Source organism: Ensifer sp. (assembly GCF_035999185.1).
In the GTDB taxonomy this organism is placed as follows: Bacteria; Pseudomonadota; Alphaproteobacteria; order Rhizobiales; family Rhizobiaceae; genus Ensifer.
In genome coordinates this window covers 1-57671 of sequence record NZ_DASYHB010000224.1, presented here as the reverse complement: position 1 = coordinate 57671, position 57671 = coordinate 1, and the positions used below count along the sequence as shown (strand labels likewise).

The window sequence follows — 57671 nt, the reverse complement described above, 5'->3', positions numbered from 1 at the left end:
TACGACCCCATGCAAAACGAGGACGAAAAATACGAGCGCATCCGTCAACGAGCCTATGCCATCTGGGAGAGCGAGGGGCGCCCGGAAGGCCAGGACAAACGCCACTGGGAACAGGCGCGTCACGAAATCGAAACCGGAGAGCCATTTGAGGAGACGGCCGATGAGGGTGGCCCGGGGACAATAGTTGCCCCATCGACTGCACCGCATCGCAAAGCTCCTGGTGCGGCGGATGAGCCCTGAGGCATCATCCTCCGGGTGAAGAAGGCAATCGCCCTGTCAAACTGCAGATTGGCTCGGCGGTCTAGGTGAACGAGACACCGCTCATCTCGTCGCAAAGCTCATCGCGCGCCCTGTTCAATCTGCTCTTGATAGTGCCCACCGCACAGTCGCAAAGGTCGGCGGCTTCCTTGTAGCTCAAACCATATCCGGCGACGAGGATCAAAACCTCCCTGTGGTCGGGCGATAGGCGATCGAGCGCGCCGCGCAATTCAGCGTGCAGGGCGCACCATTCCTGTGGCGCAGGCATCGGGATTGGCAGTTCGGCGCAGTCCACGGCGCCGGGAGCTTCGCGCCTTTGAAGTTTGTATTGGGTGCGAAAGGCGTTGTGCATGATTGTGAAGAGCCAAGACTTCAGATTGGTTCCCGGTTCAAAACCATCGATCCCGCGCAGGGCGCGAAACAGTGTTTCCTGAAGCAGGTCATCCGCCTCGGAACTCGACTTGACGAAGGTACGGGCAAAGGATCTCAGCGCAGGAATGAGATCAACCACCTGGTTTTCCAACGGCGACGCCCGCTGGCCCGTTCCATCGACAGAGGGCATTGGAGAATGCCTTTCACTATTTGCTAAAATTCTCCTCTGACAATGCGCGGCCAGCTTATAAGTTCCACGCTCAGGACAGGGGGATGCCTTCACGGCGCGGGCCTACTGATCCACTCCTTCCAAGCGGTCTCTTGGTACGATCAGCTGTATGACGAGCCCCTCGGAATGCCACTTGCGACGGATCTCCCCGCCGAATTGCTTCTCGATGGTCAGCTTTGCAAGCTTCGTCCCGAAGCCCTCCGTGTCAGATGGGGCCACTGTCGGGCCGCCGCGTTCGGTCCAAACAAATTCCAGCGTTTCGCCGTGGTCGATCGTTTCAAGATCCAGATGACCGGCGTCCGTCGATAGCGCCCCATATTTGGCGGCGTTCGTCGCCAGCTCATGCACGACCAGCGAGAACCCGGTAATTGCTGACGGCGAGACCGGGAAGTCACAGCCGCGGGTCGTAACGCGACGGGCACCACTCGCCATCTCTCCGTCATAAGGAGAAAGCAGCGTTGACAGAAGCGCCTGTAGATTGGCACGCCCTTCGATGGCGCCGTTGCCGTGGGGGCTCGGTAGCGTGAGCGCATGTGCTCTTGCCAGCGAACCCAGTCGCGCCGTGACGGCTGCTGCAAGCCCACTCGGACTTTCGGCCGACCTTGCGCTTAAGGTCACCACGCTGCTCGATACCATGAACAGGTTCTTGACCCGGTGGGCCATCTCCTGGATGAGAAGGTCTTTCTGCTGCTCTGCTTGCTTGCGCTCGCTGATGTCGCGGGCGATCTTCGACGCGCCGACGACCGCACCGCTGCCGTCACGGATCGGCGAGATTCTAAGAGAAATCGGAACGAGCTTGCCGTCCTTTCTCTGACGTAGCGTTTCGAAGTGGTCAACACGATGGCCGGCGCGAATCTGCGCCAGGATCTCCAACTCCTCTCCCAGCCGATCAGCGGGGATGAGAAGCGTGACGGGGCTGCCAACGGCTTCTTGCGCCGTGTAGCCATATAGTCGCTCAGCACTGGCGTTCCAGCTCATGATCATGCCGTCGAGGTCCATCGAAAGGATCGCGTCTTCCGAAGACTCGACAATGGCAGCGAGCTGCTGAATTGCACGTTCGGCATCGCGGCGCACCGCGACCTCGCGCTCAGCCGCCTTCAGCAACTGCGCGTTGTCGATAGCGATCGCGGCATGCGCGGCGATGGAAGCGACGGCTATTTCAGACTCTGCCGTGAATACGCCTGGCTGATCGTGGCCGAAGAAAAGTCCGCCATGAACCTCCCCGGATCGTGAGACCACCGGAACGGCGAGATAACTCACGACGGGAAGGTGTCCTTTTGGCATGCCGAAATGCGGCGCCGATTTGCCATAGCGCGGGTCCGCGCGAATATCGTCTGATCGAACCGCGCCATGGCCGCGAAAGGTCGGCTCGAACACGGCTGTGTTGCGTGGAAGTTCGAAATTTTCGAACGCCGAGCGTGCCGCACCTGACAGCGCGTAGAGCGTGTAGCGCTCACCCTGCGGGTCGACGAGATTGTAAAAGAAGGCTCCGAACTGTGCTCCCGCAAGCGCGGTGGCCGCGTCGGTGACGGTCTGCACGATACGATCGAGGTCGAGATTGCTGGCGATCGCCTTGGCGATCCGGTCGACGGCCTCAAGGCGCCTTTCTGCGGCTTTGCGCTTGGAGATATCCAGGATGCTGACAAAGGCTCGTTCAAGGCGCGGCCCTTCGAACGTGATGGTAAAGACCACGTCGAGCCGTTGCCCGCGCAACGTTCGCACGACGGCGTCGCTGCCGAACCGCCGACGGCCCTCCCATAAGGTGACCAACTCCTCAACGAAAATCGGGGCGGTCTCTGGCAGGAAAACGTCCGAAAGCGAACGCAGAAGCTCGTCCTTCTCCCGGGCCTCGAACAACTCGACCGTAAACGGATTGACGTCGATAATGCGTACGCGGGAAATTGCTTCGCGAAGCTGCTCGGGGTGGGCGTCGAAGTAAGCTCGCAGGTCGCTCACCCCGCTCGACCGCAAGTCATCCAGCAGGTCGACGACGCCGGTAAAGTCCTGTTCCCAGACGGCAACGCCGGCGGACTCGAAGATCTCGCGAAACCTGTCGTCGCCATGGGGGACGCGCTGGCCGGACGACTGGGGATCATTGATGTCGACAAGCATGTGAATGCTCCAGCGAACTCCGGTCGAACAGGTTACAGAAAGGCACATGGCCGTCGCAGAGCGTCCCAAAAGCGTAGCGCAAGGCGGCGGAAATGCAATGCGATTCGGCCGTGCCGTCAGCCGGCGAAGAGACTGAAACGCAGCTCAATGTCTGAACCTCAAGACCGGGTTTGGTCGGGCAACAAGCAAGGCCGCAGCCTTGAGCAACTGCTCGGGATCGAATGGTTTTGCCAGCATCGTCGCGTTTGCAAAGCCAGAGGGCAGCGCTTCTCGTCCGTAGCCCGTGACGAAGACAAACGGGATCTGTTTCTGCGTGAGCGCGGTCGCGATCTCGCCGACTGGCTGGCCGCGCAGGTTTGCGTCGACCAATGCTGCGTCCAACTCCTCCTGCTCAATGATGTGTAAGGCATCGCCAACCGTCGAGGCAGGTCCCGCGACCTCGGCGTGTTCACGCTCCAGTATGGAGGCGATTTCAAACGCAATAAGCGCTTCATCCTCAATGACCACAAACCTCTTGCCTTTGAGGCTCGGCAGTCCCGCTGCCGCGTCAGTTGGGACGGTTGCCAGGGGGGTGCTCACATCGGCAGTGCTTAGCGCGGCTTCAGCCTCCATGGGCATCTCGATCTTCCACGTCATGCCCGACGCATCGACTGCGCCTTGGGCGCTTCCCCCTCCGCTGCTTGCGATCTGCTTGATGAGTTTTGTTCCGAAACCGGGGACGGCCGGCGATTGGACGACTGGCCCGCCCCGTTCCGTCCAAGCGATTGAGAGCAGTCCGTCGTGCACGCTCCATACGACCGCGACCGTCCCGTCCGGCATCGACAGCGAGCCGTACTTGGCTGCATTCGTGCAGAGTTCGTGCAGGATCATGGCCATGTGTGTGGCGGTTTGCGCGTCGAAGCGCGTATTGGGACCGGACGTAGCAACCCGACCGCTCGCAAGCGCTGCAGGCGGGAGCTGGTCACGGATGATGTCTTCGAAATCCGCACCCTGCCAACCGGTGCGGCTGAGGATGGTATGCATGCGCGACATGGACTGCAGGCGGCCGCTGAAGCTCTCGGCGAACGCCGTCGGATCCTTTGCCGAACGCAGGGTCTGGTTGGCAATTGCCTGGACGGTTGCGAGCATGTTTTTCACCCGGTGGCTAAGCTCGCTCAGCAGCAGTTTCTGGGTCTCCTCGGATTGCTTGCGCGCGGTAATGTCTCGTGCAGCGCCGAACCACTCGACGATCTCATCGTCCGGTCCAAGCACCGGTATGGCACGCGAATACGTCCACCCGAGGCTGCCGTCGACGCGAATGACACGATGCTCCATCTCGAAGATCGCTTTGTCGCGAATGGCGTTACCAATGCGAGCAAGGATCGGACCCTGATCGTCGGCGGGAACATATTTTTCGAGCCAGCTTTCGCTCGGATCTTCGGTGTCGGCAACGAAGTCTTTACCCTGCAAAAAACGCATCTCGCGCCAATCGGGCCCCATCCGGTAGACGACGTCGGAGGTGGCGGTGACGAATGCGCGGAACCGCGTCTCGTTCTCCTTCAACCTCTCGGCGGATTTGGTTCGGTATCGGGCGATCTTGAGGTGCGCCTCCACGCGGGCCAGGAGTTCGCGCGCGCTGAAAGGTTTGATCATGTAATCGTCAGCGCCGGCCCTCATGCCCTCGATGCGGCTTTCCTCACCGGCGCGCGCGGATAAAAGGATAATTGGGATCGTATTCGTTTGCGGGTCGGCACGCAGGCGCCTCAAAAGCTCCAGCCCGTCGAAGCCCGGGATCATGATGTCGGTCAGGACGAGGTGAGGCTTGCGAGCGGCGACGGCGGAAAGCGCCGCATCTCCGCTGCCGACGAGATCCAGTTCGTACCGGCCGCCAAACAAGCGGCGCAAGTAGTCGCGCATATCCGCGTTATCATCGACGACCAGCAAACATTCACGCGCGTGATTGTGTGCATCCGCGACCGTCGGGGCAGGCTCGATCTCGGGCAGTCCGGTATCCGCGTGGCCATCGTCAGGAAGCCACCTGAGGGCCTCCTCGACAAAAGGCGTGGCACCTATCGCGGTCGATGTGCGCGCCTCAGGCGTTGCTGTGTGGTCATGCGACAGGTGGGCTCTGCCCCTTGGGATCGAGACCCGCAACGTGGTGCCCTTGCCAAGGATACTCCGCGCGGACACGGCGCCGCCATGAAGCCTGACCAGCTCCTGGACGAAGGCAAGGCCGATACCGGATCCCTCTTGCGTGCGGCCCTCGGCTCCCTCGACGCGGTGGAAACGCTCGAAGAGACGAGGCAACTCGTCGTCGGGAACGCCTATCCCGGTGTCCCGGACCGTCAGCACGAAGTCGGGACCATCGATGGCAAGACGCACCTCGATTTCGCCCTCCAGCGTGAACTTGAACGCATTTGAGAGGAGATTGAGGACGATCTTCTCCCACATCTGGCGATCGACGTGGGCTGTTTCGGCAAGCGGAGGCGTATCGACTATGAGCCGTAGTCCGGCCTTTTCGGTCGCCGAACGAAATGCGCTCGCAAGCTCTGCCGTCGCCGCCGGAAGGTCTGTCGGCACGAACGACGCCTGCAGGCGTCCGGCCTCGATGCGCGAGAACTCGAGCAACGTGTTGACCAGCTTGAGCAACCGCAGTGAATTGCGGTGAGCGATTAGAAGCTGTTCGCGATCGTCGGTGGGGCCCGGCCGATGGGATAGAAGATCCTCGATGTGCCCGATCATCAGCGTCAGTGGCGTGCGAAATTCATGGCTGACATTGGAGAAGAAGACCGTCTTTGCCCGGTCGATTTCTGCGAGCGCTTCCGATCGTTTACGCTCATCCTCGCGCGACTGGGCGTTGGCAATGGCGCTGACGACTTGGGCTTTCATGAGCTCCAGGAAGTCGTGATAATGCTCGTCGAGCTTCAATCGCGAATTGATCCCCGCCACGAGGAAACCGGTCGGGTCGCGCGCGCTGGAAGCCGACAGTGGGAGCACTGCCGCCTTGTCAGAAAACTCAAGCAGTTTCCCATCATCGTCGCAGGCGAACCGCACGCCCAAATTCTCGACGATCGTGGTTGATGTGGCCATTTGAAAGGGCCAAGCTTTTCCGTTGTCCCGGGAGGTCAGGGCGACTTTGTCAACACCGAATGGGTGGCCCGCTTCGAGGCCCGTCGCTCCGGCCAAGCGTGCGTATTTGCGATCGCTGTCGAGAAGGTAGAGCAGAGCGAAGGGTATGTCGCGTTCATGCTTGCCTAAGGTGTCGGTGGCGATTGCGCACGCCTCCGCTGCGCTATGCGCTTCTCCCGAGCGGGAGGCGAGATCTCGCAATGCGAGGATCCGACGTTCTCCGATGACCTTTTCCGTGATCTCCGTGACAGTTGCGAGAACCCCGCCGATACCGTTTTCGGCCGCTTCGTCCGGGACGGGACTGTAGGCGATGGTGAAATGGGTTTCTTCCAGAAAACCGTTCCTGTTGATCTCCAGTTCGATGTCATCGTTCCAGGTCGCCGGCCCGCCGTGGAACGGCTCGTCGATAAGCGGTCGCAGCACATGCCAGATTTCACTCCAGCATTCGCTCACAGGCTTGCCGAGCGCCCAAGGGTGCTTCGCTCCAAGCACAGGGCTATAGGCATCGTTGTAGATGGAGACATAGTCCGGGCCCCACCACAGCAACAACGGAAAGCGGTTGACCAGAAGGAACGGGACCATGATCCGCAGTGTTGGCGACCAGCTCTCCATCGGCCCGAGCGAAGTTTGAGACCAATCAAAGCCTTGGATCAAGGCAGCCATCTCGCCACGATCCGTCGCCCAAGCGGTCTGTACCACCGGGCGTTCCGTTTCGGACGTGATGTTGCCGCCTGACATGGCGCTAATCCCCGATAGAAATGCGTCCAAGCCTATTAACGCCGGGCCTTGCAAACGGTTCCGCTACCTGTCTGATACGTCGCTGCCGATGGTGCGGTGTCACCAAAATGCGACAGGTCTCCGCGAGATAGACGGCAATGAGGTTGCGGAAGGTGGAAACAAGACCTTTGAGCCATAGATTACGCGTCGGCGCACCCGTCTGATCGTGTGTGGCCTCTCGCGGAGTGTGGCTGGGGATAAGGACGGCGCGTTTTGTTTTCTATGGATATTTCACGCGCTTCGGCTTTTGATCTGATATGCCACGAACCCATCTGGACGACGCGGACGAGGTTACGGCAGGAGCCTTGGCCCTTTCCAGGATGGTCCTGACGATCCATTGCTGCGGCCAACTGACTTTCCGTTCATTGCCAGGCACCCTCAGTTCTCTCTCCCAGTCGGAGTTTTGATGTCAGCGAAAACAGCCACGAGGCTAGGACAAAAATCGCGATCGTTTGGGCAGCTCTTCGGCCTTGAACCTGGCATCGCGCTCGGTCTCGCCGGCACCCTGTTTTTCTTCGTTCTCAGCGGATACGTCGCCTACCTCAATCTTGAGGCCTTACGCAAAGGCAACGAGAGAATCGTCCAAACGCACGTTGCCATCGTTGCGCTCGATGAACTGCTTTCGCTTGTTCAGGATGCAGAGACCGGGCAACGTGGCTTTCTGCTGACGAACAACGATAGCTACCTTGCGCCTTACAATGCAGCGCTTCAGGCCATTCGACCAAAACTGGACCAAATCGGCCAACTGACCGCCGCCAATCCCGGACAAAGCCAGCGGTTGATGACGCTCAGGCAAAATGTGGAGGCCAAGCTCGCCGAACTGGATGAGACGATCGATCGGCGGCGGAGCGATGGTCTTGAGGCCGCGATCGCGATGGTGAACTCGGATCGCGGCAAGATCGAAATGGATGGTGTTCGAAACCAGGTTGCAGCGTTGTCGGCAGGAGAGTTGGAAGTTCGCCTCGACCGCCTTGCCGAAATGGAGAACGCGCAGAAAACGGCGCGTCTGAGCACCCTTTTCTCAATTCTCGTCGGGATCGGTTTGATCGTAGCGATCGCAACTCTCGTCCGTAGGGCAACGATCGCCCGCCGAAGAGGCGAGTGGCTGCAGGCCGGCCAGGTCGGGCTGGCATCGGCCATGATGGGCGATCAGTCCATCGACCAACTTGGTAACAGCATCCTCCAGTTCCTGGCGCCCTATGTCGGCGCCGTTGCAGGCGCGATCTTCATCGGCGGCGGCGGTTCGTTCCAGCGCGTCGCGGTCCGCGGCGTGCCAGGTGATGCCAACATGCCAACGACTGTTCGACCGCGGGAAGGTCTTCTGGGGCAGGCGGTCGCGGAGGGGTCGTCCATCGTTGTCGACGATGTGCCGGACGGGTATCTGGCGTTTGGTTCCGGGCTCGGGATGGATAAGCCGAGGCATCTGGCGATCCAGGCGGGAAAGGTCGACGCGACGGTGAATTCGGTGCTCGAACTCGGCTTTCTGAGGCCAGTCGAAGAGGCTACCGTCAGCCTTCTCAATCACGCCTCGGAGGCAATTGCGATTGCCGTCAGGTCGGCGACCTATCGCGGCCAGCTTCACAACCTTCTGGAGGAAACGCAAAGACAGTCCGAGGAATTGCAGACCCAGAGCGAGGAGCTGCGCGTTTCCAACGAAGAGCTTGAAGAGCAGGGAAGGGCGCTGAAGGAATCGCAGGCGCATCTTGAGCAGCAGCAGATCGAGCTTGAGCAAAACAATGCTCAACTGGAAACGCAAGCCCAGCGGCTTGAAGCGCAGCGAGATGACCTCGAGCGCGCGAATGCCTCCGTATCGGCAAAGGCGCGAGAACTCGAGAAAGCGAGCCGATACAAATCCGACTTCCTCGCCAACATGTCGCACGAGTTGCGCACGCCGCTCAACTCCTCTCTCATCCTTGCCAAGCTTCTGGCCGACAATTCCGACGACAACCTCACCGAGGAGCAGGTGAAGTTTGCCAGGACGATCCAGTCGTCCGGCAATGACCTCTTGAACCTGATCAACGACATCCTCGATCTGTCCAAGATCGAGGCCGGGCACGTGGAAATTCGGCCGGAAACGGTGGCGCTGGAGCGTCTTGCGGCTAATCTGCGTCAGGTCTTTCTGCCGCTGGCGACCGAAAAGAAGCTCGCGTTCTCCATTGACGTTGCCACGGGCTGCCCGGCCACCATCGAAACCGATCCGTTGCGGCTCGAGCAGGTTCTGAAGAACCTGCTTTCCAATGCAATCAAGTTCACCGAGGCCGGCAAGGTTAGCCTCGCGATCTACCCCGCTAACGATGGCAAGATTGCCTTCTCCGTCAGTGACACCGGCATCGGGATTGCTAAGGAACACCAGCAGACGATCTTCGATGCCTTTCATCAGGCCGATGGCACGATCAGCCGCAAGTATGGCGGTACGGGCCTTGGTCTTTCGATATCACGACAGTTGGTCCGTCTCCTGGGGGGAGGCATCGTGCTCAAGAGCGAGGTGGGGCAGGGCAGTACGTTCACCGTCACTATCGGCGAGCGCTTCGACCCGTCAAAACAAGCGTCTCCCGAGCCGCAGCTGGATACGCCCTCGTCAATGGTCACGGCGCCAGCTGCCGAGGCGCGTTCGATCGCGCCAACGCCGGTCCGCCGCGTCGAGGATGACCGTGATGTCCTGACCGATGCAAGACGTGTCCTCTTGGTCATCGAAGACGACGACAAATTCGCTGCCATCGTTCGTGATCTCTCGCGGGAAATGGGGTTCCAGGCAATCGTCGCAGCAACGGCTGAAGAGGCCATGACGCTGGCCAAGGAATTCATGCCGCGCGCGATCGTTCTCGACATCGGGCTGCCGGATCAGTCGGGTCTGGCGGTACTTGACCGACTGAAGCACGACGTCTTGACACGCCATATCCCAATTCACGTCGTATCGGGAAGCGACCACACTGAAAGTGCCTTTTCTCTTGGCGCCGCAGGCTACGCCATCAAGCCCGTCACTCGGGAAGAATTGGTCAAGGTCCTGCAGAAGCTCGAGGCACGGTTTTCCAAGCGCGTGCACCGTGTCCTGATCGTGGAGGATGACCCGGTTCAACGCGAAGCGGTCGCACGATTGATCGGAACACAGGATGTCGAAACGGTCACCGCCAGCACGGCCGCCGAATGCTTGGACCTCCTGAAGGACCAGACCTTCGACTGCATGGTGCTCGATCTGTCGCTTCCGGACGCCTCAGGCTATTCGCTGCTGGAGACGCTAAGCTCCGAGAGTGCCTATGCCTTTCCGCCTGTTATCGTCTATACGGGGCGCGAACTCTCGGCCGACGACGAACAGAAGCTGCGACGCTACTCGAAGTCGATCATCATCAAGGGCGCGAAATCCCCTGAACGCCTGCTCGACGAAGTCAGCCTCTTCTTGCATCAGGTGATTTCGGAGCTTCCCGACGAACAGCAGAAGATGATCCGCAGGGCGCGCAACAGGGACGCGCTTCTGGAGGGCCGGCGCATCCTCGTAGTCGAGGATGATATCCGCAATGTCTATGCGCTGACCAACATCCTTGAACCCCGTGGCGCCATCGTCGAAATCGCGCGCAACGGCCGCGAGGCTCTGGAGGCTCTGCAAAGAGCATCGGAGCATGACGGTAGGGCAATCGACCTGGTGCTCATGGACGTAATGATGCCTGTCATGGACGGGTTGGCCGCGACCGGGGAAATCCGCAAGAACTCGGCCTGGAAGAGATTGCCGATCATCGCATTGACCGCCAAGGCAATGCCCGACGACCAGCAGCGCTGCATCGAGGCCGGAGCCAACGACTATATGGCAAAGCCCCTCGACGTAGATAAGCTCCTGTCGCTCGTGCGCGTGTGGATGCCCAGATGACAGAGCTGGCAGCTGCCGAAAAAGTGGAAGACATCGAGATCCGGCTCCTGCTTGAGGCGCTGTTCTTGAAGTACCACTACGACTTCCGCAACTACGCGATGGCGTCCACCAAGCGTCGCTTGAAGAAGGCGCGGGAGCAACTGGGGTTCGAAACCTTCTCGCAGATGCAGGCAAGCCTGCTGCACGACCAGGCAATGTTGCCGCAGCTGCTTCGGTTCCTCACTGTTCAAGTGAGCGAGATGTTCCGCGACCCAAGCTATTTCAGGGCGATCCGGGAAAAGGTCGTTCCCCACCTTAGAACCTATCCTTCGCTGAAAGTCTGGGTTGCCGGCTGCAGCAGCGGCGAGGAATTGTACTCTCTCGTGATCCTCTTCCGCGAAGAGGGTCTTGAAGATCGCACGATCTTTTACGCCACCGATATCAATCATGAGGCGTTGCAGGCAGCGGAGGCTGGCGTCTACGCCCTCGACAGGTTGCAGCTTTTCACCGAGAACCACCGCAAGTCCGGCGGCAAGACTTCGTTGTCCGACTACTTCCAGGCGGCTTACGGCAAGGCAATGTTCGACAAGACCCTGCGCCGCAACGTCGTGTTCTCGGATCATAGCCTGGTTACCGACGCGGTCTTTGCGGAAATGCATCTCATCTCCTGCCGCAATGTGATGATCTACTTCGATCGCACGCTCCAGGACCGGGCAGTCGATCTCTTCAAGGAGTCCCTCGCGCGCAAGGGCTTTCTGGGCCTCGGCTCCAAGGAAAGCCTGCGTTTCTCCCTCCATGGCGATGCGTTCACGGACTTCGTGCGCGACGAGAAGATCTATCAAAGGCGGGTAGAATGATGCCGAGCGAAGCTCAAGCCGTGGTCATTGGCGCCTCTGCAGGTGCCGTCGAAGCTCTTTCGGTGATCCTGCCAGGCTTGCCGGCAGGCTTTCGACTGCCGGTGATGGTGGTCGTCCATGTTCCGCCCGACAGGCCGAGCCTGATGGTCGATCTGTTCCGGGCGAAGTGCCGGCTGTCTGTCGAGGAGGCCGAGGACAAGCAGCCGCTTAAAGCCGGCACGATCTATTTCGCGCCACCGGACTATCATCTGCTCGTTGAATCGGACAGGAACCTTTCGCTCTCGTCCGATGAGCCCGTACTCTTCTCCCGCCCGTCGATTGACGTCCTGTTCGAAAGTGCTGCCGACGCCTTCGGTGAGGCTTTGGTGGCGATCATTCTAACCGGCGCAAACCGTGATGGCGCGGACGGCCTGCGGGCTGTCTACGAGGCTGGCGGGATGACAATCGTTCAAAACCCTGAAGGCGCTCTGGCATCCGCGATGCCGGATGCCGCAATCCAAACATGCCCAAGTGCGCTCGTGCTCTCGCTCGATGCCATTGCTGAATACTTGAAAGAGGTTTGAGAATATCCATGGAGCCCGTCCCGTTTTTGTTGGTCGATGACCTCGAGGAGAACCTTCTGTCGCTGGAGGCGCTGCTTCGCCGCGACGACCGCCTCCTCCTGAAGGCTCAATCCGGTGACCAGGCGCTTGAGATCCTGCTGCAACATGATGTCGCCTTGGCGCTTGTTGACGTGCAGATGCCGGGACTGAACGGGTTCGAACTCGCGGAGTTGATGCGCGGGAACGAGCGCACGCGGCGCATTCCCATTATCTTTGTGACGGCGGGCAGCGCAGATGGCCAGCGCCGCTTCCGCGGCTATGGGGCCGGAGCGGTCGACTTCATTCAAAAGCCGATCGAGCCGGACATTCTGTGCAGCAAGGTGGATGTGTTTTTCGAATTGTATCGTCAGAGGCAGCAGCTGGCGGCCCAAAGAGACGAACTTGCCGCACAGGCTGATGCGCTCAAGGTTGCGGCCGAACACAAGGACATTCTCCTGCGTGAAATCAATCACCGCATAAAGAACCTCTTCAGCCTCACCGCGGGGCTGATCTCGGTTAGCGCCAGGCAGGCAACGTCGGTCGCAGAACTTGAAAGCGACCTGCGATCGCGGCTGCATGCGTTGTCGCGTGCACACGCGCTGACATTGCCTGACCTCGTACGAGAGGATAGCCGTGAGGAAATCGCGACCACGGTTGCAGCTTTGCTGAAGGCAATCGTTGCTCCGCACGACCACGCGCACGGTGGTCGTATCGCGATCTCCGGATCGGATGCGCCTCTGGGCGGCAATGCACTTACCTCTTTGGCGCTCCTGCTCCACGAACTGACCACAAACGCTGCGAAGTATGGTGCGCTTTCCACTTCAGCCGGGCGATTGACCATCGACGTTTCCGCAGTGGGCGAGGCACTTCATCTCGATTGGAGCGAAGAGGGATCACACTCCGTTTCGACGGCGCCTGAACGAGAGGGATTTGGAACGACCCTGGAAAAAGTGGCGCTTCAAGGATTGAACGGCTCGCTCACCAGAGAGTGGCGGGCCGATGGGCTTTGTCTCTCGCTTCGAGTCCCGTTAGTCAATCTTGCACGCTGACACGCCGACAAGGGAAAGTCGCGGCCAGCAAGATTATCCAATCCAGTGGAAGTACTACTTGGCCGCTCCTGTGGCGCCAGCCTGCCTCGGCATCCTAAAGCAGGTGTGGTTCAGCGACTGTGGGCAAGTGAATGGCGTGGGACGGCGTTTGCAGAAGGGTGCTGCAAGTGCTTCCTCAGCCATCCGCATGGGATTTCTGCTCCTCGATCCGAACAAGCAAGGCAAGCACCTTTGCCTGCAAGTCAAGACAAGCTTGCTGCCGCTCGGTTAGCAGGTCTTCCCGACGCGGGATCTCGCGCATCAGCATATCGACTGACCGTGCCGCGTGGGCATACTCTTCGAAGAGATCGTATAACGCTTGGTCCTTGGTGTTGCGCAACTGCTCCCTGTGGCGAGGCAAGGCCATTGCCAGGCGCGCGCGCCCGAGATGCATCAGACCCATGACCCCTCCACCGTTGCCGTTGTCAGCTCGGGATTGCAAGCGTTCGAGCTATTCATCTGCCGGACCATGAAACTGCTGAGCTGTTTGACGTCTCGCGAGAGCCTGGCTCGGGGCATGCGGTATCTCGGGGCGTCTCTTGGCGAACCAGATGGCACACTCCAGAAGACATGCTTCTTCTGTTTGTCCGAGACGAAACTCGTCGAGAAGGAATCGCACAAGCTGTGCGCCACGAGGTGAAGGTATTTCCACCTGCTCTAGGAGGCAGGCTGTAGCAAAAACGCGCTGCAGCATCGCCCTATCAACCGGGTCAGGAATTGAGACCAGCTCGCCCAACAAATACATTTCCACCTCCGACAAAGAGACGGTGCAGGCTCCAGGGCAGACGCTTGTTTGCCGGGGCTACTCAGCAGAATGCCGGAGGCAGCCTATGACGGGTTGCACCCGGCCGGATGCCGGGCGCCGTTTTTCAAACGAGCGTGCCCTTCGGATACGGCCTGTGATTCACGCGGCCCTTCGGGTTGCGGGTGCCTTGTTGATGGATGTGACCGCAAGGTTGGTAAGCTTGTTGTTCGTGGCTTTTTCTTGGTCGAGGATCTCGGAAAGGAGCGTGTGTGCTTCTTCGTGTCCAAGGTCCTTTGCCCATTCCCGAAGCGACCCGTAGCGGGCAATCTCATAGTGTTCGACGGCTTGACAAGCGGCAAGCAGACCTGCGTCGAGCGCGGTCCCTTGCGCCTCTGACATCAGTCCGTCCGCTTCCTTGATCAATCCCTCTATAGCGTCGCACTTTTCGCCAGCGGGCTTCTTCCCGATCAATTTGAATATCTGATCAAGCTTCTTGATCTGGTCTTTCGTTTCCGACAGGTGCTCCTCGGCCGCCTTTTTGAGTTCCGCACTTTTGGCGGCTTTTGCGACTTTGGGGAGGGCCTTGGTGAGGGCGTTTTCAGCGTAATAGATGTCCTGAAGCGTATGTTCGAACAGTTCGGCAAGCGATTTCATGCTGGCGCTCCTTTATGAATGAATGCTGTAGAAGAAGCTGCGAGAGCGCTTTTCGTTCCAACGGGTGAGCGACTTTCTATCCTTGCGACCGGTCAGCCGGCCAGGCAGGGAAATCAGATCAACGCTTGGGTGGACAAGGGCGACGCATGTCCGTCGACAGAGCCGTCAGCCTCCTCTTGCCGGGTCCTGGGAGCGCGGTCGACCTCGTGGGTTGGGCAGGACAGCAATCGACAAAAGCTGTGGTTACCATCGCTGAAGCCTGAGCCATGGGTCAAAAGAGTTGGAGGTGTGGGCGACATGGCACAGTCGGAAATGGTAAGGGGGTCATCGGGAAGGGGCGCCCACTCAAGAAGGAGACTTCTCGATGAGCAGAACGACCATGAACGCCCTGGGGCAACCCGTTTCCTACAGCGGAAGTTCGACGGCATGGTTTTCCGCGACCGGATCCGGCCCGACCCTCTATGGCACGTCCGGCAACGATTCCCTCTGGGGTGACAGTTCCGTGGACGTGACGATGATCGGCGGCACGGGCGATGACGTCTATTACCTCTATTCATCGACAAACCGGGCACAGGAAGCCCCTGGCGAAGGTGTAGACACGATCAATACGTGGATGAGCTACACCCTGCCGCAGAACTTCGAGAACCTGACTGTCACCGGCAACGACCGTCACGCATTCGGTAACAGCACCGACAACATCATAACCGGTGGTTCGGGCAGCCAGACCATCGACGGGCGCGCCGGCAATGACGTGCTCATCGGTGCCGGTGGAGCCGATACGTTCGTGGTCGAGGGCGGCAACGGCAGCGACCTCATCGCTGATTTCAGCTCCAATGACACCGTTCGCCTCCAGGGCTACGGGTTGACCTCGTTCCAGCAGGTGCTCGCCAACGCGGTTCAGGAGGGCGATGATCTTCGCCTCCATCTCGGCAATGACGAAAGTCTCGTGCTTGCCGATACGACCGCCGGCGAGTTGCATCAGGAGCAGTTCAAGTTGAGCCTGGACCGAACCGGGTTGACGCAGACGTTCTCAGACGATTTCGACACGCTCAAGCTCACGGGCGGTGCGGGTGGCGTCTGGGACACAAAATATTGGTGGGCTCCGGAAAAGGGGGCAACGCTGGCCAGCAACGGCGAGCTCCAGTGGTACATCAATCCGGATTACCAACCGACCGCCTCCGCGAACCCGTTTTCAGTGGAAAACGGCGTGCTGACGATCACTGCGGAGCAAGCCTCCGGGTCGATCCAGGCGGAGATCAATGGTTACGATTACACGTCCGGCATGCTGACGACCTATTCGTCGTTCGCTCAGACCTACGGATACTTCGAGATGCGGGCCGACATGCCGGACGATCAGGGAGCCTGGCCCGCCTTCTGGTTGCTGCCGGCGGACGGTTCCTGGCCACCGGAGCTCGACGTCGTGGAAATGCGCGGGCAGGACCAGAACACCGTTGTTGTCACCGCCCACTCCAATGAAAATGGAGCCCATACGCTGAGCCAAGACGCCGTGCAGGTCGCTGAAACCGACGGCTTTCACGACTACGGCGTGCTTTGGACCGAAGACGAGATCGTGTGGTATTTCGACGGTACCGAAATTGCGCGCGCCGACACGCCCGCGGACATGCACGAGCCGATGTACATGCTTGTCAACCTTGCCGTTGGTGGGATGGCCGGCACGCCGAACGAAGACTTTGCCAATGGATCGGAGATGAAGATCGACCACATCGAGGCGTACGCGCTGGATCCCAATTGGTACATCTGAGTGCGAAAGGATCGGCGGACTGTGGGTCTGCCGATCCGCGATCCGCCGATCCTGGAGCTTCTTGCCGGTCGGGGACGACACGTGCAGGGCCCCGCTCGGTGCCACAAAGCGCAACTAATCAATGAATTCGACAATGACGCCGGGTTTGACCATGCCTGCCAGCTCTTCCACATCCCAGTTCGTCAGCCGGACGCAACCGTGCGATCCGGACTTATCGATCAGCGATGGTTCCGGCGTGCCGTGGATGCCGTAGGTTGGCTTTGTCAGATCGATCCAGACAGTGCCGACCGGGTTGTTTGGACCGCCGGGCAAGGTCATGATTTTCTTGTTGGTCCCTTGCCGGAAATTGACTTTCGGATTGTAGGTATAGGGCGGCATCCGGGCCACACCCTTAACCTTCTGCGTACCCGACGGAGAGGGCGTGTCCTCGCTACCGATGGTGGCAGGATAGGCTGCAACCAGCATTCCATCTTCGGCAAAGGCCAGTAGCTGTCGTGTCTCCTTGTGCGCTTCGATGCGCTTGACCATTCCCTGTCTGGGGCTGCCAGGTGATGCGACGAAGATCGTTTCGCCGGTCGCAAACCTCGTCCCGGGATTGAGTGCTGCAAGCAGATCGAGATCCATGTGAAAGCGTTCGGCAAGCTTTTCGGCGACGCTTGTGAAGCCGAGCCGTTCCATCTTGGCCTGATCCGCGTAGTCTTCCGGAATGGCGGTCACGAGGTCTCGGGCGTCATCTTCAGAAATCACATATGGTTCAATCGCGGGGGTCTGGCCAGAGAGGCGCGCAATCACGACAGGGTCGAGTTTCCCGTCCTGCGGGAGTTTATGCATGGCCTCGAACGCTCGGATTGCCTTGGTTACGTTTTCGCCGTTGTACCCGTCTATCACCCCAGGCGACGCGCCCGCGCGATCGAGAAGGACCTGGAGCCGTGCGACAGCTGGATCGGGGGCTTCGGCAGGCGTGCTTGCCTGAGGCGTTGGGCTTGATTGGTGCGGAAAGGCGCCAATCTCAGCATTGTTAATGTCGTCCGGCGTGAGCATCTGCGCTCCGGCGGACCCTTGAGAGACAAGAAGCAGCAAAGCCGCTGATAAAGCGATTGTATTCATGCGCTTCCAATCGCTCTCGGCGATGCTTTGTTCCCGAGCGGGATGACGATTGTTGCCTGCGCCGAAGTCGCACAGGCCCTGGCGTGGATCGCAGATTGCTGCTCGCCATGTTCATTCGCGGAACAAATTGCGCCGCATGCGGTTGGCTTCAAAACCAGAGATCCGGCTGGCATTTGGAGCGAAGCAAGGACAGCAACGGTGACCAACACAGACGATAAACTGCAATCCTGGCGTTCCCCGGTATTCCTATCTGCTGTCGAAGAGTGTCGATGGGCGCGAGAGGTTGCCGCCCACGCCCACGCCGGCCAGCGCGACAAGGCGGGGGAACCTTATTTCAACCATTGTCAACGTGTCGCAGATGCGGTGTCGGGCGATAGGGAAAAGGCGGTGGCATTCCTCCACGACGTCGCGGAGAAGGCCCCGGGCTGGACGCCTGAGCGGTTGAAGGAGGTCGGGTTTTCGTCCGAAGTCGTAAAGGCGGTTGAACTGCTGACGTTGCAGCCGGGCGAAACGAAAGACGCCTTGGTGATCCGTGCAGCTTCAACTCCGCTTAGCCTCGCGGTGAAGAGGGCGGATTTGAAGGACAATCTAGCGCAAATGAAGAACATGGGGAGGAGCGGGGATGTGTATTTGCGCGGACTCCACCTTCTCTCGGAGGCTTCAAGTGTCCTTCCACCACAGAGAAGGGCTGGCTTTCAACGGCAGAAGGACCAGGGTTCCTCGACCGGGCAACCGATGGGCACGAGCTGCACTGCCAAGGCGAAACCTGTGAAGACGACTGGTGGTAGGCTGAACGGCGCAGTGAGAGCCGTCCTTGCGGTCATAGCGATCCTCTTTGTCGGTGGGTGCGCGTTGGGAGTTTGGCTGCTTTATACCTGATCCTGCGCGGCCTTGCCGGATTGCAACTGGCCGGTCCGCGCAAGACCACTGCCGCGTTGATAGCACCGTGCCCTAAAGCGAGGTGGCAGAAGGGCCTTCAAGCAGTCTGCACCCACGGCGGTTTCAATGATGGGTCTCGCGCGCCCGCCGTCGTCGCTTCGGAGCGTAACCTTCTGGACGGGATTGGTCGCATTGCCAGCTATACAAACAGGGCGCCGACATTTTTGTGAGATGCTCGATGGAGGTGAACTTCCCCTAAAAAATGAATGTAGTTCCCTTGTCGCAGTCCACGCAACGCCCTAGTTTTCCACGCGATTTTGGTTTTTGGCCCATATTCTCCGAAGTTTCCTTCCGCTGCCGGCGGCAGGTGAGGCCGCGGGTGATGGCCGGCGGAGGACGCATGCGCGGCAATGAACAGCGCTTTGAACTGAGAAGCAGGACGCGGGAGGGGCATCAGCAGGTCGACGCCGCGGTTGGAACGCTGAGCACGCTTGAGGACTACCGGCACTATGTGGCGCGTCTCCTGCCGTTCCGCATTGCCATGGAAGAGGCGCTGAGGAATGTCGCCTGGCCCGACGGCTGGAACCGACAACCATGCAAAATCGCAGACACGCTCGCCCAGGACGCGACCGATCTTGGCCTTTCCCCAATGCGTCATCCGCAAGCGGATCTCGATCTTGCCGATCCGAGTGCCCTGCTTGGCGCGCTCTATGTGCTTGAGGGCTCGACGCTCGGCGCCCGGGTCCTTTGCCACCGGGCGGCGGCGCTCGGGCTCGATGAGACCTTCGGTGCCCGGCATCTCGTGCTGATGTCAAACGACACGACGCGTTGGCCATCGTTCCTGTCACTCCTCGACCAGGCAAACGATTTCGACGTCGAGCGGGCTGCGAACGCAGCCAATGCGGTCTTCGCACTTGCCCTGAAATGTTTCGAAGGTGAACCTGTTGTCGCCCACTGACCCCGTCACCCTCGATACCTGCGATCGCGAGCCGATACATATCCCCGGCAGCATTCAGCCGCACGGTTGCCTTCTGGCCTGCGACATCGGTTTCACAACGATAGAGCGCGCGTCGGCAAACGCGGCCGTGATGCTCTGCCGCGCGGGTGATTTGGTCGGGCAGCAGCTTGCCGAAGTGCTCGGCCCGAAGCTGCTGCATGACCTGCGCAACGCGCTCGCGGCTGCCAATGCCGCCTCACGACCAGCCCTGCTGCTCGATATCACATTGGGTGATCGTGTATTTGACATTGCAATCCACCACCATAAGTCCGCCATCATCATCGAGTTCGAGCCGGCCCCGTCGATCGGCCAACCTTTGCACATTGCTCGCGAGATGATTGGCCGCATCAAGGACATCGCAGACGTTGACCGTCTCGTTCAGCGCGCGGGCCGCATCGTTGCCGGTGCGACGGGCTATGACCGCGTGATGATCTATCGCTTCGAGCAAGACGGCTCCGGCAAGGTGGTCAGCGAGACGAAGCGGGCGGATCTCGAGAGCTTTCTCGGCCAGTATTTTCCCGCAAGCGATATCCCTCAACAGGCGCGAGCGCTCTATCTCAAGAACACTATTCGCGTCATTTCGGATGCAAGCGGCGCGCGCGTCCCCGTTGAACCGGTGCTGGACGGGTCCGGCGAGCCCTTGGACCTCAGTTTCGCGCATTTGCGCAGCGTCTCGCCCATCCATTGCGAGTACCTGCGCAACATGGGCGTTGCCGCTTCGATGTCGATATCGGTTATTCTCGACGGCCAACTCTGGGGCCTGATCGCGTGCCACCATTATTCGCCGCGAGCGCTGCCCATGGCCCAGCGCGTCGCCATGGAGGTGTTTGGCGAGTTCTTCTCGTTGCATCTGACCTCGCTCAAGGAGCGGCGCCGGGTCGCTGCCGTCGCCGGTACCCGCGAGGCACTCGACCGCTTTCTCATTCTGTCTTCGCATCACGAAGATGTGGGCGAACTGCTCCGCCAGAGCCTGCGCGAATTTTCGCAGCTGCTGCCGAACGACGGTATCGGCGTCATGTTCGACGGCAAATGGGCAGGCCTCGGCACCATGGCGCCGGATGACGCAAGGTCCGGCCTTCTGGATTTCATCCGCACCGTCAGCGAGGGCCGCGTCTGGGCTACTCATGCTCTCTCCCAGAAATTTCCGGAAGCGGCAGCCTACAGCGAGAAGCTCTCGGGCGTTCTTGCGATACCGCTTTCGCAGACCGGTTCGGACTGTCTTTTGTTCTTCCGCAAAGAACTCGTTCAAACCCTCAACTGGGCCGGCAATCCTGAGAAGACCTATGAGACTGGCCCCCTTGGTGACCGCTTAACGCCACGCAAGAGCTTTGCGATCTGGAAAGAGACTGTCCAGGCGCAGGCGCAGCCATGGTCTGAGGCCGAGCGGGAAATCGCCGAGATCGTCCGGGTCGCGATTGTCGAAGTGGTGCTCCGGCACAATGAGTTGATGGCAGGCGAGCGCCGCAAATCCGAGGTTCGGCAGCGCATGCTGAACCAGGAACTGAGCCACCGGGTCAAGAATATCCTCGCGGTCATCAAATCGCTGGTGACGAGCCCGCAGCACCACAAGAGTTCGCTGGAGGACTACGTCTCGACCCTGCAGGGCCGTATCGAGGCGCTCGCAATCGCCCATGACCAGGTCGTTCGCGGCGACGGCGGAGGGATCCTTGCGGATCTGCTTGAGGCGGAGCTTCATCCTTATAGGACAACGGCCTCGACCGTCACGTTCGATGGGCCTGCGGTCTGGCTCGACAGTCGTGCTTTCTCCGTCATGGCGCTGGTGTTTCATGAGTTGGCCACCAATGCGGCCAAGTATGGCGCCCTTTCCGTCGCGAAGGGTGAAGTGGAAGTGAGCTGGTCGATGACGGGCGGGGGCTGCGACGTGTCCTGGCGCGAGCGGAACGGTCCGCTCGTCACAGTCCCGGCGCGCAGCGGCTTCGGCAGCGCGCTCATCGAGCGCAGCGTTCCCTACGATCTCAGCGGGAGCAGCGTGGTGCGATTTGAGCCGTCCGGTCTGGAAGCCGAGTTCCGGATCCCTGCTCCACACGTCAAACTTACGGCCTCAGGCACGGAAATGACGACACGCATGGCCGATAGCGCGGCACTCGAGCAGAACGGTCTTGGCGCGGCGAACCCGAGGGTGTTGATCGTCGAGGACCAGATGCTGATCGCGCTTGATCTTGAATCGATGCTGGCGGACGAGGGACTTTCGGACGTCTCGACTGCCAGTTCGGTAGCGCAGGCCATGGCACATATCGAAGCGTCGCCCCCTGCGCTTGCCATTCTTGACATCAATCTTGGCCAGACAAACTCGTTCGGGATCGCCGCAGAATTGGTGCGCAGGGGGACGCCTTTTGTCTTCGCGACCGGATATGGCGAAGGTGCGGATCTGCCGCCGGAACTCGTCGGCGTGCCGATCGTGCGAAAACCCTACGGCCGAAATGCAATTGTCGGAGCGCTCTCATCGCTCTGGGCAGACGCAAAGAAAGACTGGAAGTGATGACCGACATCAAGTCGCTGTCTCGCGAGCAACTCGAAGAAGAGGTCCTTCGGGGCAAAGCCTTGCACCAGGAGGGCGCGTTGCAGGACCGTGATAGCGTGGATGACGCCATGGAGGCGCGCTATCGAGCCTTGTTCGAGGCGATTGACGACGGTTTCTGTATCATCGGCTTCATCGACGGGCCTGAAGGGCCGCTCAGCGATTACGTGCATCTCGAGGCCAATTCCGGCTACGCGCGACATACGGGCATCTCGAACATCGTTGGCAAGCGACTTCGCGAAATCGAGCCCACCAACGCCGACGTCTGGCTGGAGATCTATGGCGGCGTGCTGCGCACGGGCAAGCCCGTCCGCTTCGAGCAGGAGTTCCAGTCGGTTGCCAGGCACATCGAGGTTTCGGCCACGCGCATCGAGCCGGAAAGTCTGCGTCAGGTGGCTGTGTTGTTCCGTGACGTGACGGAAAGGAAGAAGGCGGAGGCAGCGCTCCGTGAGAGCGAAAGCTACGCACGGGACAATGTGCAGCGCGTGCAGCTTGCAATGGCGGCCGGTGCGATCATTGGCACCTGGCTCTGGGACGTATCGGCCGATCGGTTCACGGTTGACGAGGGTTTTGCGGCCGCTTTCGGCTTCGAGCCGGAGCAGAGGCCGTCGGCTTTGAGCCTTTCGGAGATCGTCGCGGCAGTTCATCCCGACGATCAGGAACGGGTAGCCGCCTCGGTCGAGGAGGCCCTGATAAACGGCGGCACCTATACCCACCAGTATCGCACCCGCCGAAAAGACGGCACGTACCGTTGGCTCGAAGCGAATGGCAGGGTTGAGCGCGGCGCCGATGGCGTGGCACTGCAGTTTCCCGGCGTGCTCATCGACATTGAGGAGCGGCGCGCCGTAGAGGCTGAACGTGATCGCGCCCTTGCCGCTCTTCGCACGCTCAATGAGACCCTGGAGCAGCGTGTCGAAGAACGCACCGCCGCACTCGGCCTGGCGGAGGATGCCCTGCGCCAGGCGCAGAAGATGGAAGCCGTCGGCCAGTTGACCGGGGGCTTGGCGCATGACTTCAACAACATCCTCGCCGGTATCAGCGGCAGCCTCGATCTGATGAAGACGCGGCTCGCGCAGGGCCGTGTGACGGAAATCGATCGCTACATGACCGGCGCGCAAGGGGCGGTAAAGCGGGCCGCTTCGCTCACCCAGCGTCTTCTTGCCTTTTCCCGCAGACAGACGCTCGATCCCAAGCCTTCGGACATCAACCGCATCGTTGCGGGCATGCAGGATCTGATCAGCCGCAGCGTCGGCCCGGGCGTGGCGGTCGAGACGATCGGCGCCGGCGGACTTTGGACAGCCTTCGTCGATATCGGCCAACTCGAAAACGCCCTGCTCAACCTTTGCATCAATGCGCGCGACGCCATGCCGGATGGCGGACGGCTAACGATCGAAACCGGCAACCGATGGCTTGATGAGCGCGCGGCCGTGCAACGCGGACTACCCCCGGGGCAGTACATCTCCCTTTGCGTGAGCGACACCGGTACGGGTATGTCGCCTGATGTGGTCGCCCGTGCTTTCGATCCGTTCTTCACGACGAAGCCGATCGGTCAGGGTACCGGTCTTGGACTGTCTATGGTGTACGGTTTTGCCGGCCAGTCGGGCGGCGCCGTGCGGATTTACTCAGAGGTCGGCAAGGGCACGATGATTTGCATCTACCTTCCGCGCCACGCCGCCGACGAGCGCGGCCCCGAGATGTCGCTGGAATCGGCGCCGACGCCTGCGTCGACTGGCGGACACACGATCCTGGTGGTCGACGATGAGCCCCTTGTGAGAATGGTGGCGGTCGAGATCCTCGAAGAGCTGGGTTATGCGGTGCTTGAAGCCGGCGACGGTCCGTCGGCCTTAAAGGTGCTCGACGCGCGACCCGACATCGACCTTCTCGTCACCGATGTCGGTCTTCCCAATGGCATGAACGGGCGTCAGCTCGCAGATGCGGTGCGGGCGCAACGGCCCAGGCTCAACGTACTCTTTGTCACAGGATATGCCGAGAACGCGGTCTTGAACCACGGCCACCTTGATCGCGGCATGGAGGTGGTCACGAAACCCTTCACCGCCGATGTCTTAGCTCGCAGGGTCGAAAGCTTGATCCGCGGCGATTGACGGGTGGGCACGCGCTTTGCGTTGGCGATCACTGTTTTGCCAACGGTTGCGCTCATGTCAGCGTTTCTGGATCGCGCAGAGCTGGCTGTGAGCGTTCGTTCACGGCCAACGGGGCGGTGACGAACGCTTTCCTTTGCCTGTTTGCCCTCAGTCTCATCGTCGCTTTGCAAGTCAGCGAAGTGGCGTGGGAATCTCTGGCGCTGTGGTATGCGCGCTCGCCTCTTCCAGCGAGCGCGTTTTGCTTTTGCGTCCCTGCAGACCGGTTGGTGGGTTGATAGGTTACTTCTTCAGCTTGGCGTAATCGAATTTGGGAGCTTTGGAGAGGTCGTCCTTGTTGGTGTCCACATACGCCTTCCAAGTGCCGTTGTCGTCGGCAAGCGCAATGGAGGCAGGATCGATGACAATGTAGCTTTCACCAAGGCCCAGGAAACCGCCAACACTTGCAATGATGCCGATGACGGACTTTCCATCACCGATGACGACGTCGGAAATCTCGCCGACATTCTCGTTTTGCTTGTTGTAGATATCGATGCCGATGAGCTGAGATGTAACGATGTCCGTGACCTTGATCTCCACATGCTTGAGCGGCATCGTCGCGGCCTTGCCCATCGTGATGCCGGGACCAACCAGCATGGCGTCTGCACCGCTTGCTGCCGGCTCCTGCGCGAATGCAGCGCTCGAAACAAGGGCAACGGAAAACGCGGCAACGGTCACATAATTCATCCATATCTCCTGTCGAATTCTCACCACGGCCAACTGCTCTCGTGGCGCCCCTTAAACAGTTATAAGCCGATAAAGTTCCATGGAATCATAGATTTATGGTAAGCGCGGTTTTGATCGCGACGCCCGTGGAGAGACGAGCGCGAGGCTCAGATCGCCGCCGAGATATACGAACGAGGCGTGATGTCTGCGCTGTCGCGCGGCGTCCCAATTGACCGCGCTCCAACTGTTCACTGGCAAACCGCTCCAAGCCGTGCCGATTGTCGAGGATGTTCCAATGTTTGCGCCGGCGGTCCTACCCATATGCTCCGTCGCTGGTCAGTGCGGGCAAATGAGAGATGGTTCTGCGGTTCCTGCGCGCTGGGCGCGGAAGGCTTTCACGCCACCACAATCGGGACTTTGGTCGGCGAGGACTTTACCCGGTTGTAGAGGTCGATGACGTCCTGATTGATCATGCGCACGCATCCTGAAGATGCTTGCGTGCCAATGGTCCACCATTCCGGTGAGCCGTGCACGCGATAGCCAGTATCGTGTCCGTCCTTGAAGATATAGTGCGCGCGGGCGCCGAGCGGGTTGTCCAGCCCGCCCGGCTGGCCGCTCGACCATTTTACAAGCTCCGGCTTGCGCGCGATCATCTCTTTCGGCGGCGTCCAGATCGGCCACTCCTTCGTGTACTGGATCTCGGCGCGCCCGTTCCATTCGAAGCCGGCCTTGCCGATACCGACGCCGTAACGGACCGCTTCGCCGCCTTCCTGCACCCAATAGAGATGCCGCTCGTTAAGCCGCACCACGATCGTGCCCGGTGCCTCTCCGGTCGGATCGATAACGATCTGACGCCGGAACTCCGGTTTGACCTTCTGGAATGGGATTGCCGGGATCACGAAGCCATTGTCGATCATCGAGGCATACATCGTGCCGTTGTCGGTGATGTTGCTGTCGACACTGATCGGTGGGATAGCCCCGGTCGACATGGGATCAACGCCCGCAGGCGACAAACGAGCGGACGGCTCGAGCGGTTCCAGCGATGGGAGTTCAAGCGCCTGCGAGCAGCCGGAGGCACCAAGTAGCGTCATGACACCGAGGCCCGAAAGCACGGCGCGGCGGGAGATGACATAACCGGGCTCTGAAATCGTGTCGCCGGAGGACAGCTTCTGATCTTGCGGCTTACGCATGCACTCTTCACCCCAAAAGAACGGTCGGCATCATGCCTCCGGCTGGGCGCATTTTCACGGTTCATGGTTAAGAAGGCGTGAAGCCAGCCGCCTCGAAAGGAGCCCGCTTGTGCTTCACCGCGAAATCGACATTGGAACGCTGAGGTATGAGAAGATCCAGACCTTCTCCGCGAGTGCTATTTCCCGAGGTCTTCGAGACCCATGGACTGGCCGGCAACATTACCTAAAGCTCTGACGATACTTTCTCGCTGGTGTCGCTCGTCTCGGCCGGCCTTGGCACCGGCTTTGTACCGGAATGGATAAAGGATTCGCGAAACCGACACTTCGAGCTTTGTTCTGCAGGGGCGTCTAATCTGAAGATCGGGCCTGGCCTCTCGCGAGGACATCACCGACATTTCCCGGTCGCTGGTGCGGCCAGGAACGGTGTGGTGTGCGTTCATCGGGCGCAATGATCGCGCCGAAGATGCGAAATAACCGTCACGCTACATCCGACTCATCGCGATGGTTCCTGAACAGCCGCGGCCTGCCCCCGTACCTTTGAACCGGCCCGTTCCTTTGCCGCCTTTTATCATTCCCGTCAGGGTGTTGCCTCCTTTCCTTCCCTTGAAAACGAAGGTGTGGGCGATACTGACGGACCCGTTGCTGGTGATTTTTCCTGAGAAGCCCGAGCTGGACGATACCACGCCGCCTTTCACGAAAATTGTTGTCGAGAGTTCGGTCCAGTCGCCGCAATTCGTCTTTGCATAACGGGTTATCCTCCATGTGCCGTCGAACGAGCTCATGCCGGGCTCCACGCAGCGGTTGTCCCGAGCCACCATTCCATTTCCGCACTCGAGCGGACAGACGCGATAGCCGATCGCCTTCAGTCCGTTCAAAAGCTCCTCGGTCGGCGCGAGCGATGCAAGCTTGAGCCCCCTGCGTTCGGCGTATTTTTTCAGGGCCTTTTGACTGCTTTCACCCCACTTGCCGTCGATCTGACCGAGGCATCCGATCCGCGCCAGTTGACTTTGGGTGGCAAGCGCGAGATCCCCGGCGGCCATGTGGCCGGCGGACGAACCAGACGCCTGGGCTGCCGGAGTGGTCTGCTCGAGCGCGGCGACGTCGGTTTGGCTGGCGTTGACTTGCGGCTTTGTGGCACGGTTGGCATCCGCCTTCTGCTGCTCTGCCGTCTGACGTTCCTTTTCGCGCTCTGCGATCGCCGCGATCTTCAACTTCGCAAGCGTTCCGAACGCGCCATTGGGATATTCCTGAAGGTATGCTTCAAAGAAGCTGCTTGCGGTCAAATCCTTGATGGAATTCCAGTAGGCGAGCTCCACGGTTCTGTCGGTATCTGGCGTCGCGGCCGGACTCGTTGCCGTGGCCGCATCTGACGATGGATTGAGAACGACGGGGCCTGTCAGGGATGAACTGTCCCAGGGAACCTGTTTGCCATCCGTGGCCTGTAAGACGGTGCGACGCACGGCAATCAGGTCATCGGTTACACTTTGCCCTGGCGTGCCGAGGTGTTTCAGCAAGGCTGTCGTGAACGGGGAGTTTCTGCCAGCGCCGTCAAGGGCAACGTTTCCAGGCTGCGTGGCGAACGCAATCAGCGAGCCCACGCCGGTATCGAGCTTCGCCAGCCCCCGGCCAACGGCCACCGATCGGGTTCCCATGGAACGGGCCAATGTCGCAGCAAGTGGATTGTCGCGGCACGCATCCAGGAACACCAGGTTCACCTTGGCGTTCCGCTCCATTGCAGACAGCACGAGCTCTATAGGCAATGCTTCGAAATCCAGATCGTTGTTAGAGCGAAGCTGCGCATCGACCGGGATCATGTAGTTGCCGCCGTTTACCTGCAGCCCATGGCCGGCGTAAAAAAAGAGCGCCACATCTGCGCCTTCAACTTTGCCGACAAACTCGCGGATCGACTGACGCATTCCCGTGAGGTCAAGGTCGCGGCCCGTCACCACAACGAACCCCATTCCCGTCAACTTGGACGCCATGTCGCTGGCGTCATTCTGCGGATTTGAAAGCTGCGGCGCGTGTTGGTAGGCCGAGTTTCCAATGACCAGCGCGACGCGCTTATTGGCCCAAGCGTAAGAGCTTAGGAAAAAGAGCAAGAGCACGGCGACCGCACGAAGGTAATGCATGGGAGCCAGCCTGCATTACCGCCACTTCGGTGTGCGCTGTGCGTTGTTCAGGAGTTCGCGGGCTGTGGCGAACATGCCAAACAGCCTCGTAAGACGACGTTCCTCTTCCTCACAAAGGCGGTGCCGTTTGCAGAAGTCATGCACGGACCAAACCTTCGTGGCGGCGTCGGTTTCGAGCTTTTCGGATTCCAAGCGTTTCATGCCTTCCTCCCTACGCATCGTCATTCTACTAAAGTCTAATGTAGTTGAAAATAAACTAAGGGGTAGCCCGATCCGGTTAGAGCGAAGGCGACGATGTAGATTACATTTTCGGGCACGATAACCAGCGCACAATCGGTGAGGAACCGGCCGCTCTATACCTGAAGAACGCGCTTTTCCGTACTCTTCCGTCGCACATCCGTTTGGACTGGCCGTCCGGTTCAACTCTGTGATCCGCCCGGGTCAAAGCTGCGTAGATTTGATTTCTAAACTCCTCGGAGGCATCCGTATGAAGTCAATCCTTGCGGCATACCTTGCGGCTCTCATCGCATTCGTTGTCGTCGACCTTATCTGGTTGGCAACGATGGCGGATCTGATCTACCGGCCGCTTCTTGGTGACAAGCTTGCGAGACGATTCCGGCTCACGCCTGTGATCGCCTTCTACTTGATCTATGCTGGCGGTATCGTGCACTTCGCCGTGCTTCCTGCCTTGAACGGTGGCAACGTTGCTGCGGCGGCCTTGGATGGCGCGGCACTTGGCTTGGTTGCCTATACCACCTACCAATTCACCAACCTGGGCACCCTCAGAGACTGGCCATTGAGTATCTCGCTTGCCGATATTGTCTGGGGCGCTTTGTTGACGGCTATAGCTTCGACATTTAGCTTTTGGACAGTCAGTCAAATGACGTGAGCGTTCCTCTCCGCTATGCCCGGCGAGCTTTTCCATAGGTCCTCGCCACCATTTTCGGTCAAGCCTTACAATTCGCGAAACGATGCCTGCTGATCAGATCCCGGCCTCAGCTGGGCTCGTTACTTCGTCTTCGGGAATTCGAGCTTGCCAACGTCGTAGCCAAGCGAAGCGGCCTTCGCTACCATCGTTTTCAGTCCAGATTTCGATGGCGCGGATCTGGCATAGATCCAGAGATTGTTCATGTCCTTGTCGGCGCTGATGAACCACCTCTTGTCCGGTGACTTGTAAAGAACGCGATACTCAAAGACGATGAACCACGGATACTTGACGCGGAGCGTGGCCTTTGACCCGTTTTCGGTTTCGACAATAGTGCCGATGCCTCGGATGGATTTCTTCTCTCCATTGGGGGTCTTTTCGAAACAGCCGTCTTCGACCAGGACTCGTTTGGGTTCGTCGGCCTTCTGATAAGTGGTGTAGCCCGCAACGCAGCCGTCCGTGATGAACATCGGGGTGCGCCCGATTTCGAGCCATGTGCCCGTATAGTGGTCGTCACCGATGCGAGCGAGAACCCGTTCCCCTGCGAATGTCTGACTTGCCGCGAACACCGCCAGCCAGACGATTGCGAAATAGATCTGAATCCACATTCGTCCCTCCCACGACCGGCCTTCAAGACGTTTGGCGGTGCCGACACGGAATTTTTTGATGGCCTCATGGATACGGTCCAACCCCGACGTTGGATCAATCGGCGAGTAACTTTGGAATGTTCGCCGAGACGTGCGGACAGGAACAAGCAGCTCCCCGCCGAGCGGAGATCACGATTTCTGCGTTTGTCATCACCTGATGTTTCGTTGGGAACTGACCGCCAAGGCGATTTGTGTCCTTGTTACCTTGGAGTGATCGCTTGTTCGTTTGTCCTTTCCTACCCAGCCGAATGTCTACGATGCGCGCATCGCTTTAAGAACCAGAGTGAGCGTTGTGTAGCGGGGTTTGGTTCGCAAATGGCGAGCATCTAATGACTACAGCAACACGGTGAAGCGATGCCGAGTTTTACGCTCGAGAACAACTGCCTCATCAACGTCGATGAGAAGAGGCCGGCCCACGGCGACATTCGCACGCTGATTGAAGCCGCGAGGCGTGGAGAGGCGGATCTCGCCATTTTGGCGTCGAGCGCATATGAACGCCAGCCCGGCGGCGTACATCTAAAACGATTTGCAGACTTTGAAAGCCGAATGAGCGCTCTCGGACTTGGCCACATCAGCCTTTTGCGGCCGATCGGGCGACACGGCCTTTCATTCCATGGCTTCTCTATTATGAGCGATGAAGCGACGATTGAGCGCGAGCGACTTATCTTCAGAACCCTTTTTCCGACAACGCCAGCACGATGGTCGGACTACGCGGTGAGCTACGGCTTGGACAAAAAAGATCTGTCCAGCGTCGCTGCTTGGGATTGGCGCAATCGCCTGGGCGCTGCTCAAGCATTCTGGGCACATGAAAATGGCGGGCGCCACGTGTTCGTGACCACTAACGAAGGCTTTGCGCGCCTTCCGAAGAAACGTGAATTTGCCAACGCCGTAATCATGACCCCGGCGCAGGCGGTTCAGGTTTTAACTGGCGACAATCGCCGCAGCCAGCTAGCCGCCATGAGCTTCGTGTAGAAAATCCAGCTTGCTCAGACAGAGTCGGCTGTTTGCGAACATGGATTTTTGACTGAGGTAGCCATGGGCCTGCTTGGACAGCTTTCTCTGCAAGTGAATTTGCAAAGGCTTCTCTCTGCCTAAAGTTTCGCGCTTACCCCACCGATCGGGGCGCTCCAGACTTCCCTCTAGGAAAAGACGATCATCCGGGCGCGCGGTCGCGCCAAGGCCGGTTGGTTGCTTCGAAAGCTTGGGATTGCGGAACCACTTACCGCAAACACGTTCGCCCAAATGCCTTGGAGGGACGAAGCGCCAGTTTCAAAATTGGGGTAATATAGAGTAAAGCCAGCGCGATCTTTGCCGACCAGAGAGAAGCGGGGAGGAGAAGATGGATGATGAAAGACTCGGCTTTGAAGACGACTTGATGCTCGGCGTGCCGGCGAGGGGCGGCCGAGCGGTTCTCCAGGCCATTTCATCTCACCTAGCGCAGCGCACTCGCATCCCGGCGAGTGCCATTCTAGACGGCCTGCTCGACCGGGAGGCTCTTGGTTCTACCGGTTTCGGGCAAGGCTTTGCCTTACCGCATGCGTTTATTCCGGGTTTGGTAACGCCGGCCAAAGTCCTTGTTACCTTGCTCGAACCGATCGACTTCAAGGCACCCGACGACGAGCCGGTCGATATCTTCCTCGCGGTGATATGGCCCAACGGTCAACATGAAGGCTTCCTGCAATACCTCTCCAAACTTTGTGGTGTCTTTCGCTCAAAGAAGTTGTTGGTGGCCCTGCGAGGGGTACGATCCGAAGCAGAGGCCTTGATCGCTATTTCGGCGGACGCTTGCCCATCTGCTCCAAGTGCACAAAGCTCTGTCGCGACCGCGTTTGGCCCGCTCGTGCGGTAGTTCGATGTCCTCAATCGCGTGTGGCGCGTTCGGTGGTCGCTTCGCGCGCAGTCTTGGCGGGCTCGGCATAACGAACCTGCTGACGTGACGAAGCTGTTCGTGTGGGTACGGTGCTGTCGTCGTGCCAGCCTAGCGTACCACTGCCGGGGCATTCATCTGAAAATGAGAGTAGGATCCTTCAGGGGAGAAAAGAGATGCCAGTCGGCATGGCATGAGCCCGTCAATCTGAGTCAAGGGTTGTGAGTTATCGATGACGCCAGGACTAGAAAACTACAAGGAGCTACTGCTTTTTCTGACGACCGCCGGCGTCATAGTACCACTGTTCGGGCGATTGAAACTGAGCCCCGTTTTTGGGTTTCTCGCAGCCGGCGTCCTGCTTGGCCCCTTCGGTCTTGGAGCACTCGCAGGAGATTGGCCGTGGCTGTCTGCGATCTCTATCACTGACGCAGGACAGATCGCGCATCTTGCGGAATTCGGCGTGGCATTTCTGCTTTTCATGATTGCGCTCGAGCTATCGTGGAGCCGTCTTCTGTTAATGCGCAAGCTCGTCTTTGGATTGGGCGGCCTGCAGGTTCTGACCGCGACAGCCATCCTCGCGGCCGTCGCGGGTGCACTGGGCCAAACGCCGGCGTCAGCGGTGGTGCTGGGCAGCGCGCTCGCCATGTCGTCGACGGCAATCATCATACCGTCGCTTGTCGAGCGCAGACTGCTCAACACGACGGTTGGGCGGGCCAGTTTCGCCGTGCTGCTCTTCCAGGATCTCGCGGTGGCGCCTCTCCTGTTCATGGTGACGATTTTGGGCACGAACGGAGGTACAGGGCTCGGCGCCGGCCTGTTGTATGCCCTAGCACCTGCTGCAGTGGCGCTTTTCGCTTTGGCCGGTCTAGGTCGCCTCATTCTGAGGCCTTTGTTCAAGCTGGTCGCGACGACAAAGAGTAACGAACTGTTCGTCGCCGCATGCCTCCTGGTCGTAATCGGTTCTGGCCTGATCACGGCCCACAGTGGTCAGTCCATGGCGCTGGGTGCTTTCGTTTCCGGTCTCTTACTCGCTGAAACCGAATATCGTCGTCAGATCGAGGTGACCATCCAGCCGTTCCAGGGGCTCTTGCTTGGGCTCTTCTTCGTTGCCGTCGGAGCTCGCCTGGATCTTACCGAGATCATTGCCAACCCGGTCGTCACCATAGGCGTCGCGGTCGGCCTGTTTGCGATAAAAGCTCTTACCCTCTTTCCCATCGCGCGCCTGTCAGGACTGGCGACCCGCAATGCCGGCGAGGTCGCGCTTGTACTAGGACCTGGCGGTGAATTCGCGTTGATCCTTATCGGTGCTGCCGTGGCCGGCAATGTGGTCCCTGGTGCCGTTGCCGCCACCGCCACGGTTGCGGCAACCTTAACGATGATCGGTGTTCCCCTGCTGGTGCGGCTGCTCGACCGCGACCGGGCACCCACCGGTACGGCCGATCCTTCGTTTTCAGGATTAACGCCACAGCATGACGACGGCTTGGAGCGTGTGATCGTGGTTGGATATGGACGTGTCGGGCAACTGGTTGCTGAGATGCTCACGCGACATGGGTTGAGGTTCCTGGCGGTCGACGCCGATCCCGTGCTTGTCGGCAAGGAGCGAGGGCGCGGCACCACGATCTATTATGGCGATGCCACTCGAACCGAATTGCTTCGACGTTGCGGAATCCAGAGTGCTCGCGCGCTTGTTGTGACCTTGGACAATGCCGAGGCAGTGGCGTCTATTGTCTCCTCTGCAAGATCCGAGCGGGCCGATCTCACCATTGTCGCCCGCGCGCGGGATGCGGTGCACGCAACTGAATTATACGAGCTGAAAGTGACGGATGCGGTGCCAGAGACAATCGAAGCCAGCCTTCAGCTGTCGCAAGCAGTGCTTGTTGGCATCGGCATTCCAATGGGGCCAGTGATAGCGTCCATTCATGAGCGGCGGGATGAATTTCGCAAGATGCTACAGCCAGAAGACAGTTCTGGCAGGGAACGGCATGCGATCCGGCCCCGAAAATCGAAGTGAGTCGAATATGGCTGTAACCGTCAATGAGAACTTGCAGCGCGGAAGCACACTCACGTGATCAAACTCGAGAAGATACGCGACCTTGACATTGATGCCGGCACCCGTTCGAGCGCTACATACTTAAGCGCGGCAAGCGGGCTCGTAGGCGTCGGTGCGACGCTTTATGTCGTGGCTGACGATGATCTGCACCTCGCCGCGTTCCCAGTTCACGGATCAGCACCGGGTCGCTTGATCCGGCTGTTTGACGGCGCTTTGCCTGACGAGAACGTCGATCGTAAGCGCGTGAAGCCCGACCTCGAGGCACTGGTCCACCTACCTCCATGCCAGGAGTTCATGTTCGGAGCCCTCCTTGCGATCGGTTCAGGATCGCGGGCGAACCGTAAGCGAGGTGCCTTGCTTTGCTTCGACAACAGCGGCGCCGTTGCGACGCCTGCAAAAAGCGTCGACCTGACGTTCATCCTCGATCCGCTCGCGGCAGCGTTTAGTCAGCTCAATATCGAAGGCGCGGTCGTGGCCGGACGGGAGCTGCGGCTATTTCAGCGGGGTAACACGCGGCTTAACGACAACGCTGTCATCCGCTACCCGTTGTCTTCGGTCATGGACGGAATTGTGAATGGACGTATTGAACCATTGGGACCTGCTGCGATCGAGCGTTTCGACCTCGGCGCCATCCGTGGAACTTCGTTCAGCTTCACCGATGCCGCGGTGCTGCCCACGGGCGATATGATTTTCAGTGCGGTCGCGGAGAACACGGAAGATGCATATCTCGACGGGCCATGTCTCGGCGCTGGCATCGGCATGATCGATGACCTTGGTGATCTCATCTCTTTTGATCGTTTCGAATACCCGCACAAGGTCGAGGGTGTTCATGTACGCCAAGCAGGCGACGTCTTGGAACTGCTTCTGGTGACGGATGCCGACAATCCTGACATCCCCGCCGGGCTGTTTTCTGCGCGGATCGTTAGGTAGGGCATCTGGGGTTCCCGTGAGAATTACACCGGGGCCGCAGCCTGCCGGGTAATAGTGCCCGCGCTGTTGCTTTATTGCGTTCGACGAAGCGGAAGAGACCGCGCCGATCTGCCCGGCTCAGCTGCAAACAGCGTGGCAACAACTCAACATGCCTGCTGGTTCTGCCGCACAGCCAGCAATCGTCGAACGTTTGCGCACCACCGAGAGGTGGTGCGCAACGCGGGAAGCATCGTGACGTATCAAGGTCGTCGCGCCCTCAAGACACTACACGCGTTCCCGTTCTCGCCCGAACCTCCCAGTCGTATCAGCCGTTCAGCGCGTCCTTGAGAGCTTTGGCCGGTGCGAAGGTCAATTTCTTCGCAGCAGCAACCTTGATGGTCGCGCCGGTTGCGGGATTGCGCGCCTCGCGCTCAGGCGTGTCCTTGACCTTGAATTTGCCAAAGCCCGGTATCGACGTTTCGGTGCCGGATGTGGCGGCGGCGGTCACGGCGGCAAAGACCGCCTCGACAACTGCCTTGCTCTGGACTTTGGTCAAGCCGTGCTCGGTCGCGATCTTGTCTGCAATTTCATTGGTTGTTGTCATTGTTTTCCCCTCATGATGACGGGGGAAGTCTCGCCCGACAAAATCCCGTTTGTCATCTGGCGTCTGGGCGAGGAGGGGCGAAACGCCGACGATTTCCACAACACAATCGCCGCTTTTCGTCGAAGTTGGCTCCGTAGCCCGTGAGTGCCCGTTCGATTTCTGGTCATCTCGTGCAGCAGGGAATCGCCCGCCAACGAGAATGACGAGCGTTGAGCAATGTCGAATTGCCGTCCACCACGAGCCACAGCTCGTTGCCCAACGACTGAACCGTAAGCGGTTTGCGTTTTTCCTGGTTGCCTTTTGCCGCGGCCAACATGTGGCGGTTGGCATTGACGATGCCTCGTTCGCGCGCACGCGCGTTGACCAACTGCTCGAGCGGAATAAGAAGATGTGGTTCGCTCAGATCGAAGTAAAGCGAAGGGTCATCCGGGAGCCGCACGAGCGTCGCGGCGATTTCCCGATTCAACTGACTCTCCACAACAGCCCCGTCGGGCTGGAGGGTGGGATACTTTAGCGAAAATTCTTCAGCTTTCATGCAGTGCCTCTTGGAGATTCCTCATGCCTGGCTCTGTCGACGAGAACTCTCGTGCCGGAGAGAAAGGCCCCCCCGGTAGGCGGGGCGAGTATCGCACCCATATGGCTCAGTGGGTGCGGGGAGGATTGCAGTCCAACAGAAACTGCTCATGTACGCTAAGCGCATAGCTGAGGGGAGAGAAGGTCTGTTTCCCTGATTCCGGTACGCCCATGCATAAAAAACTCGGCGGCTAGCGTAAACGGCGCGGCCGGCGCGTGCGCCTCGGCCGATTTTACATAGGCTCTTTCCCGGATCACGCTCGAACCGGGCTCACGCGAGGCGTCCTGCCGGAGTCTGTCTCGTTGTTGCTTTCGGTGATGACGGCTTCTTGTGCATTCCCTGGCTGATCAAACGTTCCCGCATACATGGGTGTTAGCCATTTCTGGTAGTGGAGGCGTGATGGGCCGGGTTTCAGACTCGCCCTGGCTAGCACCGACGTCTGTCATTCCGGTTCTTCCTCGCCGTCCTTCGCCCGAGTTGGCGTCTATCCCCTTCGTTCGAAAGGTGGGATTCTCAATCGCAGGTGCAGCTGTCGCTGTTCACAAGGAGATGTGTGATGGGCAGGGATGAAGTCGACCTCAATCAGGACTCGGAACTCAGAGACGATGTCGATATCGGGGTGGATGTCGGCTCAAAGCCAGTTGCCGTCGAGCTCGACGCTGAGGTCGACCAGAACGGCGAAACTGATCAGGAGGCGGACATTGATAGCGACGGGGAAGAGTTGGGCGGCCGGGACGTTGATGCGGCTGCCGATCAGCGGCTCGAGCTCGATCAGCGGATCGAAGTGGACGTCGAAGTCAGTGAGGACGACGGTATTGTTGTCGTCGAAATCGACGTGGACGTGGAAGACGATGTCGAAATCGAAAGCGATTTCGATGCTGACATCGACGCCGACGACGAAGACAGTCTCGACGTCGCAATCGATCAGGACACGGAAAGCGACGGAAACATCGACGTCGACGTGGAAGTCCGTGATGACCTCGACGCCGAAGTCGACGTGGATGTCGCGTCGCTCCTGGAAGCCCTGGCAAGCGGGGCGTTCGAGCAGGACGATGACGGCGATATCGAAGTCGCCCTCTATGAAGAAGTGGTCACCGACGGTGATATCGACGTGGTCGTCGACATAGACGACGCGTGAGTACTGCCTCGCCCCGGTTGGTTCCGCCGATACACGGTCCGGTGCCATTGCGGTCTCGGTGGTGAGACGCAACAGCTTCCGGCGAAGAACAGAGGCAATGTATTTTCAGAGTGCGCCAGGTAGGCGTTGCTGTTTCCGAAAATGTCCAAACATGGCGTGATAAGTTCTCGTACTTGTGTGGCGGATACGAGTTCGTCGAAAAAGCTCTGGTCGATTTTGATAGTAAAACATTGCAACATATTTCGGCTGCTTTTCTCATCTATGCATTTGGATATTACATTCCTTATAATGAATAGAAATAAACTAATGAATTAACCTAATAAAATGCCTTATGTGCGAATTGATAAGAAAGCTCCTCCCGAAACTATCCCTTTAGTCAATCCGAATTGGCAACTGTTCTCCATCGTCGGAAACAGTGATGCTTTGTTGCAATCGATCGCTGGACGAGGGATCCGTGAGGGCAGTTGATCGTCATGGTCGATCATCCAAATAGCCATCGATGCGCTGAGGAAGCAACCGGAGGAGTACACGATATGACCGACGTTAAAGGCAATGATTTCGACATAGACATCGATGCCGACATCGATCAGGACCTCGATCAGGATCAAGATCAGGACGTGGATACCGATACCGACCAGGACTCTGACGTCGATATCGATAACGACAACGACAACGACACCGATCAGGACGCTGACGCCCACAATGACGCCGACGCCGACGCCGATGCCGACGATCGTAGCGACGCGGATGCCGACGCAGACGCAGACGGCGACGCCTGGAACGACAATGACACTGATCAGGACAATGACAACGACGTAACCGTCGGCCAGGACCAGGATGTCGACGTAGATGTCGATCAGGATCAGTACGGCGAACAGCACGCGGACATCGATATCGACTTCGATTTCGATGTGGCCTGAATGATCTCTCCGAAAGTAGGCGCCCGGATGACACCGAGCGCCGCCTTTGCCAATCGAGGGTGGACGTTGGTCCGCCGCGGCTCGCTCACGAGGCTGTCGCCCCATGGCATTTTCTCAAGTTAAGTCCCGCCTAGGCACGGAAATCGAGCGCGCATGGCGCCGCATTTATCTCTTGGTCGCGGCGGGATGCCGGTCTGCCGTCGCTTGCTCGCGAAGCTGCCTCGTCGTGCTCTGGCGAATTCAGTATCGTACGGGAACGGAAATCGAGTTGGCATTCTGCCGCATTACCCTCTTGATCGCGGCGGGACATCGGTCTGCCGTCGCTTGCTCGCGAAGCTGCCTCCTTATGCTCTGGCGAATCCGGTATCGCACCGGAATGCAAATCGAGCTGGCATTCTGCCGTACTTCGCTCTTGATCGCAGCGGGACGTCGATCCGCCGTGGCTCGCTGGCGAGACTGCCGCCTCATGCTCTCTCGAATGAGATCTCGCGCGGGAACGGAAATCAAGCGGACATTGCACCGTCTTTCCCTCCTGATTGCGGCGGGACATTTGTCCGTTGTAGCTCACTCGCGAGACTGTCTCTTCGAGCTCTCCCAGATCAAAACTCGTGCGGGAACGGAAATCGCGGGGGTATTGCGCCGCCTTTCACTCTCGGTTGCGGCGGGACGTTCGTCTTCCGCGGCTCGCTCGCGAGGAGGTCGCCCCTTGGCTTCCTCCCGAACTGGACCTGGTGCAGGAACGGAAATCGAGCAGGCATTCAGGCTTTGCCGGGCGTCCCTCGTCGTGGTCTTCGTGCTCAGTTTCTTCGTTAACCTCTTGGCGCTGACGGTCCCGCTCTATCTTCTGCATGTCTACGACCACGTACTTGCGAGCCGCAGCATCGACACGCTGGTGATGCTGACCCTGATCGTGGTCGCGGCGCTGGCCGTCCATGCCACGCTCGAAGCCTTGCGGCGGGCGATGCTTGGCCGCATCGGCGTTTGGCTCGACGATCGCCTTCAGGCTGCTGTTCTGATTTCGGCGGTGCAGTCGGCCCTGCGCAGCGATCAGGCCGCGGCCGCGCAAGCCTGGCGTGATCTCAGTGGTCTTCGCTCCTTCTTCGGCGTTAACGCCTGCACGGCACTGTTTGACCTCCCCTTTACGCCGATTTTCATTCTCGCGATGATGCTCGTGCATCCGCTGCTCGGCGTGATGAGCCTTTTGGCATCGATGGCCCTGTTCGGGCTGGCCCTGCTCAACGAGATCGTGACGCGCAAGCCGTTTTCTCGTGCCAGCGCCGCCTGGGTCGCAAGCCAGCACCGGTTTGAATCGCTTCTGCGCAACGTCGAGGCCATCAGCGCGATGGGCATGCTGCCGGGTGTGGCACGCCTGGTGAACGATGACCAGGTGATCGCGAAGGAGGCTCAACTTTCCGCCGCGGCGCGGGCATCGGCCATCCAGGCGCTCGCGCGGTTCATCCGTCTGTTCGCGCAGGTGCTCGTTATGGCCTGCGCAGCCTGGCTTGTGATCGGGCACGACATCAGCCCGGCGGCGATCTTCGCCGCCACGCTCCTGCTCGGACGCTCCCTCGGCCCGGTGGAGAGCGCAATCGGGACGTGGAAGGCAGTTAGCGGTGCGCGCCTGGGATATGGCCGCCTCCGCAAGCTCATGGCGGCGGTGCCACCAGCTCGAAGGACCATGAAGCTCCCGCGCCCAAATGGTCAGCTTTCTATCGAACAGGTGACGTTCATGCCGCCCGGCGCGGACATGCCGGCCATCCGTAGACTGTCTTTCGCCGTAAACCCAGGAGAAGTCCTCGGCGTGATAGGGCCTTCGGGGGCCGGCAAGTCGACGCTCGGTCGTCTGATTGCTGGCACCATCGCCCCGACAGCCGGCCATGTGCGCCTGGATTCTGCCGACATCGGTATCTGGCTTGCCTCCGGTGGCCACAGGCACTTCGGTTACCTTCCCCAGGACATCGAGCTCTTCGGCGGAACGGTCCGGGACAATATCTCCCGTCTGCAGGAGGCTCCGGCGGACGATGTGATCGGCGCGGCCGCGTTGGTCGGGCTCCATGAAACGATCATGCGGCTCCCCATGGGATATGAGACCGACATCGGCGAGGGCGGCATGCGGCTCTCCGGCGGACAGCGGCAACGGCTAGGGCTGGCGCGGGCCTTGTTCGGCCAACCGCGCCTCATCGTCCTCGACGAGCCGAATGCCAGCCTTGATGCCGAAGGCGAAGTGGCGCTGCGGCAGGCGATCCAGGAGATGCGCCGGCTGGGTTCGACGATCGTGATCATTGCCCAGCGGCTTGGCATCCTGAACATGGCTGACAAGATACTTGTACTCCACAACGGCACAGTGGATGCGTTCGGGAACCGGAAGGACGTCGCCGACAAGATCAGAGCCGGGCGCACCAGCCTTCCGGTCAAGCCCCAGCAAATCGTCGTCAATGGCCGCGGTCAAAAGCGGTCGGGCGACCACAGCGCCTCGGGTCCGCCCCCGCTTCGGGCGGAAGCGTCCCTCTTGGCCGAGGACGGATTGGAGAGGGCTGTGTCATGAGAGGGGCCAGACGCATCGCGATGGCGGATCTTGCGACGATCCCAACAGCGGCGGACACGCCGTTCCGGTCACTGCGCCTGCTTGCTGCGGGAGCGTTTGGTCTCGTCGGTGTGTTCGTAATCGGTTTCGGTACTTGGGCCAGCATCGCGCCGCTCGAAAGTGCCGCAATCGCCGCTGGCGCTATCGAGGCAGAATCGAGCCGCAAGACCGTTCAGCATCTGGAGGGTGGAATCGTCAGGCATATCCTGGTGCACGATGGCGACGAAGTTGTTGCGGGACAACCGCTTCTTCGAATGGACGACACCAGACCCCGCGCTACCGTCCAGGTTCTTCAGGCGCAGCTTCGGGAAGCCCAAGCCATGGAGGCACGGTTGCTATCCGAGCGCAACAAGGCCGAGAGGATTGAATTTCCGGGGGCTCTCGTCAGGTCGGCCGCGCAGGGCGACGCCGGCTTGGTGGAGATTCTCGCTGGACAGGTAAAGATCTTCGACACACGCCGCGAACTTCAGTCATCGCGTATAGAGATCATCCAGCAGCGCAAAGCGCAGACACAGCAGGAGATCGCCGCGCTGCGTTTTCAAGCGGACGCCGCGACCAAACGGGCAGCAATCATCCGCAAGGAACTGGCGACCGTTATTCCGATGGTTGCCAAGGGACTGCAGACGCGCGTTCGCCTTCTGCAGATCGAGCGTGAACAGGCGGAGATCGACGGCCGGCTTGGCGACACGCATGCGCAGGTTTCGCGCGCCGAGCAAGCAATCGGCGAATCGCAGGCGATGATCCTCAAGCTCGAAAGCGACCAGCAAACCGAGATCGCCCAGAGTCTGCGCGACACTCAGTCACGGATATTTGAACTGGTGGAGCGCGTCGAGACTGCGAGTGACATCCTTGCGCGAACGGTGGTTCGTGCGCCGGAAGCCGGTACGATCACAGACATGAGAATCCACACGGTCGGAGGAGTGGTGACGGCCGGTGAACCCTTGATGGATCTTGTTCCACGCCAGGATCGGCTCATCGTGCGGGCTCAGGTCAAGCCAGAAGATATCGACCTGGTTCGCGCCGGCCTTGAAGCCCGCGTGCGCCTCCTGGCCTACAAGCATCGCCGGGTTCCGCCGGTCGAGGGCGTCCTCACATATGTCTCCGCCGACCGCCTGGTCGATAGGCAGACGGAACGGGCCTACTACATTGCCCGCGTCCGGATCGATGACGCGTCCCTGCGCGCGCTGCCGGATGTGGAGATCATGGCTGGTATGCCGGCCGAGGTGCTGATCAAGACCGGACAATTCACTGTTGCCCACTACGTATTGCGCCCTCTTCTGGAGAGCTTCAACCGCGCATTCCGCTAGGACTGAGCAACGCACTGAGGGCCTGTGGGAGAGGTTTCATGGGGGCGGATGCGCATCTGAAAACCGAGGGGCCGGATATTCTTGCAGATAGGGGGACGCGTGACCTGCTGCTGCCAATCGAAGGCTCTGAGGCAGAGGTGTTCGCACAGGCGTTCACGTCTGCCGGCAGCGTTGTTCCGGCGAGTGGGGCCGCCTTTCCAGGCACCTCACCGGCGACGCCTGTAGGCGCCGATGCTTGGCCCGCTCAGGGCTCCTTTGTGGTTGGGGAGATGATTGCGGTCAAGGGGCCGGCGACACCAAACGATACGCTCCGTGCTCCGCAATCGTCGGTGGGCGAGGCGACCACTCTTCATTCTATTTCCCTTTCGGTTGCCCCAACGTCCTTGGAACCGAAGCCCAATGGGGGCACTCGTGGATTAGAAAGCGACGGGAACCGCGAAGGCGGGTCGACGGGGGAACCCGGGAGGGTCGGTCATGCGAGCCAGACAGAGGGCCACGCCGACCCACCTGATGCCGGTCACGATGTCGATCACGGGCATGATGTCAGCGTTTTGCAGACCGCCATCGCCGAACAGGACGCGCAGATCATCGTCAACGGCTATCCGGGTGACGTGGTCGTACGCCTGGATGTCGAGCAAGGTCTCGTTCAAGACCAAGAGGTGGATATAGCCCTGACCACTGACGAAGGCGGGCATTTTGCCATTCTGGTCGATCAGGACATGCACATCGGCCAAGAGATCGAAATTGATCTTGATATCTTTGACGAGGATGGCGTGCTCTACATCGATCTCTTCCTGCGCGACACGATCGATATCGAGCAGGATACCTCAATTGGCCTTGAACTTGGCGAAGGGCTTCATGGCGGCACAGTCGAGGTGGATCAGGACATCGAGCTTGAACAGAATGTCGACATCGATATCGACATCGAGGACGAACTGGAAGAGCGCTACGTCATCAAAGTCGAAATCGGCGTTTCTCAGGAGGTCGCCGTCACTCAACATGCGAGCGTCGACATCGCAATTTCAAATGACGATATCGACGTGGCTGTTGACGCTTCACAGACTGCGGTCGTCGATCAGCAAACCACCGCGCTAGTGGATTTCGCCCTAGCATAGTACTGGAGCACAGAGTATCCCGCCCATTGTAGGCACGCCTTTCCGTGATTGATTTGTTGATTATAAGAATTTCCTAATATCATGGGATGCTAGGATAGCTTTGGCGTTTTTATTTGGTATAGTCTATTCGGGACAGGGTTTGGCTACGGGCGTGTTTGAGTAACGACTGGAGAGGGGGTAGCTATGCCTCTTTCGACAGCAGGTCAGTATGCGTACAATTGTGGGCGTTCTTCCATTGTTATCGTTGATCGCTTCTTACTATTGCGAAGTTGCCTTGCTCGCGTCCTTCGACACGAATTCCAAAGTTTCGGTGTCCTGGACATAGCAACAACTCAAGAGTTGGAATACATACTTGGGCCGATCGGTCTGGTTGTTCTCAATGTAGAGAGCGACGCATTGACGGCTGAGCTTGTGCGGGACAAGTTAACCTCGCTTAGGCGCGTGCTGGCTGACGTCCCTGTTGTCTTGATCACCCAATGGAATGCGTCGACGATATCGGATTCGATGGTTTCCGAGGTCGCCAGATCCGGTGTGCGGGGCTACGTTACCGGCAACGCGCCTATTGAACTCGTCGTGTCGTGCCTGCGGCTTGTCATGGGCGGCGGCGTCCACTTTCCTCAATCGACCACTGGAGGCGGGGAAGCCTGCATAACCAATGCGCCCGTCTTGCCGGACAATAGCGGTGCACTGCAATTGCCGGCGGGTGACGAGACTGGTCAGTTGGCCTCCTGTCCCGACCGATCACGTGTTGCATTTACGGAACGCGAGCGACAGGTGCTGGCAAGCTTGCAGCGCGGCCTGCCCAACAAAGTCATCGCCAAAAAGCTGAACTTGTCCGAGAACACAATAAAAGTGCACATCTCGAACATCATGCGTAAGTTAAATGCGACAAACCGCACCGAAGTCGCCCTTGCAGCGCAAGGCAACATGATGGAAGACTTTAGTTCCGCACTATCGGATCATCGCCCCGTCGTCAGTCTTGTCCGACCTCGGATGAATTAAGGGATCCTTACGCCCACGTTCATCTGGTGTTGATGACGACCGTTGACCTCGACCCGGACGAGAGCCAGGGCCTCTGCGTGCGCTGGGTCCTGGACCAGGATGTGCCTGTGGTTCGCCATGAACCCCAATGACTGCTCGCACGGCCGGCTCTCCAGGCCCCGAGAGTTTGACGTTATGGTCACAAGGCGATCGCGCAGGGACGTCGACCGATTGTTTGTCGTGACGCCAAGGATCAAATGCGCATTCGGGAACATCTAATTGTACTACGAATTTTATAGTAGTTACCGCTAACGTTAACGCAATGTAAGTAAAACCCCCCAAGATTATGGGTGCAAGAAATCACGGGTGCAGAGCGCTCGAAACCTTTCGAGCGCCCCGTCTGGCTTTGGGGGGTGGAATGCTTTCTTTGGGTGCAGGTGCCGACGCAAAAGCAGTTCTTGACGCAATGAGCAAGTCGCAGGCGATTATTGAATTCAAGCCTGACGGGACAATCATCACCGCGAATGACAACTTCTGCCGCACCGTCGGTTACCAATTGTCAGAGATCGTCGGCCAGCATCACCGCATGTTCGTCGAGCAGGCGGAAGCTGCCTCTCCGGAATACCGCGAGTTCTGGGCCAAGCTTGCACGGGGCGAGTTTGATCGGCGTCAATACAAGCGCGTCGGCAAGGGCGGCAAAGAGATCTGGATCGAGGCCTCTTATAATCCGGTTTTCCGGGGCGGAAAGCCTTACAAGGTCGTAAAGTTCGCGACCGATATTACCGAACGGCAACTGAGGCGAGCAGAAGACAAAGGGAAGCTAAACGCTATTTCCCGCGTGCAAGCAGTTATTGAGTTCACGCCAATGGGCGAGATCCTGACGGCCAATGAGAACTTCCTGAGCACGCTCGGTTATCAGCTCTCGGACGTTCAGGGTAAGCATCATTCCATGTTCTGCGAGCAGGGTTACGCAGGCAGCGAGGGATACCGGCAGTTCTGGAGCGGGCTGGCAGCAGGTGAATTCGTTGCTGATGAGTTCATGCGGATCGGCAGGGGCGGCAAGCGTGTTTACATCCAAGCATCCTACAACCCCATTTTCGACATGAACGGCAAGGTCTTCAAGGTCGTCAAGTTTGCCACGGATGTCACGCAGCGCGTGGACAACGTCAATCATCTCGCCGATGCGCTGACGGAACTCTCGGAAGGCAATCTGACGACGAAGCTGCAGACGCCATTCCTGCCGAGCCTGGAAAAGTTGCGCCTGGACTTCAACACGGCAACGGCAAAACTGTGCAGGACGTTGCAGACCATTTCGGAAAACGCCGGCGCGATTGCCGCTGCATCCCAGCAAATCCAGTCCGCATCGAATGATCTGTCCAAGCGGACTGAACAGCAAGCGGCCTCCGTCGAGGAGACCGCGGCCGCCCTCGAGGAGATCACCAAGACAGTTGCCGATTCCAGCCACCGAGCCGAGGAGGCTGGTCAAATGGTGCGCCGGACGAAGGAAAACGCCGAGCGGTCTGGCGGCGTTGTCGGGCAGGCCGTGGAGGCAATGGGGCGTATCGAGCAATCCGCAGGCGAGATCGCAAGCATTATCGGCGTCATCGACGGGATCGCCTTCCAGACCAATCTTCTAGCGCTGAATGCCGGGGTCGAAGCGGCCCGGGCCGGCGAAGCCGGAAAAGGCTTTGCCGTCGTGGCTCAGGAAGTCCGTGAGCTTGCCCAGCGTTCCGCGAAGGCAGCGAAGGAAATCAAGGAACTGATCGGGGCTTCAAATGCCCATGTGCAGAACGGCGTGGCGCTCGTCGACAGTACGGGAAGAGCGCTGCAGGAGATTGTCGCACAAGTCGTGCAGGTCGATACCAATGTTGGCGCCATCGTCGAAGCCTCCAAGGAGCAGACCACTGGCCTTAAGGAAATCAACATGGCGGTCAACACCATGGACCAGGGCACGCAGAAGAATGCCGCTATGGTGGAGGAAACAACCGCCGCAGCCCACAGCCTTGCAAAGGAGGCCGACCAGCTCTTCCAGTTGCTCAGCCAGTTCAACATCGGTTCAGGTAGCGGCACAATGCACCGCAGCACGGCCACTCCAGTTCATCAAGTGACGATGAAGATCGCCCGGGCATTCAATGGCAATGCCGCCCTGAAGGCCGAGAACTGGGATGAGTTTTGATGGCGGCCAAGGCTTTAGTGCGGAGGAAGGTCGTAGAACGGCCTGCCGTTCACACGCAGCGTTGCAGTGAGGCATTCTCGGCCCCGCAACCCCACCAAGATGAAACTTCTCTCAGCCGACGAAATGTCGCGAGAAAATTTTAATAAGCTGCATGCAAATCTTTCCGCGCTGAAGCAAAGGCGTGATCCAGCGCAGGGATGGTCTTGGAACAACGACCGCAGCGGGAGGTGACCGTCGGCGCCACGGCAAGGGTGGAAATGACGGTCACGAACCCATGACGCGTTGCGGGTGGTGAAACACAACGTCGATGACGGAGGCGATAATTCTGGCGATGCAAAAACGTATCCGGCTTCACGAATTGCGGGTGGGGATGTTTGTCGAGGAATTAGAGAGACCGCCGCAACGCACGGATGCGCGTTTCAGCCCATTCCGGATTGCAACGCCATCAGAGATCGATCGATTGATGCGCTCCAATATCATGAGTGTTGTCATCAACGTTCAAAAGGGCATCGACATCCTTGATCGGGCACCGCAGGCGGCGCCGTTCGATCGACAAGCTGTCGAAACTGGCCTCCTTTCAAGTTACTCACGGCAGGACATCGAGACAGCAAGACACTCCATCGAGGCGGCAAAGGCGGATATCCAAAGCGTCTTGGCGGAAGCCAGGATCAGCGGCGGATTTGCCGCCAATGCGGCCAACAAGGCTGTTGAACTGATCATGTCATCGGCGATGAACAACGCCGGCGCGCTCATTGGGGTTGCCAAGCTAAAGGCCAGTGATGAGGTCACGTATCTTCATTCACTTGCTGTAAGCGCGCTGATGATCACCTTTGGCCGAAATCTGGGACTCGATGAAGACAATGTGCGGCATCTTGGGCTTGGTGGCCTGGTCCATGATGTCGGCAAAATGACGCTACCCCGCGCCATCCTGATGAAAACCGGGAAACTGTCGGCCGACGAAAAAGGGATTATGCAGACACACCCTCAGCGAGGTTATCAGGTGCTCTCCAAGATCGAGGACACACCGCAAGAAGTGCTTGATGTTTGCCTTTTTCACCACGAGAAATTCGATGGGACGGGCTATCCACGCGGCTTGGTCGGCAAGCAGATTCCGCACTTCGCTCGGATCGCAGCTATCTGCGATGTATACGATGCCCTCACAACGATCAGGCCTTATAAGCGAGCGCTGTCGCAAGCTGAAGCGATTGACATCATGATGACCTCCGTTGGTCATTTCGATCGCGAACTTCTGTCTGCATTCCTGTCGAAGATGATAATTAACGGCACGGTCCGTTAAATGCGTTCGCGCGGGGTGGGCGCGGCGCAACGCGAAAGTCGCGCTTGCCCATTGGCCAAGAACCAGGACGCAACGCCTCTGGTGGCACGGATTTCCGAGCAAGATGGTTGAGCGTCATCACCCCAAGGGCTCTTTTGCCAGCGCCTGAACCAAGTGGATTATCTTGGTCCGTAGCTTGGGATCATGAATCCTTACAAAGGAACGATTGAGGGCCAGCCCTTCCGCAGAGTTCAAGAAGCGTGCGGATTCACCTTCCCCCACGAACTCCGGCGCTTTTGCCTTGGAGAGGCCACCAAGCGCTTCTTCGAAGAACCAAGAAACAGGGACGCCAAGGATGTCGGCTATCGCCTGAAGCCGGCTCGAGCCTATTCGATTTAGTCCCTTCTCGTACTTCTGAACCTGTTGGAAGCTCACGCCGAGCCCCTGCGCGAGCGTCGACTGGCTCACTCCCATGAGTGCGCGCTTCAGTCGAATACGGCTGCCAACATGAACATCCATTTCGTTCGGTGCTTTGGTTTGCGGGTTGTTCGGCATGATCACCTCAAAGATCGGTCGGGGCCAAAATGCGTTTTCGTCATGAACACCAGAGGGCGCCTTCGCATTACGTTCCGAACATGGGTGTGGATCAGCGACGAGCCGCCCGTTCCAAGTTTTTTTGTCCTTGGAGGTCAGTTTCCGAACGGAAAGCACGAACGCGGACGGGCCCAAGGAAGTGACAGGAATCCGCCTCCATCGGGTGCTGGGTTTGTTTCCGGTTCGTGCGTCGGGGATCGCATAATACATCGTTCGGAACGAGTGCGTTCATGCGATCCGACACGACTTGGCGACAATCATCTGTCGTCGACGCAGACCTACTGTGGTTCGGCCACCTAGCCTCGGGACCAGTTGATTGAATTCAATCAGAAGGGCAATGTTCGCCAGGGCGCCGCGAAGGGATGATGCGCGGCGTTCGGCGGGGTGGAGGCGAACATGGTGTCGAAGGGGCAGGGGAAGCGTGTCACGATTTCCGACGTTGCCAAACGGGCGGGTGTCGGGACTGCGAGCGTCGACCGTGTCATCAACGATCGCGGAAACGTCAGTGAAGACGTCAGCAAGCGTGTGTTGCAGGCGGCCAAGGAACTCGGTTTGCGGCGGCTGCTGCCGCAGGCGCATCGCCGGCTGATCCGCATCGACGTGATCCTTGCCCGGCCCGAATTGCCGCTGATTGCCCGGATGGGGTTCGAGTTCCGCCGGATCTCAACGACGCTTGATCGGTCGATCGTCATTCACAGGACCGTGCTTGAAGACGAGCGGCCTGAGACGTTGGCGAAAGCACTTGCAAAGACAAGCTGTGATGCCGTTGTTTCCTATATGCAGGATCATCCGATCGTGCATGCGGCCGTCGAAGATCTGAGCGCGCGGGGCATTCCCGTGGTTACCGTGATCTCCGATGTTCCAGGATCGGCGCGCATCGGCTATGCGGGGACGGATCACTACAGGGCCGGGCGCTCGGCAGGTTACTTCATTAGCCGGATGACGGGTGCGCCAGGCCCGATCATCGTTCTGTGCAACCATCTCGGCTTTCAATCCCATGCCGACCGCGTGCGCGGTCTCACCCAGTTCCTGGAGGAACGGGCGCCAAGCTGGCATGTGGCGAAGATCGTGGAGGGCGGTGATGACAGGGTTCGCTCGGAACTGCAATTGCTCGAAGCTTTTCGAGCACATCCGAGTGCTGTCGCGATCTACAATGTCGGCGCCGGAAACATCGGGGTCGCCCGCGCGATCCGCGCCGATGTCCTTCATCGCCGACCGGTGTTCGTCGGTCACGAGCTGACACGCAACACGGCCGCCTTCCTGAGGGAAGGCTTGATGTCGCTGACCATTGATCAGAGCCCCGAACTGCAGGTCCGGCTTGCCGTCAATATCCTGCTTCGCCATTTCGATTTCTTCGGCGGTGAGCCGGCGGCCTTTCCGCATGAAACCGAAGTGCCGATCGTGCTCTATGGACCGGAGAACCTTCCCGCCCCGCTTCCTTTCTGACGGCCTGATTGATTGATGGTTTTCAATCAGCGGCGCGTTTGTCCAAGGACCAGTGTCGCGTCATGTTTTCGGCGTCGAGGATCGCTTCCAACACGGTTGGACGCACACCTCCGCAGGGAAGGAAACAATCATGACCGATACCATTGCCCCCGTTCGATGGGGCATTCTCGGCGCCGCACGCATTGCCGATGGCGCCATCATTCCGGGTCTCGTCAAGAGCGCATGGTGCGAACCTTTGGCGATCGGCGCGCGCAGCAAGGAGCGCGCGCATGCCATGGCGGCCAAACACGGCATCGCTCGTGCCTATGGCAGTTATGAAGAAGTACTAGCGGATCCGGAGGTCGAGGCAGTCTACATCGCCTTGCCGAACCATCTGCACGTCGAGTGGACCCGTAAGGCGGCGGACGCCGGCAAGCACGTGCTTTGCGAAAAGCCGGCGGCGATGCGGGCCAAGGACCTCGATCTGCTCGAAGGTATAGATCCGGCGCTGAAGATTTCCGAGGCCTTCATGGTCAGACAGCAGCCGCGCTGGATCAGGCTGCGCGAGATCCTGGCTTCCGAGGAATGCGGCAAGCCACTTTCCTTCTCTTCGCTGCTTTCCTTCATGATGACGAACGAGGCCGATTTCCGCCAGAAACCGGAGTTCGGCGGCGGTGCGTACTACGATCTCGGCTGCTACACCGCGATGACCGCGCGTTACATCTTCGGAGCGGAGCCGAAGCGCGTTTTTGCAGCGGCCGAGAACAATGCCGGCGGCATCGACATGTTTACCTCGGTGATCCTCGACTTCGGCGGCGGGCGCCATGCAACCTTCATGGTCTCGCTGGCACAGGCCTCCTCCCAGTCGATCCAGATCGTCTGCGAGCGCGCCTTCATCTCGCTGCCGCAGGCCTATGTTCCCTCGCGCGTCAGCCCCAACACGATCGCGATCGACACGTCCGCCGACCACGCTAACTCCGACATCCACACGCTGAAGTTCCCGCCGCTTGACCAATACGAGGAAGAGGTCACCAACTTTTCCCGGGCGATCCGCGGCGAGGATGTCCCCTATTTCGACATGAAGGATGCACGCGCCAACGCTGCCGTCGCAGATGCCGTCTTTGCTTCGGCAAAGAGCGGCGCCTGGGTTGATGTGAAAGGATACTGAGATGACCATAAAGCTCGCCCTTATCGGCGCCGGACGTATTGCGAAAGTGCATGCCAAGGCCATTGCCGCCAGCCCGGACGCGAAACTCGTTGCAGTTACGGACGCCCTGCCTGCTGCGGCAGAAGCGCTTGCACTTGAGACCGGAAGCAAGGCGTCGGATGCGGATGCAATCGCCGCCGACCGAGCTGTGGACGCGGTTCTGATCTGCACGCCGACCGATACCCATGCCGACCTCATCGAAAAATTCGCGAAGGCCGGAAAGCATGTGTTCTGCGAGAAGCCTGTCGACCTGGACTTAGGCCGCGCCGAAGAGGTCGTGTCGATCGCGAAGAAGGCCGGCGTGAAATTGATGCTCGGTTTCAACAGGCGCTACGACCCGAATTTCGCCGGCGTGCGCGCAGCCATCGACGAAGGCCGCATCGGCGCCGTCGAAATGGTGACGATCACCTCTCGCGATCCGGGCGCGCCCGACATTTCCTATGCCGCGCGTTCAGGCGGGATTTTCCGCGACATGACGATCCATGACCTCGACATGGCCCGCTTCATGCTGGGGGAGGAGCCGGTTGTCGTTTCAGCCCACGCCTCGGTGCTCGTGAAGCCGGAGCTGAAAGAGATCGGTGACTGCGACAGCGCGACGGTTATCCTCGAGACCGCGTCCGGCAAGCAGGCCGTCATCACAAATTCGCGCCGTGCCACCTATGGCTATGACCAAAGAGTGGAGGTGCACGGCTCTCTGGGTGTCGCGCTCGCCGAGAACTACCACGAGAACACGGTCGTCATCGGCGGTGCGGACGGGTATCGCAGCGCGCCGCTGCAGAACTTCTTCATGACCCGCTATACCGCGTCCTATGCCGGCGAGATCGCGGAGTTCATTTCCGCCCTGAAGCATGGCCGAGAGCCGGCGACGACCGGCGAGGATGGCGTGATGGCGCTGAAGCTCGCCAATGCCTGTGTGGAGTCCGTGAGGACCGGCAAGCGCGTTGCGATCTGAGGCACGTGCGATCGGACTTGGGAGGCGCGCCCAACCAGGCGCGCCTTTTCACGGGTGTCCAACTTCCGCGCCCGAGGAGCGCCGCGTTATCAGTTCCGGTGCGACGATGATATTGCGGATCGACGCCGTCGGATCGTTGAGCCGCGTGGTCAGTGTCTCAACGGCGGCAGCGACCATTTCGGGTACTTTCTGGCGGACGGTTGTAAGCGAGATCGGTTCGGACGCGGCCATCGGAATGTCATCGAAGCCGACGACGGCCACTTCGTCCGGTACGCGGAAACCGTGCCAGGCGAGGCGGCTGATCGCGCCAAGTGCAATGAGATCGTTTGCCGCGAAGATGGCAGTTGGACGGTCCTTGCGTGCCATCAGCGCATCCGTGGCCGTGCTGCCGGCATCGACGTTGTATCGACCTTCGACGATGATCGGCTTCAGGCCGTGCTCCTGCATGACCTTGCGGTAGGCGTCCGCGCGGCGCTGCGCACCCGCGCCCGGGCCGCCGGTGATGTGGGCAATGTCGCGATGCCCAAGCTTCAGCAGGAATTCTGTGGCGAGCCTCGCACCGAGCGCGTCATCGGAGCTGATGCTCTCGACCTTTTCGGATTTCAGGTCGCGGCCGATATAGACGGTTGGCAGCAGTTTTGAGACCGCTACGATCTCGTCTCGCTCTGCCGGCGCGCCGATCAGGACAAGGCCGGCGATGCGTTGATCGATGAAGGCGCGAATGGTGCTGGTCGTGCCGCTGACGGCAAGCATAGCGAAATAGCCCGCATCCCTCAGCGTCCGGTCGCATTCGCGCGCAAGCATCGCCTCGTAGGGGTTGAGCACGTCACCGACGACGAGACCGATCGACCGGCTTTGCCGGCTGGCTAGCGTCTGGGCTGCAAGGTTCGGCGTGTAATTGAGGCCTGCGGCGGTCGCCAGAATATGGGCCTTGGTATCGTCCTTGACGCCCGGGTCGTTCCTCAGCGCACGCGAGGCCTGCGAGCGCGAGACGCCGGCGGCCTTGGCGACGTCTTCCAGTGTAATTCCGGTTCGGGCGGGAAAGTCCTTCATGCCTTCCTATAAAAAGCGTCCGGTTGAAACGCGCAAGCGGCGATTTGGTGTCTCAGGGACGCCAGCCGGAAATCGATCCGACTGGCAGATCTTGCCGCTGTTACGACCTGGTTTTTGCAGATTGCTCGATACAGAAGCGAAGCGTTGCGGCGGAGGTGGCAACTGCCTCCGGTGCCGGCAAGGAATAGTCCTCGTTCTCGATGCTGATGACATCGTCGTAGCCGACCCGTTGCAGCGCCTTGAGGATGTCGAGCCAGCCGTGGACGGCGGTGCCGTGGCCGAGCGAGACGAAGTTCCAGGAACGGCCCTCGACCGGTGTCACGTGCTTGGGATCGAGCAGGCCATCGATACGCGCCCGCTGCTCGATCCGGGAATCCTTGCCGTGCACGTGGTAGATGCTGTCGCCGAGAGCTGCGATCGCCGACAGCGGATCGCCGCCCATCCAGATAAGATGGCTCGGGTCGAAATTGACGCCGACCGTCGGGCCGACAGCATCGCGAAGCCGAAAGAAGCTCTCTGTGTTGTAGACGCACTGCCGGCCGTGCTGCTCGACGCAGATGCGTTTGCCCTTCGCTTCCGCAGCCTTGGCGAAAGGTTTCCAGAAAGGCAGAACACGCTCGTTCCACTGCCAATCCAGCATTTCCATCGCTTCCAACGGCCAGGACGACGTGATCCAGTTTGGATGCCGGTCGTCGGGGCCGCCGGCCGGCAGGCCGGACATCATGACGATACGCTCGACGTCGAGCAGGCTCGCCAGTTCAAGCGTGTCGTAGGCAAGTCTTGTGTCGGCCGGACCGATCCTGCCCGGGTGGAGCTGGTTGCCCGAGCAATTCAGCGCAGAGATTTCGAGGCCACGCTCACTCAACATGCCCTTGAGGCGGTCACGGGATGCGCCACTGGCGAGAAGGTCGGCGATGTCGACATGCGGCGCGCTCGACCAGCCGCCGAGCCCGAATTCGACGTGAGTTAGGCCGAGACTGGCGACCTGGTCCAGGCACTCGGCGAGGGGAAGGGCGCCAAAGCCGTCTGTATTCAGACCAATTTTCATCGTTCACTCCGTTGGCCACGCGGTATCAGGCGGCTCTGTGCCTGACTTTGGCGGGATGGTTGGTGTCGGCGGCCTGCTGGATAGCATCGAGGATCTCTGCAGCACGCAAGCCGTCGAGAACGGAGCCGTTCGCCATCGGGCGGCCGTTGGCGATGGCGTCCAGAAACTCGTGGATCATGAAGCCGAAGACCTCGGCATATCCAATGGCGACGCCGTCATGGGGGACCGGCAGCAGACTGGCGAACGGCAGCGTCGGGTTGTTCGCGACGATCATGAATGGCGACTGACCGGAGCCGTCGAAACGGGCAATCTCGTAGTGAGCAGGGGTGCGTGAGGAGTAGCGCACGGCACCCTTGGTGCCGGTGATCGCGATGGTCAGGCTGTTGCCCATGCCGACGGCGACGCGGCTTGCAAGGAATGTTCCCTGGCAGCCGTTCTTAAAGCGCAGCAGCGCCGACATCACGTCGTCGTTGTCGACGCGGCGGCTCTCGCTGCTGAGTTCCACATGATTGTGCCCGATGCTGGCGCCAGCCGGCAGGAAGCGTCGCTTGATCGAAATCGTTGCGATCGCGCCGGCAACTTCCTCGACCTCGCCGCACAGGAAGCGCGCAACGTCGACTGCATGCGTGCCGATATCGAGAAGAGCGCCGGGACCGGCGCGGTCGCGCTCGTAGCGCCAGCTGTGCGGCAGATGAGGATCGGCGGCGTATTCGCTTTCGTACTGCACGAGGGCATTGACCAGGCCGCCGATCTCCCCGTTCTCAATCAAGCGCTTTATGGCCGCGACGGCCGGAATGCGACGGTAATTGAAGACCGTTGCCGACACCGTGTGAGCGGCCTTTGATGCTTCGTAGATCCGGGCTGCTGTTGCCGCATCCAGCGCCAGGGGTTTTTCGCAGATAACGTGCTTTCCTGCGGCAAGCGCTGCAAGTGTCACCTCGGCGTGCAGAAAGTTCGGAAGGCAAATGCTGACGATACCGATATCCGGATCGGCAAGCACGGCCTTCCAGTCTGATGCAACCGTTTCAAATCCCCAGGTCGCCGCCATCGTAGCGGCAAGCTCGGCGTTCGCGTCGCAAACCGTCTTCAGGCGCACCCCCCTGATCGCTCTTGAGAAGCGGTCTATGGCGACCTTGTAGCCGAAAGCGTGAGCCGCGCCGATCATGCCGGCGCCGATCACTGCGATTGCGGATCCTGTCATGCGTTCCTCCCGTTCAAAATCCGTGACGCTCGATTTATGAGAGCGCTCTCATAATGTCAACGATACTGAATGAACGGTGTCCGCACACGAAAACGATGATTGAATTCAATCAAACGTGCATTGATCTCATCGCTGAGCCGGAATCTTGGATTGACAGTATGAGAGCGCTCTCAATAATGGATCGCATGAGGGCAGAGGAGCTCTCGATTAAGGCGAGCCGGGCACCCGGCGACTTGAGGAGGAACAAATGAAGTCTCTACTGGCCGGACTGTTGCTGTCGACGACCTTGATGACGACGGCGAATGCCGCAAACATCGGCGTCGCGATGTCGAACTTCGACGACAACTTCCTGACGATCCTGCGTCTTTCTATGCAGAAGGCGGTCGAGGGCAAATCTGACATCGAGCTGCAGTTCGAGGACGCGCAGACCGATATCGGCAAGCAGCTCGATCAGGTCAACAACTTCGTCGCTCAAGGGGTCGATGCCATCATCGTCAACCCGGTGGATGCCTCGGCCACGCAGCCGATCACAGCGGCGGCGACGGCTGCCGGCATCCCTCTCATCTATGTGAACCGCCAGCCCGTGGAGAAGCTCCCCGAGAGCGGCGTGAGCTTTGTCGGCAGCAATGAGTATGAGGCCGGCACCTTGCAGATGACCGAGGTTTGCCGGCTTCTCGGCGGCAAGGGCAAGGTCAACATCATCATGGGTGACCTTGCCTATGAAGCAGCCCGGGTCCGCACTCAGGCGGCAGAGGACGTCCTGAAGAAGCCTGAGTGCTCAGGCATCACGGTTGCCGAGAAGCAAGCCGGCAAGTGGACGCGCATCTCGGGCACCGACCTCGTCACGAATTGGCTGAGCGCCGGCATGGACGTCAACGCGATCATTGCCAACAACGACGAGATGGCACTCGGCGCCGTTCAGGCTCTGAAGGGTGTGAACAAGGAACTTGGTGCCGGGGAAGGCAAGATCGTCGTCGGCGGCATCGATGCCACCCAGGACGCGATGAAGGCCATGAAGTCTGGCGACCTCGCTGTTTCCGTGTTCCAGGATGCTGCAGGGCAGGGCAAGGGGGCCGTGGACACGGCTCTCAAGATGATTGCCAAGGAGCCAGTCGAACAGAATGTCTGGATCCCGTTCGAACTCGTCACGCCCGCAAACTTGAGCAGCTACGAAAGCCGCAACTGACCTTCTCCCAGGGCGCGGCACGACGCGGCACGGGACGAAAATCGTCGCCCTGCCGCGTCGTTCTCTGAGCCCGCCGCTGGCTTCCCAGGCACGCCCGCCGAATAAAATCGTTTAGGGGAAACTAAAAAGCGACAGAAATGGACGGATTCGCGGCAAGCCGTACTGGACAGTACTCTCAAGGTCTGCATGTTCTGCTGTCGCATTTGTTGAGGGACGCAGGCGTTGCGTAGTCGGCGGGAGAGGACAGACGAGCATGGCGATTAAAATTGGTGCGCCGCGGGAGGTAACCGCAAGTGAGGCGCGCGTGGCACTGACACCCGATAGTGCGGTGCAGCTTGCCAAACTTGGCTATGGCAGCATCATCGAAACGGGTGCCGGCGTTGCGGCTGGTTTTTCCGATGATGCCTATCGAGCCGCGGGCGTCGAGGTGGCCCCGTCGGCGGAGGCGCTTTGGGCTTCGTCAGATGTGATCGTGAAGGTGAGACCGCCCGAGCCGGGCGAGGTCGCGCATTTGTCTGCGGACAAGACACTGATCTCGTTTTTCTATCCCGGCCAGAACGCGGAGCTTTTGGAGTTGGCCAAGGCAAAGGGTGCCAACGTCATCGCCATGGACATGGTGCCGCGCATCTCGCGTGCCCAGAAGATGGATGCGCTGTCGTCGATGGCCAATATCGCCGGCTACCGCGCGGTGATCGAGGCCGGCAACAACTTCGGCCGGTTCTTCACCGGTCAGGTGACGGCCGCCGGCAAGGTGCCGCCGGCGAAGGTCCTGGTGATCGGCGCGGGCGTCGCCGGTCTTGCGGCGATCGGCGTTGCCACCTCGCTCGGCGCCCAGACCTATGCGTTTGACGTGCGTCCCGAGGTCGCCGAGCAGATCGAAAGCATGGGGGCGGAATTCGTCTATCTCGACTTCGACGGCGGTCAGCAGGATGGCGCTGCAACCGGCGGCTATGCGGCGCCCTCTTCGCCGGAGTTCCGCGAAAAGCAGCTGGCCAAGTTCCGCGAACTCGCGCCTCAGGTCGACATCGTCATCACCACGGCGCTGATCCCCGGCCGTGATGCGCCGAAGCTCTGGCTTGCCGACATGGTGGCGGCAATGAAGCCCGGATCGGTGGTGGTCGACCTTGCGGCCGAACGCGGCGGCAACTGTGATCTCACCGTTGCCGATGAGCGTGTCGTCTCCGACAACGGCGTGATCGTCATCGGCTATACCGACTTCCCGAGCCGCATGGCCGCGCAAGCGTCCACACTCTATGCCACCAACATCCGGCATATGCTGACCGACCTGACGCCGGGCAAGGATGGCACGCTCGTCCACAACATGGAGGACGACGTCATCCGTGGTGCGACCGTCACCTTCGACGGTGCGATCACCTATCCCCCGCCGCCGCCGAAGATCGCGGCGATCGCGTCGCGGAAGCCAAAGGAAAAGGTGAAGGAGCCGACGCCGGAGGAAAAGCGCGCCACGGAGGCTGCAGCCTTCAAGGCCCAGACGAAGAACCAGCTCACGCTGCTTGCCGTCGGCACGGCGCTGCTGCTCATCGTCGGCGCCTTTGCGCCCCCAGCCTTCATGGGCCACTTCGTCGTCTTCGTGCTCGCCTGCTTCGTCGGCTTCCAGGTCATCTGGAACGTCTCGCATTCGCTGCACACCCCGCTGATGGCCGTCACCAATGCGGTCTCGGGCATCGTCATCCTCGGCGCGCTCTTGCAGATCGGGTCGGGCAACTGGCTGGTGGTGCTGCTTGCGGCGCTCTCGGTGCTGATCGCCACGGTCAACATCGTCGGCGGCTTCCTCGTCACACGGCGCATGCTCGCCATGTTCCAGAAATCCTGATCGGGCAGGGGTAAACATCATGATGATCGGTATCGTATCGGCCGCCTACATCGCGGCAGCCGTTCTCTTCAT

The 57671-nt window shown here is 59.7% G+C and carries 45 protein-coding genes; 27 read left to right on the top strand and 18 right to left on the bottom strand.

Features of this window, described 5'->3' with window-relative positions; translation table 11 throughout:
- Window positions 1–9: 9 nt before the first annotated feature.
- Window positions 10–240 (top strand): DUF2934 domain-containing protein, encoded by a 231-nt coding sequence (locus VGO04_RS32375; protein WP_327500088.1) that lies wholly within the window; start codon window positions 10–12, stop codon window positions 238–240.
- A 61-nt stretch (window positions 241–301) separates the two neighbouring features.
- On the opposite strand, the gene VGO04_RS32370 is transcribed toward VGO04_RS32375, so the two are convergent.
- From VGO04_RS32370 to VGO04_RS32360, 3 genes are all read right to left on the bottom strand, one after another.
- Complete coding sequence (locus VGO04_RS32370) at window positions 302–820, bottom strand: sigma-70 family RNA polymerase sigma factor (RefSeq protein ID WP_327500182.1); 519 nt, start codon at window positions 818–820, stop codon at window positions 302–304.
- A gap of 102 nt (window positions 821–922) precedes the next feature.
- Window positions 923–2971, bottom strand: a complete 2049-nt coding sequence (locus tag VGO04_RS32365; protein WP_327500087.1) for a PAS domain S-box protein — start codon at window positions 2969–2971, stop codon at window positions 923–925.
- A gap of 144 nt (window positions 2972–3115) precedes the next feature.
- Window positions 3116–6817 carry a response regulator gene (locus VGO04_RS32360; RefSeq protein ID WP_327500086.1) on the bottom strand — a complete coding sequence of 1234 codons (3702 nt, stop codon included), beginning with the start codon at window positions 6815–6817 and terminating at the stop codon, window positions 3116–3118.
- 445 nt (window positions 6818–7262) lie between these two features.
- Between VGO04_RS32360 and VGO04_RS32355 the strand changes: the two genes are divergently transcribed.
- Genes VGO04_RS32355 through VGO04_RS32340 form a run of 4 tightly spaced genes read left to right on the top strand, consistent with a single transcriptional unit; the run spans window position 7263 to window position 13181 of the window.
- On the top strand, window positions 7263–10715 hold the full coding sequence (locus tag VGO04_RS32355; RefSeq protein WP_327500085.1) for a response regulator: 3453 nt from the start codon (window positions 7263–7265) through the stop codon (window positions 10713–10715).
- The gene (locus VGO04_RS32350; protein WP_327500084.1) at window positions 10712–11551 is read left to right on the top strand and encodes a CheR family methyltransferase; all 840 of its coding nucleotides are present in this window, start codon (window positions 10712–10714) and stop codon (window positions 11549–11551) included. Before VGO04_RS32355 ends, VGO04_RS32350 begins: the two co-directional genes overlap by 4 nt.
- The gene (locus VGO04_RS32345; protein ID WP_327500083.1) at window positions 11548–12114 is read left to right on the top strand and encodes a chemotaxis protein CheB; all 567 of its coding nucleotides are present in this window, start codon (window positions 11548–11550) and stop codon (window positions 12112–12114) included. Before VGO04_RS32350 ends, VGO04_RS32345 begins: the two co-directional genes overlap by 4 nt.
- 8 nt (window positions 12115–12122) lie before the next feature.
- Window positions 12123–13181, top strand: coding sequence for a sensor histidine kinase (locus VGO04_RS32340; protein ID WP_327500082.1), 1059 nt, complete (start codon window positions 12123–12125; stop codon window positions 13179–13181).
- Window positions 13182–13356: 175 nt separating this feature from the next.
- Here the strand turns inward: VGO04_RS32340 and VGO04_RS32335 are convergent, their stop codons facing one another.
- A complete protein-coding gene (locus VGO04_RS32335) occupies window positions 13357–13623 on the bottom strand; it encodes a hypothetical protein (RefSeq protein WP_327500081.1) in 267 nt (88 codons plus the stop codon).
- A 501-nt stretch (window positions 13624–14124) separates the two neighbouring features.
- The gene (locus tag VGO04_RS32330; RefSeq protein ID WP_327500080.1) at window positions 14125–14619 is read right to left on the bottom strand and encodes a ferritin-like domain-containing protein; all 495 of its coding nucleotides are present in this window, start codon (window positions 14617–14619) and stop codon (window positions 14125–14127) included.
- Between the two features lie 364 nt (window positions 14620–14983).
- Here VGO04_RS32330 and VGO04_RS32325 point away from each other — a divergent pair, with 364 nt between their 5' ends.
- Window positions 14984–16381 (top strand): family 16 glycosylhydrolase, encoded by a 1398-nt coding sequence (locus VGO04_RS32325; RefSeq protein ID WP_327500078.1) that lies wholly within the window; start codon window positions 14984–14986, stop codon window positions 16379–16381.
- A 114-nt stretch (window positions 16382–16495) separates the two neighbouring features.
- Here the strand turns inward: VGO04_RS32325 and VGO04_RS32320 are convergent, their stop codons facing one another.
- Window positions 16496–17488: a L,D-transpeptidase gene (locus VGO04_RS32320; protein ID WP_327500077.1), complete on the bottom strand. Its 993-nt coding sequence runs from the start codon at window positions 17486–17488 to the stop codon at window positions 16496–16498.
- 198 nt (window positions 17489–17686) lie between these two features.
- Here VGO04_RS32320 and VGO04_RS32315 point away from each other — a divergent pair, with 198 nt between their 5' ends.
- The 4 genes from VGO04_RS32315 (at window position 17687) to VGO04_RS32300 (ending at window position 24005) form a co-directional block, all read left to right on the top strand.
- Window positions 17687–18367, top strand: a complete 681-nt coding sequence (locus tag VGO04_RS32315; protein WP_327500076.1) for an HD domain-containing protein — start codon at window positions 17687–17689, stop codon at window positions 18365–18367.
- 400 nt (window positions 18368–18767) lie between these two features.
- Window positions 18768–19325 carry a biliverdin-producing heme oxygenase gene (locus tag VGO04_RS32310; protein ID WP_327500075.1) on the top strand — a complete coding sequence of 186 codons (558 nt, stop codon included), beginning with the start codon at window positions 18768–18770 and terminating at the stop codon, window positions 19323–19325.
- On the top strand, window positions 19312–21864 hold the full coding sequence (locus VGO04_RS32305; RefSeq protein ID WP_327500074.1) for an HWE histidine kinase domain-containing protein: 2553 nt from the start codon (window positions 19312–19314) through the stop codon (window positions 21862–21864). The genes VGO04_RS32310 and VGO04_RS32305 overlap by 14 nt, the downstream gene beginning before the upstream one ends.
- The gene (locus VGO04_RS32300; RefSeq protein WP_327500073.1) at window positions 21864–24005 is read left to right on the top strand and encodes a response regulator; all 2142 of its coding nucleotides are present in this window, start codon (window positions 21864–21866) and stop codon (window positions 24003–24005) included. The genes VGO04_RS32305 and VGO04_RS32300 overlap by 1 nt, the downstream gene beginning before the upstream one ends.
- A gap of 279 nt (window positions 24006–24284) precedes the next feature.
- Here VGO04_RS32300 and VGO04_RS32295 read toward each other — a convergent pair whose 3' ends face one another.
- The 4 genes from VGO04_RS32295 to VGO04_RS32280 all read right to left on the bottom strand — a co-directional run bounded on the left by VGO04_RS32295 (window position 24285) and on the right by VGO04_RS32280 (window position 28227).
- Window positions 24285–24728 carry a PRC-barrel domain-containing protein gene (locus VGO04_RS32295; protein WP_327500072.1) on the bottom strand — a complete coding sequence of 148 codons (444 nt, stop codon included), beginning with the start codon at window positions 24726–24728 and terminating at the stop codon, window positions 24285–24287.
- 374 nt (window positions 24729–25102) lie between these two features.
- Complete coding sequence (locus VGO04_RS32290) at window positions 25103–25897, bottom strand: L,D-transpeptidase (protein WP_327500071.1); 795 nt, start codon at window positions 25895–25897, stop codon at window positions 25103–25105.
- 482 nt (window positions 25898–26379) lie between these two features.
- Window positions 26380–28026 (bottom strand): caspase domain-containing protein, encoded by a 1647-nt coding sequence (locus VGO04_RS32285; RefSeq protein ID WP_327500070.1) that lies wholly within the window; start codon window positions 28024–28026, stop codon window positions 26380–26382.
- A gap of 15 nt (window positions 28027–28041) precedes the next feature.
- Window positions 28042–28227 (bottom strand): hypothetical protein, encoded by a 186-nt coding sequence (locus VGO04_RS32280; protein ID WP_327500069.1) that lies wholly within the window; start codon window positions 28225–28227, stop codon window positions 28042–28044.
- Window positions 28228–28513: 286 nt separating this feature from the next.
- Here VGO04_RS32280 and VGO04_RS32275 point away from each other — a divergent pair, with 286 nt between their 5' ends.
- Entirely contained in the window at window positions 28514–28915 is a 402-nt protein-coding gene (locus tag VGO04_RS32275; protein ID WP_327500068.1) for a DUF2177 family protein, read from the top strand.
- A 119-nt stretch (window positions 28916–29034) separates the two neighbouring features.
- Here the strand turns inward: VGO04_RS32275 and VGO04_RS32270 are convergent, their stop codons facing one another.
- A complete protein-coding gene (locus VGO04_RS32270) occupies window positions 29035–29559 on the bottom strand; it encodes a lipocalin family protein (RefSeq protein WP_327500067.1) in 525 nt (174 codons plus the stop codon).
- A gap of 393 nt (window positions 29560–29952) precedes the next feature.
- On the opposite strand from VGO04_RS32270, the gene VGO04_RS32265 reads away from it, so the two are divergent.
- The 4 genes from VGO04_RS32265 to VGO04_RS32250 all read left to right on the top strand — a co-directional run bounded on the left by VGO04_RS32265 (window position 29953) and on the right by VGO04_RS32250 (window position 34445).
- Window positions 29953–30570: a hypothetical protein gene (locus tag VGO04_RS32265; protein WP_327500066.1), complete on the top strand. Its 618-nt coding sequence runs from the start codon at window positions 29953–29955 to the stop codon at window positions 30568–30570.
- 367 nt (window positions 30571–30937) lie between these two features.
- Window positions 30938–31447, top strand: a complete 510-nt coding sequence (locus VGO04_RS32260) for a PTS sugar transporter subunit IIA (protein WP_327500065.1) — start codon at window positions 30938–30940, stop codon at window positions 31445–31447.
- 250 nt (window positions 31448–31697) lie between these two features.
- Window positions 31698–33476 carry a cation:proton antiporter gene (locus VGO04_RS32255; RefSeq protein ID WP_327500064.1) on the top strand — a complete coding sequence of 593 codons (1779 nt, stop codon included), beginning with the start codon at window positions 31698–31700 and terminating at the stop codon, window positions 33474–33476.
- A gap of 54 nt (window positions 33477–33530) precedes the next feature.
- Complete coding sequence (locus tag VGO04_RS32250; protein WP_327500063.1) at window positions 33531–34445, top strand: DUF6929 family protein; 915 nt, start codon at window positions 33531–33533, stop codon at window positions 34443–34445.
- Between the two features lie 304 nt (window positions 34446–34749).
- On the opposite strand, the gene VGO04_RS32245 is transcribed toward VGO04_RS32250, so the two are convergent.
- The 3 genes from VGO04_RS32245 to VGO04_RS32235 form a co-directional block, all read right to left on the bottom strand.
- Window positions 34750–35028 carry an HU family DNA-binding protein gene (locus VGO04_RS32245; protein ID WP_327500181.1) on the bottom strand — a complete coding sequence of 93 codons (279 nt, stop codon included), beginning with the start codon at window positions 35026–35028 and terminating at the stop codon, window positions 34750–34752.
- Window positions 35029–35191: 163 nt separating this feature from the next.
- Window positions 35192–35563, bottom strand: coding sequence for a hypothetical protein (locus tag VGO04_RS32240; protein ID WP_327500062.1), 372 nt, complete (start codon window positions 35561–35563; stop codon window positions 35192–35194).
- A gap of 670 nt (window positions 35564–36233) precedes the next feature.
- Entirely contained in the window at window positions 36234–36788 is a 555-nt protein-coding gene (locus VGO04_RS32235; RefSeq protein ID WP_327500061.1) for a hypothetical protein, read from the bottom strand.
- Between the two features lie 485 nt (window positions 36789–37273).
- On the opposite strand from VGO04_RS32235, the gene VGO04_RS32230 reads away from it, so the two are divergent.
- The 7 genes from VGO04_RS32230 (at window position 37274) to VGO04_RS32200 (ending at window position 47120) form a co-directional block, all read left to right on the top strand.
- Window positions 37274–37660 (top strand): hypothetical protein, encoded by a 387-nt coding sequence (locus tag VGO04_RS32230; protein ID WP_327500060.1) that lies wholly within the window; start codon window positions 37274–37276, stop codon window positions 37658–37660.
- A gap of 706 nt (window positions 37661–38366) precedes the next feature.
- The gene (locus tag VGO04_RS32225; RefSeq protein ID WP_327500059.1) at window positions 38367–40205 is read left to right on the top strand and encodes a type I secretion system permease/ATPase; all 1839 of its coding nucleotides are present in this window, start codon (window positions 38367–38369) and stop codon (window positions 40203–40205) included.
- Between the two features lie 20 nt (window positions 40206–40225).
- Window positions 40226–41551: an HlyD family type I secretion periplasmic adaptor subunit gene (locus VGO04_RS32220; RefSeq protein WP_327500058.1), complete on the top strand. Its 1326-nt coding sequence runs from the start codon at window positions 40226–40228 to the stop codon at window positions 41549–41551.
- A gap of 38 nt (window positions 41552–41589) precedes the next feature.
- Complete coding sequence (locus VGO04_RS32215; RefSeq protein WP_327500057.1) at window positions 41590–42666, top strand: hypothetical protein; 1077 nt, start codon at window positions 41590–41592, stop codon at window positions 42664–42666.
- A gap of 339 nt (window positions 42667–43005) precedes the next feature.
- On the top strand, window positions 43006–43668 hold the full coding sequence (locus tag VGO04_RS32210) for a response regulator transcription factor (protein ID WP_327500056.1): 663 nt from the start codon (window positions 43006–43008) through the stop codon (window positions 43666–43668).
- A 397-nt stretch (window positions 43669–44065) separates the two neighbouring features.
- Window positions 44066–45823, top strand: coding sequence for a PAS domain-containing methyl-accepting chemotaxis protein (locus tag VGO04_RS32205; protein ID WP_327500055.1), 1758 nt, complete (start codon window positions 44066–44068; stop codon window positions 45821–45823).
- A gap of 307 nt (window positions 45824–46130) precedes the next feature.
- Window positions 46131–47120, top strand: a complete 990-nt coding sequence (locus VGO04_RS32200) for an HD-GYP domain-containing protein (RefSeq protein WP_327500054.1) — start codon at window positions 46131–46133, stop codon at window positions 47118–47120.
- A 117-nt stretch (window positions 47121–47237) separates the two neighbouring features.
- On the opposite strand, the gene VGO04_RS32195 is transcribed toward VGO04_RS32200, so the two are convergent.
- Window positions 47238–47654: a helix-turn-helix transcriptional regulator gene (locus tag VGO04_RS32195; RefSeq protein WP_327500053.1), complete on the bottom strand. Its 417-nt coding sequence runs from the start codon at window positions 47652–47654 to the stop codon at window positions 47238–47240.
- Window positions 47655–48089: 435 nt separating this feature from the next.
- Between VGO04_RS32195 and VGO04_RS32190 the strand changes: the two genes are divergently transcribed.
- From VGO04_RS32190 to iolG, 3 genes are all read left to right on the top strand, one after another.
- The gene (locus VGO04_RS32190) at window positions 48090–49139 is read left to right on the top strand and encodes a LacI family DNA-binding transcriptional regulator (RefSeq protein ID WP_327500052.1); all 1050 of its coding nucleotides are present in this window, start codon (window positions 48090–48092) and stop codon (window positions 49137–49139) included.
- 130 nt (window positions 49140–49269) lie between these two features.
- Window positions 49270–50286 carry a Gfo/Idh/MocA family oxidoreductase gene (locus tag VGO04_RS32185; protein ID WP_327500051.1) on the top strand — a complete coding sequence of 339 codons (1017 nt, stop codon included), beginning with the start codon at window positions 49270–49272 and terminating at the stop codon, window positions 50284–50286.
- Window position 50287: 1 nt separating this feature from the next.
- Window positions 50288–51277 carry an inositol 2-dehydrogenase gene (iolG, locus tag VGO04_RS32180; RefSeq protein ID WP_327500050.1) on the top strand — a complete coding sequence of 330 codons (990 nt, stop codon included), beginning with the start codon at window positions 50288–50290 and terminating at the stop codon, window positions 51275–51277.
- A 48-nt stretch (window positions 51278–51325) separates the two neighbouring features.
- On the opposite strand, the gene VGO04_RS32175 is transcribed toward iolG, so the two are convergent.
- The 3 genes from VGO04_RS32175 to VGO04_RS32165 all read right to left on the bottom strand — a co-directional run bounded on the left by VGO04_RS32175 (window position 51326) and on the right by VGO04_RS32165 (window position 54579).
- Window positions 51326–52330 (bottom strand): LacI family DNA-binding transcriptional regulator, encoded by a 1005-nt coding sequence (locus VGO04_RS32175; RefSeq protein ID WP_327500049.1) that lies wholly within the window; start codon window positions 52328–52330, stop codon window positions 51326–51328.
- 100 nt (window positions 52331–52430) lie between these two features.
- Complete coding sequence (locus tag VGO04_RS32170; protein ID WP_327500048.1) at window positions 52431–53378, bottom strand: sugar phosphate isomerase/epimerase; 948 nt, start codon at window positions 53376–53378, stop codon at window positions 52431–52433.
- A gap of 25 nt (window positions 53379–53403) precedes the next feature.
- Complete coding sequence (locus VGO04_RS32165) at window positions 53404–54579, bottom strand: Gfo/Idh/MocA family oxidoreductase (RefSeq protein WP_327500047.1); 1176 nt, start codon at window positions 54577–54579, stop codon at window positions 53404–53406.
- Between the two features lie 247 nt (window positions 54580–54826).
- On the opposite strand from VGO04_RS32165, the gene VGO04_RS32160 reads away from it, so the two are divergent.
- Both VGO04_RS32160 and VGO04_RS32155 read left to right on the top strand, forming a co-directional pair.
- Window positions 54827–55765, top strand: coding sequence for a sugar ABC transporter substrate-binding protein (locus VGO04_RS32160; protein WP_327500046.1), 939 nt, complete (start codon window positions 54827–54829; stop codon window positions 55763–55765).
- A 259-nt stretch (window positions 55766–56024) separates the two neighbouring features.
- The gene (locus VGO04_RS32155; RefSeq protein WP_327500180.1) at window positions 56025–57599 is read left to right on the top strand and encodes a Re/Si-specific NAD(P)(+) transhydrogenase subunit alpha; all 1575 of its coding nucleotides are present in this window, start codon (window positions 56025–56027) and stop codon (window positions 57597–57599) included.
- The last annotated feature ends 72 nt before the right edge of the window (window positions 57600–57671 follow it).

Bases quoted from the DNA above. Each gene is read 5' to 3' on its own strand.
- VGO04_RS32360 (WP_327500086.1), bottom strand. From the start codon at position 6,817: ATGTCAGGCGGCAACATCACGTCCGAAACGGAACGCCCGGTGGTACAG.
- VGO04_RS32340 (WP_327500082.1), top strand. From the start codon at position 12,123: ATGGAGCCCGTCCCGTTTTTGTTGGTCGATGACCTCGAGGAGAACCTT.
- VGO04_RS32310 (WP_327500075.1), top strand. From the start codon at position 18,768: ATGCGCGGCAATGAACAGCGCTTTGAACTGAGAAGCAGGACGCGGGAG.
- VGO04_RS32365 (WP_327500087.1), bottom strand. From the start codon at position 2,971: ATGCTTGTCGACATCAATGATCCCCAGTCGTCCGGCCAGCGCGTCCCC.
- VGO04_RS32280 (WP_327500069.1), bottom strand. From the start codon at position 28,227: ATGAAACGCTTGGAATCCGAAAAGCTCGAAACCGACGCCGCCACGAAG.
- VGO04_RS32260 (WP_327500065.1), top strand. From the start codon at position 30,938: ATGGATGATGAAAGACTCGGCTTTGAAGACGACTTGATGCTCGGCGTG.
- VGO04_RS32170 (WP_327500048.1), bottom strand. From the start codon at position 53,378: ATGAAAATTGGTCTGAATACAGACGGCTTTGGCGCCCTTCCCCTCGCC.
- VGO04_RS32325 (WP_327500078.1), top strand. From the start codon at position 14,984: ATGAGCAGAACGACCATGAACGCCCTGGGGCAACCCGTTTCCTACAGC.
- VGO04_RS32355 (WP_327500085.1), top strand. From the start codon at position 7,263: ATGTCAGCGAAAACAGCCACGAGGCTAGGACAAAAATCGCGATCGTTT.
- VGO04_RS32175 (WP_327500049.1), bottom strand. From the start codon at position 52,330: ATGAAGGACTTTCCCGCCCGAACCGGAATTACACTGGAAGACGTCGCC.
- VGO04_RS32235 (WP_327500061.1), bottom strand. From the start codon at position 36,788: ATGGCACCGGACCGTGTATCGGCGGAACCAACCGGGGCGAGGCAGTAC.
- VGO04_RS32285 (WP_327500070.1), bottom strand. From the start codon at position 28,026: ATGCATTACCTTCGTGCGGTCGCCGTGCTCTTGCTCTTTTTCCTAAGC.
- VGO04_RS32245 (WP_327500181.1), bottom strand. From the start codon at position 35,028: ATGACAACAACCAATGAAATTGCAGACAAGATCGCGACCGAGCACGGC.
- VGO04_RS32345 (WP_327500083.1), top strand. From the start codon at position 11,548: ATGATGCCGAGCGAAGCTCAAGCCGTGGTCATTGGCGCCTCTGCAGGT.
- VGO04_RS32220 (WP_327500058.1), top strand. From the start codon at position 40,226: ATGGCGGATCTTGCGACGATCCCAACAGCGGCGGACACGCCGTTCCGG.
- VGO04_RS32165 (WP_327500047.1), bottom strand. From the start codon at position 54,579: ATGACAGGATCCGCAATCGCAGTGATCGGCGCCGGCATGATCGGCGCG.
- VGO04_RS32335 (WP_327500081.1), bottom strand. From the start codon at position 13,623: ATGGGTCTGATGCATCTCGGGCGCGCGCGCCTGGCAATGGCCTTGCCT.
- VGO04_RS32200 (WP_327500054.1), top strand. From the start codon at position 46,131: ATGACGGAGGCGATAATTCTGGCGATGCAAAAACGTATCCGGCTTCAC.
- VGO04_RS32160 (WP_327500046.1), top strand. From the start codon at position 54,827: ATGAAGTCTCTACTGGCCGGACTGTTGCTGTCGACGACCTTGATGACG.
- iolG (WP_327500050.1), top strand. From the start codon at position 50,288: ATGACCATAAAGCTCGCCCTTATCGGCGCCGGACGTATTGCGAAAGTG.
- VGO04_RS32185 (WP_327500051.1), top strand. From the start codon at position 49,270: ATGACCGATACCATTGCCCCCGTTCGATGGGGCATTCTCGGCGCCGCA.
- VGO04_RS32350 (WP_327500084.1), top strand. From the start codon at position 10,712: ATGACAGAGCTGGCAGCTGCCGAAAAAGTGGAAGACATCGAGATCCGG.
- VGO04_RS32320 (WP_327500077.1), bottom strand. From the start codon at position 17,488: ATGAATACAATCGCTTTATCAGCGGCTTTGCTGCTTCTTGTCTCTCAA.
- VGO04_RS32375 (WP_327500088.1), top strand. From the start codon at position 10: ATGCAAAACGAGGACGAAAAATACGAGCGCATCCGTCAACGAGCCTAT.
- VGO04_RS32265 (WP_327500066.1), top strand. From the start codon at position 29,953: ATGCCGAGTTTTACGCTCGAGAACAACTGCCTCATCAACGTCGATGAG.
- VGO04_RS32370 (WP_327500182.1), bottom strand. From the start codon at position 820: ATGCCCTCTGTCGATGGAACGGGCCAGCGGGCGTCGCCGTTGGAAAAC.
- VGO04_RS32255 (WP_327500064.1), top strand. From the start codon at position 31,698: ATGACGCCAGGACTAGAAAACTACAAGGAGCTACTGCTTTTTCTGACG.
- VGO04_RS32230 (WP_327500060.1), top strand. From the start codon at position 37,274: ATGACCGACGTTAAAGGCAATGATTTCGACATAGACATCGATGCCGAC.
- VGO04_RS32300 (WP_327500073.1), top strand. From the start codon at position 21,864: ATGACCGACATCAAGTCGCTGTCTCGCGAGCAACTCGAAGAAGAGGTC.
- VGO04_RS32215 (WP_327500057.1), top strand. From the start codon at position 41,590: ATGGGGGCGGATGCGCATCTGAAAACCGAGGGGCCGGATATTCTTGCA.
- VGO04_RS32290 (WP_327500071.1), bottom strand. From the start codon at position 25,897: ATGCGTAAGCCGCAAGATCAGAAGCTGTCCTCCGGCGACACGATTTCA.
- VGO04_RS32205 (WP_327500055.1), top strand. From the start codon at position 44,066: ATGCTTTCTTTGGGTGCAGGTGCCGACGCAAAAGCAGTTCTTGACGCA.
- VGO04_RS32270 (WP_327500067.1), bottom strand. From the start codon at position 29,559: ATGTGGATTCAGATCTATTTCGCAATCGTCTGGCTGGCGGTGTTCGCG.
- VGO04_RS32275 (WP_327500068.1), top strand. From the start codon at position 28,514: ATGAAGTCAATCCTTGCGGCATACCTTGCGGCTCTCATCGCATTCGTT.
- VGO04_RS32330 (WP_327500080.1), bottom strand. From the start codon at position 14,619: ATGAAATCGCTTGCCGAACTGTTCGAACATACGCTTCAGGACATCTAT.
- VGO04_RS32195 (WP_327500053.1), bottom strand. From the start codon at position 47,654: ATGCCGAACAACCCGCAAACCAAAGCACCGAACGAAATGGATGTTCAT.
- VGO04_RS32295 (WP_327500072.1), bottom strand. From the start codon at position 24,728: ATGAATTATGTGACCGTTGCCGCGTTTTCCGTTGCCCTTGTTTCGAGC.
- VGO04_RS32190 (WP_327500052.1), top strand. From the start codon at position 48,090: ATGGTGTCGAAGGGGCAGGGGAAGCGTGTCACGATTTCCGACGTTGCC.
- VGO04_RS32240 (WP_327500062.1), bottom strand. From the start codon at position 35,563: ATGAAAGCTGAAGAATTTTCGCTAAAGTATCCCACCCTCCAGCCCGAC.